Annotated in this window: 42 protein-coding genes, 2 tRNA genes, 1 rRNA gene and 2 pseudogenes (1 of these 47 running past the window's edge); 28 read left to right on the top strand and 19 right to left on the bottom strand. The window is 47.3% G+C overall.

What is annotated here, in order from left to right; genetic code table 11:
- The 5 genes from ACYVAM_RS11840 to ACYVAM_RS11820 form a co-directional block, all read left to right on the top strand.
- Positions 1-1318 carry the end of a PAS domain S-box protein gene (locus tag ACYVAM_RS11840; RefSeq protein ID WP_461067162.1) on the top strand. 1535 nt of this gene lie to the left of the window's left edge, so only the last 1318 of its 2853 coding nucleotides appear in the window; its start codon lies beyond the left edge, outside the window; its stop codon occupies positions 1316-1318.
- Positions 1315-2007, top strand: a complete 693-nt coding sequence (locus ACYVAM_RS11835) for a LytR/AlgR family response regulator transcription factor (protein WP_461067160.1) — start codon at positions 1315-1317, stop codon at positions 2005-2007. Before ACYVAM_RS11840 ends, ACYVAM_RS11835 begins: the two co-directional genes overlap by 4 nt.
- Before the next feature lie 382 nt (positions 2008-2389).
- A complete protein-coding gene (locus ACYVAM_RS11830; protein ID WP_461067158.1) occupies positions 2390-6973 on the top strand; it encodes a nitric oxide synthase oxygenase in 4584 nt (1527 codons plus the stop codon).
- 1000 nt (positions 6974-7973) lie between these two features.
- Positions 7974-11105, top strand: coding sequence for a SusC/RagA family TonB-linked outer membrane protein (locus ACYVAM_RS11825; protein ID WP_461067156.1), 3132 nt, complete (start codon positions 7974-7976; stop codon positions 11103-11105).
- Positions 11106-11168: 63 nt separating this feature from the next.
- The gene (locus tag ACYVAM_RS11820; RefSeq protein WP_461067154.1) at positions 11169-12632 is read left to right on the top strand and encodes a RagB/SusD family nutrient uptake outer membrane protein; all 1464 of its coding nucleotides are present in this window, start codon (positions 11169-11171) and stop codon (positions 12630-12632) included.
- 276 nt (positions 12633-12908) lie between these two features.
- Here ACYVAM_RS11820 and ACYVAM_RS11815 read toward each other — a convergent pair whose 3' ends face one another.
- The 3 genes from ACYVAM_RS11815 to ACYVAM_RS11805 all read right to left on the bottom strand — a co-directional run bounded on the left by ACYVAM_RS11815 (position 12909) and on the right by ACYVAM_RS11805 (position 16243).
- Positions 12909-13316: a hypothetical protein gene (locus ACYVAM_RS11815; RefSeq protein ID WP_461067152.1), complete on the bottom strand. Its 408-nt coding sequence runs from the start codon at positions 13314-13316 to the stop codon at positions 12909-12911.
- A 135-nt stretch (positions 13317-13451) separates the two neighbouring features.
- On the bottom strand, positions 13452-14282 hold the full coding sequence (locus ACYVAM_RS11810; RefSeq protein WP_461067150.1) for an alpha/beta hydrolase: 831 nt from the start codon (positions 14280-14282) through the stop codon (positions 13452-13454).
- Positions 14283-14473: 191 nt separating this feature from the next.
- Entirely contained in the window at positions 14474-16243 is a 1770-nt protein-coding gene (locus ACYVAM_RS11805; protein ID WP_461067148.1) for a serine hydrolase, read from the bottom strand.
- A gap of 291 nt (positions 16244-16534) precedes the next feature.
- On the opposite strand from ACYVAM_RS11805, the gene ACYVAM_RS11800 reads away from it, so the two are divergent.
- Positions 16535-16936, top strand: coding sequence for a DUF2147 domain-containing protein (locus ACYVAM_RS11800; RefSeq protein WP_461067146.1), 402 nt, complete (start codon positions 16535-16537; stop codon positions 16934-16936).
- Between the two features lie 151 nt (positions 16937-17087).
- Here the strand turns inward: ACYVAM_RS11800 and ACYVAM_RS11795 are convergent.
- The 3 genes from ACYVAM_RS11795 to ACYVAM_RS11785 all read right to left on the bottom strand — a co-directional run bounded on the left by ACYVAM_RS11795 (position 17088) and on the right by ACYVAM_RS11785 (position 20042).
- Positions 17088-17159, bottom strand: a tRNA-Arg gene (locus tag ACYVAM_RS11795).
- Positions 17160-17229: 70 nt separating this feature from the next.
- On the bottom strand, positions 17230-18510 hold the full coding sequence (gene hflX / locus ACYVAM_RS11790) for a GTPase HflX (RefSeq protein ID WP_461067144.1): 1281 nt from the start codon (positions 18508-18510) through the stop codon (positions 17230-17232).
- Positions 18511-18656: 146 nt separating this feature from the next.
- On the bottom strand, positions 18657-20042 hold the full coding sequence (locus tag ACYVAM_RS11785; protein ID WP_461067142.1) for an MATE family efflux transporter: 1386 nt from the start codon (positions 20040-20042) through the stop codon (positions 18657-18659).
- A gap of 52 nt (positions 20043-20094) precedes the next feature.
- Here ACYVAM_RS11785 and ACYVAM_RS11780 point away from each other — a divergent pair, with 52 nt between their 5' ends.
- The 10 genes from ACYVAM_RS11780 to ACYVAM_RS11735 all read left to right on the top strand — a co-directional run bounded on the left by ACYVAM_RS11780 (position 20095) and on the right by ACYVAM_RS11735 (position 32218).
- Positions 20095-20265 carry a hypothetical protein gene (locus tag ACYVAM_RS11780; protein ID WP_461067140.1) on the top strand — a complete coding sequence of 57 codons (171 nt, stop codon included), beginning with the start codon at positions 20095-20097 and terminating at the stop codon, positions 20263-20265.
- A gap of 939 nt (positions 20266-21204) precedes the next feature.
- On the top strand, positions 21205-21936 hold the full coding sequence (locus ACYVAM_RS11775; protein ID WP_461067138.1) for a LytR/AlgR family response regulator transcription factor: 732 nt from the start codon (positions 21205-21207) through the stop codon (positions 21934-21936).
- Positions 21926-23914: an ATP-binding protein gene (locus tag ACYVAM_RS11770; RefSeq protein ID WP_461067136.1), complete on the top strand. Its 1989-nt coding sequence runs from the start codon at positions 21926-21928 to the stop codon at positions 23912-23914. Before ACYVAM_RS11775 ends, ACYVAM_RS11770 begins: the two co-directional genes overlap by 11 nt.
- A 663-nt stretch (positions 23915-24577) precedes the next feature.
- On the top strand, positions 24578-25057 hold the full coding sequence (locus ACYVAM_RS11765) for a hypothetical protein (protein ID WP_461067135.1): 480 nt from the start codon (positions 24578-24580) through the stop codon (positions 25055-25057).
- A 116-nt stretch (positions 25058-25173) separates the two neighbouring features.
- Entirely contained in the window at positions 25174-25902 is a 729-nt protein-coding gene (locus ACYVAM_RS11760; protein WP_461067133.1) for a LytR/AlgR family response regulator transcription factor, read from the top strand.
- A gap of 897 nt (positions 25903-26799) precedes the next feature.
- Complete coding sequence (locus tag ACYVAM_RS11755) at positions 26800-27693, top strand: gliding motility-associated C-terminal domain-containing protein (RefSeq protein WP_461067131.1); 894 nt, start codon at positions 26800-26802, stop codon at positions 27691-27693.
- 50 nt (positions 27694-27743) lie between these two features.
- Positions 27744-28703 carry a PorP/SprF family type IX secretion system membrane protein gene (locus tag ACYVAM_RS11750; RefSeq protein ID WP_461067129.1) on the top strand — a complete coding sequence of 320 codons (960 nt, stop codon included), beginning with the start codon at positions 27744-27746 and terminating at the stop codon, positions 28701-28703.
- 134 nt (positions 28704-28837) lie between these two features.
- The gene (locus ACYVAM_RS11745) at positions 28838-29833 is read left to right on the top strand and encodes a DUF6089 family protein (protein ID WP_461067127.1); all 996 of its coding nucleotides are present in this window, start codon (positions 28838-28840) and stop codon (positions 29831-29833) included.
- 163 nt (positions 29834-29996) lie between these two features.
- Positions 29997-30266, top strand: a complete 270-nt coding sequence (locus ACYVAM_RS11740) for a hypothetical protein (protein WP_461067125.1) — start codon at positions 29997-29999, stop codon at positions 30264-30266.
- A 77-nt stretch (positions 30267-30343) separates the two neighbouring features.
- Positions 30344-32218 carry a sugar-binding domain-containing protein gene (locus ACYVAM_RS11735; protein ID WP_461067123.1) on the top strand — a complete coding sequence of 625 codons (1875 nt, stop codon included), beginning with the start codon at positions 30344-30346 and terminating at the stop codon, positions 32216-32218.
- A gap of 587 nt (positions 32219-32805) precedes the next feature.
- Here ACYVAM_RS11735 and ACYVAM_RS11730 read toward each other — a convergent pair.
- Together ACYVAM_RS11730 and ACYVAM_RS11725 are read right to left on the bottom strand one after the other, a co-directional pair.
- Entirely contained in the window at positions 32806-33054 is a 249-nt protein-coding gene (locus tag ACYVAM_RS11730; protein WP_461067121.1) for a hypothetical protein, read from the bottom strand.
- An 85-nt stretch (positions 33055-33139) separates the two neighbouring features.
- The gene (locus tag ACYVAM_RS11725) at positions 33140-33427 is read right to left on the bottom strand and encodes a hypothetical protein (protein WP_461067119.1); all 288 of its coding nucleotides are present in this window, start codon (positions 33425-33427) and stop codon (positions 33140-33142) included.
- Between the two features lie 379 nt (positions 33428-33806).
- Between ACYVAM_RS11725 and ACYVAM_RS11720 the strand changes: the two genes are divergently transcribed.
- The gene (locus tag ACYVAM_RS11720) at positions 33807-34124 is read left to right on the top strand and encodes a hypothetical protein (RefSeq protein WP_461067117.1); all 318 of its coding nucleotides are present in this window, start codon (positions 33807-33809) and stop codon (positions 34122-34124) included.
- Positions 34125-34153: 29 nt separating this feature from the next.
- On the opposite strand, the gene ACYVAM_RS11715 is transcribed toward ACYVAM_RS11720, so the two are convergent.
- Positions 34154-34669, bottom strand: coding sequence for a hypothetical protein (locus ACYVAM_RS11715; protein WP_461067115.1), 516 nt, complete (start codon positions 34667-34669; stop codon positions 34154-34156).
- 195 nt (positions 34670-34864) lie between these two features.
- Positions 34865-36090 (bottom strand): annotated as a pseudogene (locus ACYVAM_RS11710) (IS3 family transposase).
- A 462-nt stretch (positions 36091-36552) separates the two neighbouring features.
- On the opposite strand from ACYVAM_RS11710, the gene ACYVAM_RS11705 reads away from it, so the two are divergent.
- Positions 36553-38145 (top strand): choice-of-anchor Q domain-containing protein, encoded by a 1593-nt coding sequence (locus tag ACYVAM_RS11705; RefSeq protein ID WP_461067113.1) that lies wholly within the window; start codon positions 36553-36555, stop codon positions 38143-38145.
- A gap of 1582 nt (positions 38146-39727) precedes the next feature.
- On the opposite strand, the gene ACYVAM_RS11700 is transcribed toward ACYVAM_RS11705, so the two are convergent.
- Positions 39728-39871 (bottom strand): hypothetical protein, encoded by a 144-nt coding sequence (locus tag ACYVAM_RS11700; protein ID WP_461067112.1) that lies wholly within the window; start codon positions 39869-39871, stop codon positions 39728-39730.
- Between the two features lie 153 nt (positions 39872-40024).
- On the opposite strand from ACYVAM_RS11700, the gene ACYVAM_RS11695 reads away from it, so the two are divergent.
- From ACYVAM_RS11695 to ACYVAM_RS11675, 5 genes and pseudogenes are all read left to right on the top strand, one after another.
- On the top strand, positions 40025-40261 hold the full coding sequence (locus ACYVAM_RS11695; protein ID WP_461067110.1) for a S24 family peptidase: 237 nt from the start codon (positions 40025-40027) through the stop codon (positions 40259-40261).
- Between the two features lie 20 nt (positions 40262-40281).
- Positions 40282-40494 carry a LexA family protein gene (locus tag ACYVAM_RS11690; RefSeq protein ID WP_461067108.1) on the top strand — a complete coding sequence of 71 codons (213 nt, stop codon included), beginning with the start codon at positions 40282-40284 and terminating at the stop codon, positions 40492-40494.
- A pseudogene (locus tag ACYVAM_RS11685) lies at positions 40454-40870 on the top strand (Y-family DNA polymerase); the annotation flags it as partial. The gene ACYVAM_RS11690 and the pseudogene ACYVAM_RS11685, both read left to right, overlap by 41 nt.
- Before the next feature lie 186 nt (positions 40871-41056).
- Positions 41057-41761 carry a DinB/UmuC family translesion DNA polymerase gene (locus tag ACYVAM_RS11680; protein ID WP_461068314.1) on the top strand — a complete coding sequence of 235 codons (705 nt, stop codon included), beginning with the start codon at positions 41057-41059 and terminating at the stop codon, positions 41759-41761.
- Positions 41762-41988: 227 nt separating this feature from the next.
- Positions 41989-43119: a hypothetical protein gene (locus ACYVAM_RS11675; RefSeq protein WP_461067106.1), complete on the top strand. Its 1131-nt coding sequence runs from the start codon at positions 41989-41991 to the stop codon at positions 43117-43119.
- 378 nt (positions 43120-43497) lie between these two features.
- Here ACYVAM_RS11675 and ACYVAM_RS11670 read toward each other — a convergent pair whose 3' ends face one another.
- Entirely contained in the window at positions 43498-44946 is a 1449-nt protein-coding gene (locus ACYVAM_RS11670; protein WP_461067104.1) for a hypothetical protein, read from the bottom strand.
- 184 nt (positions 44947-45130) lie between these two features.
- Between ACYVAM_RS11670 and ACYVAM_RS11665 the strand changes: the two genes are divergently transcribed.
- Positions 45131-45256, top strand: a complete 126-nt coding sequence (locus ACYVAM_RS11665; RefSeq protein ID WP_461067102.1) for a hypothetical protein — start codon at positions 45131-45133, stop codon at positions 45254-45256.
- Here ACYVAM_RS11665 and ACYVAM_RS11660 read toward each other — a convergent pair.
- The 4 genes from ACYVAM_RS11660 to ACYVAM_RS11645 all read right to left on the bottom strand — a co-directional run bounded on the left by ACYVAM_RS11660 (position 45242) and on the right by ACYVAM_RS11645 (position 47760).
- On the bottom strand, positions 45242-45400 hold the full coding sequence (locus tag ACYVAM_RS11660) for a DNA/RNA non-specific endonuclease (RefSeq protein ID WP_461067100.1): 159 nt from the start codon (positions 45398-45400) through the stop codon (positions 45242-45244). The two genes, ACYVAM_RS11665 and ACYVAM_RS11660, sit on opposite strands and share 15 nt — an antisense overlap.
- A gap of 381 nt (positions 45401-45781) precedes the next feature.
- Positions 45782-45854, bottom strand: a tRNA-Gly gene (locus ACYVAM_RS11655).
- Between the two features lie 55 nt (positions 45855-45909).
- Positions 45910-47181, bottom strand: a complete 1272-nt coding sequence (gene bioA, locus ACYVAM_RS11650) for an adenosylmethionine--8-amino-7-oxononanoate transaminase (RefSeq protein ID WP_461067098.1) — start codon at positions 47179-47181, stop codon at positions 45910-45912.
- Between the two features lie 66 nt (positions 47182-47247).
- Positions 47248-47760 carry a KdsC family phosphatase gene (locus ACYVAM_RS11645; RefSeq protein ID WP_461067096.1) on the bottom strand — a complete coding sequence of 171 codons (513 nt, stop codon included), beginning with the start codon at positions 47758-47760 and terminating at the stop codon, positions 47248-47250.
- 47 nt (positions 47761-47807) lie between these two features.
- On the opposite strand from ACYVAM_RS11645, the gene ACYVAM_RS11640 reads away from it, so the two are divergent.
- The 3 genes from ACYVAM_RS11640 to ACYVAM_RS11630 all read left to right on the top strand — a co-directional run bounded on the left by ACYVAM_RS11640 (position 47808) and on the right by ACYVAM_RS11630 (position 51205).
- Positions 47808-49244 carry a methyltransferase RsmF C-terminal domain-like protein gene (locus ACYVAM_RS11640; protein WP_461067094.1) on the top strand — a complete coding sequence of 479 codons (1437 nt, stop codon included), beginning with the start codon at positions 47808-47810 and terminating at the stop codon, positions 49242-49244.
- Entirely contained in the window at positions 49241-50278 is a 1038-nt protein-coding gene (locus ACYVAM_RS11635) for an alpha/beta hydrolase (protein ID WP_461067092.1), read from the top strand. Before ACYVAM_RS11640 ends, ACYVAM_RS11635 begins: the two co-directional genes overlap by 4 nt.
- Positions 50279-50389: 111 nt before the next feature.
- A complete protein-coding gene (locus tag ACYVAM_RS11630; RefSeq protein WP_461067090.1) occupies positions 50390-51205 on the top strand; it encodes an enoyl-ACP reductase FabI in 816 nt (271 codons plus the stop codon).
- A gap of 83 nt (positions 51206-51288) precedes the next feature.
- On the opposite strand, the gene ACYVAM_RS11625 is transcribed toward ACYVAM_RS11630, so the two are convergent.
- The 3 genes from ACYVAM_RS11625 to ACYVAM_RS11615 form a co-directional block, all read right to left on the bottom strand.
- Complete coding sequence (locus ACYVAM_RS11625; RefSeq protein ID WP_461067088.1) at positions 51289-52311, bottom strand: alkaline phosphatase D family protein; 1023 nt, start codon at positions 52309-52311, stop codon at positions 51289-51291.
- A 122-nt stretch (positions 52312-52433) separates the two neighbouring features.
- On the bottom strand, positions 52434-55523 hold the full coding sequence (locus tag ACYVAM_RS11620) for an AAA family ATPase (protein ID WP_461067086.1): 3090 nt from the start codon (positions 55521-55523) through the stop codon (positions 52434-52436).
- Entirely contained in the window at positions 55520-56746 is a 1227-nt protein-coding gene (locus ACYVAM_RS11615; protein ID WP_461067084.1) for a metallophosphoesterase family protein, read from the bottom strand. The genes ACYVAM_RS11620 and ACYVAM_RS11615 overlap by 4 nt, the downstream gene beginning before the upstream one ends.
- A 719-nt stretch (positions 56747-57465) precedes the next feature.
- Here ACYVAM_RS11615 and ACYVAM_RS11610 point away from each other — a divergent pair.
- A 16S ribosomal RNA gene (locus ACYVAM_RS11610) occupies positions 57466-57671 on the top strand; the annotation flags it as partial.

The raw sequence follows: 57671 nt of genomic DNA, 5'->3' as shown, positions 1-57671 counted from the left end.
AAAAATTGAAGCCGGCCGGATTGAGATTCACGCCCGGCCGTTCGATCTGGCCGGGTTGCTGCGGAGTACGCAGAAAGTATTCCAGATGAAACTCCAGAATCGGCCCATTTCGGTGGATGTATGGCTGGATGCCCGAATTACCGATGAATTCATTGGCGACGATGTGATGCTGAATCAGATCCTGTTGAATCTGGTCGGAAACGCGGAGAAATTTACCGAACAGGGCAAGATTCAGATCACCGCCCGAATTAGTAAAGAAGAACAGGATAGGCAATGGGTTGAGTTTACCGTAACCGACACCGGCGTTGGTATACCTGCCGAAAAGCTGGATATGGTTTTCCAGAAATTCAAGCAGGTAAATCCGAATGGGTTCAAGCACAAAGGGACCGGTCTGGGCCTCGCCATTACGAAAGAACTGGTTGAAATTCAGGGTGGTACTATTTCAGTAATGAGTCAGGTTGATGTCGGTAGCTCGTTCACGTTTGTGGTGCCTTATGTTAAGTCGCTGGTGCCCGCCGAGCAAAATAACGCCGATAGACAACTGACCCAGGTTGATGAACTGAAAACCTGTAACGTGCTGATTGTGGAAGACAACCTGATGAACCAAACCTACATTGGTAGTCTGCTCAACAAATGGAACATACCCTACACGATGGCGTCGGACGGGAAACAGGCTGTCGAGCAAGCGAAAAGTCAACGATTCGATATTATTCTGATGGATATTCAAATGCCCATTATGAATGGATACGAAGCAACGGTGGCGATTCGGAGCACCCAGAATCCCAACCAGAACACGGCCATTATTGCGCTAACGGCCTCGGCCATGCTTGATCATAAAAGCGTAGCCATGGAGGCTGGCATGAACGACTTCCTGACCAAGCCCTTCGAGCCGAGTCAGCTGTTGTCGGTTTTACAGCGGTTCGCACCCGTCGAACAAATCCGTAGTGAGGGATGTATCTTATTCGATGAGGCCCTCGACCGCCAGCGCTTATCGGAATTATACGGTGGTGATGCGGCCTACGCATCGGAAATGTTCGCCATGTTCTTAACGGACATTGTGCCCGATATACGCAAGTTGCCTGGTATTTGTGAGACGAAAGATTGGCCTAATCTGGCCAGTGCTGCCCACAAATTAAAGCCGACGCTGGCTATGGTTGGCCTATCGAATCTTGAGGAGAAAATGCGCCGGTTGGAGAACAGCGCCCGACAGGATAAAGACCTGGATCTGATCGAGGAGTATTGCCACGACTTTATGATCGAGATCGATAAAGTGCTGCCCATTTTGGAAACAGAATTACAAAAGCTTTCGCAGGTATGAGTCTGAATTGTATAATTGTAGAGGATGAACTCATGTCTCGCAAATCGTTGCAGCGCCTGTGTGAGCAACATAGTGCCCTGGAAGTACTCGCCGTATTTGATAATGCGGCAAGTGCACTCGATTTCCTGGCTGAACAGGATGTGGATCTGATTTGGCTGGATGTAGAAATGCCGGGACTGTCGGGCTTCGACTTGCTGGAACAGTTGCCGTCTATACCGTATGTGATCTTAACGACCAGTAAGATCGAATATGCCTTCGAGGCTTTTCAGTATAATGTGACCGATTACCTGAAAAAGCCGATCACCTTGCCTCGTTTCAACATTGCTGTTGAAAAGGTACTGGAGTTGAATGCACGCCCTAAAACGAACTCGTCGGACGAGCGGAAAGAGATTTATATTAAAACCGACGGGCGCTACATCCGTTTGCCCTTCGATAATATATCCTACATCGAGAACACGGGAGATTACGTCAAGATCTTCACCAATACGCAAACGCACATTGTGTACACAACCATGAAGTATCTGGAAGAAAAACTGGGCCTTCGGTTCCTGCGTGTACACCGCTCCTACATTGTCCATCTGGATAAAATAGTCGATATTGAAGATAATACGCTGGTAATCAGTAATAAAGTTATTCCCATTAGTCGGGCGAATAAACCTGAGTTAATGAACCGGCTCAATCTATTATAACACCGTACAGGGCTGCTCCGAAAAAAGTAGCCCTATACTACGGGTAGAAATCTGGTTAGCTGATGATTTTTCGGGTGTGGCAAATGGGTAATAGGTACGCACTTCTATCGAGCTTTTAAACCCTTCGCAACCTCCATCAACTGCTGGAAAGGGCTGTTACAGCAATGGCGATTTATTTCCAGTGGATGATCGATGGGTCTGATTATTGTTTGCTCTTTATGGCGATTAAAAGAGTAGTAGTGTTGTAAAAAATATATTAGCAATATTTTAGTTATTAAACGGACTAATTGGTAAAGTAGTTAATATAGGGGTAAATTTAATCTGTCTATCCAACCCACCTGCTTTTTTATCCCTGCGTTCTACTTTACGAAATAACTATCTTGTGTCTATCTCTACCAATACCCCGGATAAAGAACCACAAACTGGCGCCTTGAGCGTGGTTCGTATCACAGAAGTTGTGGCCCTGGACTATCCTGAAGATGGGTATGAGTACCGAGGATTGATTCAGGCACATGATAATTCGGGGGCTATCTCGCGGGAGCAGATTCTGCAGATAAGGCGCAAGCCGGAGTGGTTGGTCAATGGTCGGCACGAAGGTTCTGGCGAACTTTATATAATTTTGCAGTTCCGGCAGGAAGGTAGCCAGCACTGGCATGAAATTGATCAACTTATATTGCCTCTGCATACACAACCCGACGGACAGAGTAGTACTGATGTTTATTTACCATTAAGGGGTTGGCAGGAGGCTCCTCACATGCAGGTTCGTATTCGGATGACCCGAGAGCTGGCAGAAGACTCGGCACCGTCCCCATCAATGCATTCGGCTAACGATATCGCAAACGCAACTCTAGCAGGCTGTCCCTTTTTTGCACCGACAACGGCCCCCGTTCAGGCGGCCAGAAGGGCAACTGAACGTACCCTACCAGAAGACGTCACGGATTTACCCCATCTGACAGCACCCGAGCAGGTGCTGGTGAAAGATACCTGGAACAAGTTTCTGGCTTATCAGGACTTGCTCATTGAACTGTTCTTCGAGAGGCTTCTTTACGAAGAACCTGAACTGACCGACCTCTTTGGCGATGCCGTGGACCTGGTGCCCGCCTACTTTGTCACCCTGTTCGATGTGAGCGTTCGGCGGCTGATGCCTCATAGCGAACGAATCCTTCGCGAAAGTTACCGGGGCATTTATCCTGAACCAGTTGAAGGGCCTAAATCGGTTGAAGACTATGTGGCGCTGCTGGCCGACCTGGGCATGCGCCCCGAACACTGGCTGACGGCTCGCCGGGTGTGGACCTGGACACTGGATCATGTGCCTCATCTGGAAGAGTACGACCGCGAAAACCTGGCTAAAGGGACGAATTCGGCCATGTACCGGTTTTTTACGATTGTTATTTTAACCCCCGCTTTGGCGGCTACCAAGCAGTACGAAGAGGCTCTGACACCCGATATGATTCGGGCAATGAGGCAGGGAGGAGATCGGCTGGCGGCTGATGCACGCATTATTGGTACCGATTTCTACCATATCCTGTTTCAGACACATCCCGAAATTATTCCGTTTTTTGGCCGTACCGACGTCGACAGTCTGACCGAGCACCTGATGCAGGCAGTTGCGTTTCTGGTTCGGTCGCTGGATAGTGGCCTCAATATTGTTCAGGAACTGCGTGACCTGAGTCAGGTTCACACGAATTTTTCAGTGCCACCAGAAGCTTATCCCAAACTGGTTGGGCCCATGATGACGGTGTTGAAAAAGTACATTCCTGACTTTACTGCCGAACAGGAACATGCCTGGGGCATCCTGCTCAACCGGGTGACCAATGTGCTACGGCAACCCATGATCAATCAGCAGCGCATACTGGCTAAAGCAAAAGAATACATTGACCTGATTGGCGGTGAACTGGCCTGGGATGCCGTTGATAGTGAACGTCGGTGGGAGGAGATCAAGCGTGAGATTCAGGCAACCGGAAGTTATACGCATACCTACGAAGAACTGGCTTATGGTGCTCAGCTTGCCTGGCGGAATTCGGCCAAATGCATTGGCCGAATTTCGTGGCGCAACATGATTGTGCGGGATGTACGCCATGTTACCGACCCCGACGAGATGTTTCGGGAATGCGCTGAACACCTGCGAATGGCCACCAATGGCGGTAATGTGCAGATTGTGATGAACGTATTTCGCCCCAAAAAACCAATGGAACGCTGGGGGCCACGCATCTGGAACAGTCAGTACATTCGCTTTGCGGCCTACGAACAGGAAGACGGGTCAGTCCTCGGCGATAAGGCGAATCTAAAATTCACCCAAACCCTTATTCGGCGCGGATGGACGCCCCCGGCCACCAAAACGGCCTACGACACGTTGCCACTCGTGATTGATGTACCTGGCCAATCGCCCAAGATGTATCAGTTCGGCGACGATGATATTCTGAAAGTATCCATTGAGCACCCGGCTTATCCGGCCATGAATGCGCTTGACCTTAAATGGTGCGCCATTCCCGCTATTTCCAACTTCCGGATGGATATAGGAGGAATTCAGTACGGCTGTGTTCCGTTCAATGGCTGGTTTATGGAAACCGAAATCGCCCGTAACCTCTGGGAAGACGGACGTTATGAAAAGGCCGAAGCCATTGCCCGCGCTATAGGACTGGATACGTCCAGTGAGCAGACCCTCTGGCGTGACCGGGCGTTTCTGGAACTGAATGCCGCTGTTCTGCACTCCTTTTCCAAAGCCAAAGTAACCCTGGTCGATCACCAGACCGCAGCTCGCCAGTTTTTAACCCACGACCTGCGCGAAAAACGGGCCGGGCGCGAATGCCCCGCTCAGTGGTCCTGGGTGGTTCCGTCGGCGGGCGGGAGCGTCACGCCGGTCTGGCACCACGAAATGCGGGACTTTTTTCTCAGTCCGAGCTATCATTATGCCGCCGATCGGTGGGTGGTGATCAATGATGAATTGATGACGGCCGACGAGGAGGATGGAACGGAACTCTCGGGAACGAGCCGAATGCAGGTTCAGGCACTTCGACCCGACCGGACTACAGCCCCCGAACATCGGCCCCAGCGGATTCTCATTCTGTATGGTTCGGAGACGGGTACGGCCGAAAGCTACGCCCGGAAAACGGCGCGTCGGCTGAGTCGATACCATCCGCGCGTTATGGCGCTCGATGAATATACCATTTCACACCTGGGTCAGGAAGATTTACTGCTCGTTGTTACATCTACCTTTAGAGAAGGTGATTTGCCGGGCAATGCTCAGAAGTTTCACGCCCGAATTCTGGCGCAGCCAACCGGTGCATTCAGGCAACTGAACTTCTCGGTTATGGCCCTGGGGAGTACCGTATACACGCATTTCTGTGCCGCTGGGGTCACACTCGATCGCGAATTGGCGCGGGTGGGTGGCAACCGCGTCATTGCTATGCATCGGGGTGATGAGATAAAAGGGCAGGCAGATACATTCCGGAAATGGCTCGATCTGGTGGCCCGCTTGCTTGGCGAAGACCCAACCAGCGTTGACCTGTCGACCACAGCCGACACGCGTCTGCAGGTTTCTTTTCTGGATCCCAGCCAGGTGCCCTCCATGGCTGAGGCTGATGCACTTCGACATCAGAAACTACCGGGCTGTGTCGTTCCGGTTGTCGAGAATCGGGAATTACTGAAAAAAGTGATCATCGGTAGCCGCTCGACACGGTTTATTGCGCTCGACATCAGCAATACGGATCAGACCTATGAAACCGGCGACCACGTGGCGATCTACCCGCAGAACCCGCCTGAGTTAGTTCAACGACTGGCCAATCGGCTGGGCGTTGATACCAATGCCTGGTTTACTACCTCGCTCATCGATAGCCGGGGAGTGAGGGTTCCGGGTGAGCATGCCTACCCGGATCCTGTACAGGTAGGGCAGGTATTGACCGAAGACGTAGATCTGACCATCCGTGAACCTTATGACGAGCTGTTTAGTGCGATCCTGAAAACGGCTCAATCGCCAACGGATAAAAACCGGCTGGAATCCTGGCTGGAGATATTAGGTCGGAATCAGGAAGACAATGAGGAGTATAAGGCCTTAAAGAAGCACATTGCCGATACGTTTCCGACGGTAGCTGATCTGCTGGATGTATTTCCATCGGCCCACTTATCGTTCGAACAGCTTATTGAGTTGCTGCCCAGGCAGAAACCCCGTTTGTATTCTATTTCATCGTGCTCATTGGTTCACCCGAAGCAGATCCACCTCACGGTGGGCGTTGTTCAACTGACAACCGACTCGGGCAAGGTGATTTCGGGGCTTTGTTCCAACTACCTGGCAGGGCTGACGCCTGAGGGAAATGCGCGGGTAAGAATGTGTGTGCGTTCGTCAACATTCCGGCCTCCTGTCGATCCTCACGCGCCCATGCTGATGGTAGGAGCCGGCACGGGGCTATCGCCCTTACTGGGCTTCCTGCAACATCGTGAAGTGCAGCTTCGGGCATTGCATGAGTCAAGTTATCAATATGTCAATGGTCATGAGTTCATCACCCCTGTGTCGGGACCTGTTGGGCACGCCCGGCTGTTTTTTGGCTGTCGAAATTTGAACGATTACCTGTATCAACAAGAATTAGAGACCTGGCACGAAGCGGGCGTATTGACGCATCTGGATGTAGCTTTCTCCCGACTCGACGAAGAAAAAATCTACGTGCAGGATTTGATCGGCCAGCGCAGTAAAGACCTCTGGGATGTGCTCTCTCAGCCTAATTGCCACTACTACGTTTGTGGCGATGCACAAATGGCCGACGATGTATTTGGGGTACTTATGAACATTGCTAAAACAACAGGCGGCCTGTCGCATGCCGAAGCTGTCAACTTCTTCCGGCAAATGCAATCCGAAAACCGATTTGTGATGGATGTATGGGGTGTATTACTCAACTTCCAGCGATCCCTCACAGATCTTCAGGAGGCAAAGTATACGCAGGGTGAGCGCTGGCTGGAACGGGTTTCCGTTTAGAATAGCGATATAAAAGATACTGATCGATAGATGGAACGCGGGTAACGTGGGCCAGGTAGATGTCAACCGCTTTAGTGGCGTTGATCTGCTTAGTCCATGTTGCTCGCCTTCCATCTTTTTTATGCCCTCATTTTAAGTATGGGCTGTTAAAAGCAGCTCGTGCGATTGTATTTAATGAAGGTAAATTTAATTTATAGTTACTATCTAAATACTCATTTTATACTATGGAGTATTTATAAAAAGTTAAACTAATTTAATAATTATTAAAAAATAGAAAGGCAAATTTATAAAGTATAGGCCATCTAGTTTAGGAAATACCCCTGGTATTTCCTCTTTAAAAAAAACTACCCTTTTGTCTAGGCAGTGTCTGTAACTTAGTTTCTGCATTTTCTGATTAATTCATAATTGTAGCGTTATGATTAGTAAACCTGTTTATAATCAGGTAGATAAAATATTTTAATAAATTTTTAATTTGTATTTATTATTTTAAGAATAATCTTTGAATAGTAAAATTTTAATGATTCATTTATAAGTACATTGGTATTAATGAGTAAAATACCTACAAGATAATTGTAACATTACTTAAGTATTTTTTGGTTATTGCTTCCTATTTTTTAATAGAATGACAATGCTTAATTCCAGGAGGGATAATGAGATTAAATTAATTATTAACTAAAATAACATCTGATTTTAATTAATTCAACAGGAGTAAGCCACGGGTAGATAACTGCTTACTGATAGAGGGTCTACCGCAAGAATCTTGTTGCGGATAGCAGTATGCTATTTATTTATCTAATCAACTGCTTTAATTAATAGAAACGATTATCATTAATCGAAAAAATTAAGTAAAAATCTGTTAACCGATTCGTAAAATTCGCTATTGAAAGAATTAGCTGTGTTTTATAATAAATGCCTTTTTCTGTTTAAATGACTGTTTAATAGCTCAATTGTGTAGTAAGATTGCCTTTGCTTTTGTTTAATTTTTAACCTATTCAAACGTATGGAAAATGCTGTACATTTTTCTGTGTGGAGACTGAGTAAAATTACCCGAATATGCTTGTTTGGCTTATTACTGGTAAGCTCATTCGTTTCTGCCGGAGTTTTGCCCGGATTTCGTGCTGGTGCAGACATTACAATTCAGGGAAAAATAGTGGATTCAGAAAGACAGTCGCCTATTCCTGGCGTGAATGTTCTTATCAAAGGGACGTCGACGGGAACAACAACGGACATCGATGGAAATTACAAGATTTCCGTACCAAATGAATCGGCTGTACTGGTCTTTAGTTTTGTTGGATTTAGTAGTCAGGAAGTTAAGGTGGGTAATCGGACAGCAGTAGATATCAGTTTAGTACCTGATTCTAAATCGCTGGGAGAAGTGGTGGTCATTGGGTATGGCAGCGTAAAAAAATCAGATCTGACGGGCGCCGTGGCCACCATCAAGGGGGAGGAATTAATGGATAAACCTGTGCCCAACGTCTCGCAGGCTTTACAGGGTAAAATAGCTGGGGTTGAAGTAAGTGTCAACAGCAATGCACCGGGGGCAGCCGCTAAAGTCCGGGTGCGCGGGCTTGGCTCCATCAACTCAAGTCTTGATCCACTCTATGTGGTCGATGGTGTCATTGGTGTAGATGGTAACGCCATCAATCCCAATGATATAGCCTCACTTGAAGTGTTGAAAGATGCCTCATCTACCGCTATTTATGGCGCACGTGGCGCCAATGGCGTTATTCTTATTTCGACTAAGCGGGGTAGGGTAGGTGGTACCCGCGTTTCCTATGATGGCAACGTGAACATAAGCGATTTATACCGCCATGTTCCGACATTGAACTCAGATGAATTTGTTAAAACGTACAATCTTGCCTTTGCCAACGGAACGAAATTTGATCCGGCAGGGGGCACATGGACACCCCAGGCGCCCCTCAACCATACGACGTTCCCCTTATTATTCGATGCAAACGACAAGCCTTTATACAATACGAACTGGGAAAAGGAGGTTTATAAACCAGCTTTCTCTCAAAACCACCAGCTTAATTTTCAGGGCGGTTCAGACAAAACATTGTATAGTTTGTCCGTGGGTTATTTGAACCAGAATGGGTTAATGATCACGTCTAATTTTAAGCGATACTCAGCAAGACTCACATTAGATAATACTATAAATAACTGGCTGAAAATTGGGGGCGCTGTTTCGTTGATCAATAGTCAGCAACGATTGGTATCGGATGGAAATGGCGGCCTAAACGTGCCCCGGATGGTCTCCGAAGAAGTGCCCATCGTACCCGTGAAATATCCGGATGGTACGTGGGCTGGTAATAATGATATTCCCGGTTTGGAAGGTGGGCCTAATCCTGTCAATATTGCCAATAACCGGTATACAATCAATAATACATTACAGGCGATCGGTAACGTTTATTTGCTGGGCCATATAACAAAAGATCTTGATTTCAGAACAGACTTTGGGTATAACCTGAATGCACAGAAAAACAATTTCTTTTCTTCGCAAAATCTTGCCCACTTGTCAGCTGATCAGGGTGGCGTTGCTAACATCAGGAACTACACAAATAATTACTGGCAGTCTGAAAATTACCTGACCTGGAATAAAACGATTAACAGCCACCAGCGATTTACGGCATTGCTTGGTGCTTCCTGGCAGCAATATAATCAGCAGACCAATTTTGTAGAAACCCAAAATTTCATTGATGATATTTTTCAATGGCATGCGCTCGGTTCGGGAGCCGTAAGAAGTTCATCTACTTCAAGCGATTACAAGTGGACAATGAACTCTTATTTTGCCCGGCTGACCTATAACTTAAATGAAAAATATTTATTTACGGCCACTGGTCGATACGATGGTTCATCTAAATTCGGCGCTAATAATAAATTCGCCTTTTTCCCTTCCGTTGGTGCCGCCTGGCGCGTATCGGAAGAAAGTTTTCTGAAAGGAAATAAGAATATTAGCAATCTAAAAGTTCGGGCGAGTTATGGGTTATCCGGGAACCAGGAAATTGGCCAATACCAATCCATCGCCCAGATTCAGCCGAACACAACCGTATTAGGTGGCGCTCTTCAGTCTACGTTATTGCCAAGCTATCTCGGAAATCCCAATTTGAAGTGGGAAAAATCATTGCAGTTTGATGCGGGGCTTGAATTAGGCATTCGTGATAATATCAATCTGACGATAGATTACTACAATCGAGTTACGAAGGACCTTTTATTACAGGCTCCAATTCCGTGGTCGGCGGGTGAGCAGACTGCCAGCGTGTACCAAAACATTGGTTCTGTGCGAAATTCCGGCATCGAAATAGCGCTGAATACGGTTAACGTACGACACGAAAATTTCACTTGGTCGACCAACTTTATTTTTGCTTCAAACAAAAATAAAATCCTGAAGCTAAATAATGGGAATGCCGATATTTTTCCCGGTCCCAACTTTCTGGGCCAGACCAATATTCTGCGGGTAGGCGAGTCGATTGGGTCATTGTATGGGATGACCCGGCTGGGAACATACAGCACGGATGAGGCCGATCTGGCCGCTCAGCATAACCTGAAACCCGGCGACCGCAAATACATCTACAACGCCGATGGTAGTAACTATTACAGCATCATAGGCCATACAACGCCAAAGTGGACCGGTACGTTTAGTAACACAATCAAGTATAAAGCCTGGGATTTTACGTTCGACATTCGGTTTGTGCAGGGCATTAATACAGCCGCTACCTTCAAACACTCGACGGAAGATCGGCAAACGATTGCCAACAGTCTGGCTACGGTGTTAGACGCCTGGACGCCCGATCACCAGAACACCATGATCTCGCAGGTTCGTAACTACAAATTTGCGCAGGATTCCCATTTCGATACGTGGTGGGTAGAAGATGGGTCATTTATTCGGGGCCAGAACTTTATTCTGGGTTACTCGCTGCAAAATGCCGCTCTACAACGGCTAAAACTGAATCGGCTACGGGTGTATGCGAGTGTGCAAAACCTGTTTGTCATTACTAAATACACAGGCTACGACCCTGAGGTAGATACGTTTAATGCCGCTTACGGAGCAAACAGTTCGTTCTCTCAGAACCTCGACTTTTTTGCCAATCCCCGGCCGCGCGTCTGGAATTTAGGCGTAACCCTCACTTTTTAACTCGTAAGTCTGAAAGCTATGAAAGTGCTCAAACATATTGTATTGGCCTCATCACTGTTGACTTTGAATTCCTGCAAGGACTTTTTACAGGAAAATCCAACGGGCTTTATCACGCCCGCGTCAACGGTATCGAGTGTTAAAGTTGCTCAGGCCTACGCCAATGCTGGCTACGCTAATTTGCAGGGGCTGTTGTCCGGGCAGTCCGGTTCCTATGGAGGCAATACCTGGAATCTGCTGGAGTTTATGACCGGGAAGGCCAACAGCGATCTGGGCCAAACCGGGTTTATCAATTTCGAGAACCTGAGTTATAACAACACGTCGTTTTATGTGGATACCTGGTGGCAGCAGTTGTATCTGGGCGTAGGTGCCTGTAATCTGGCCATTCAAAGCATCCCCACCATCAACGCCAGTGGACTAACGGATGCCCAGAAAACGAATATGCTGGCGGAGGTACATACCCTGCGGGCGCTGTACTATTTCTATCTGGTCAGGATGTATGGCGCGGTGCCCAGTGTCACCACCGTACCCACAGATCTGAACCTGAATCTGGCCCGTACACCAGCTAAAGATATTTACGACAAAATCATTATCCCTGACTTGCTGCTGGCTGAAAAATCCACCCTGCCCTGGCAGGACAATACAGGCCGGGTATCCATGGGGGCAGTCGAGTCCATATTGGCGGATGTCTATCTAACCTATGCGGGTGCGGCCATCAAGGGCGGTGCTCAGTTCTATGCCGAATCAGCGAAACGTTCGTTGAATGTCATTCAGAATGGAGGCTATACGCTGTTTCCTAACTACACGGATATGATTAACCCGGCCAACAAAAACATGGGTGAATTTATTTTTCAGGTGCAGTATGCGGCCAGTGTTCCCTCCACCAACCCGCTAACGTCGCTGACGATTCCAAACTATTCGGGTATCTCGAAATATGCCGATGAATATGGGTCGGTTTACCCGACACCTCAATTTGTGAAATCGTTTCCCGCGGGAGACAAACGGGCGCAGGAGAAGCAATTCTTTTTCACCAGTTATCCGAGCATAAAAACGGGACAGGTGGTAACCTTCAAAAACGCCTATATCTATAAATGGTTTGATGTCAACGCAGTTACCAACACGATCAAGTCTGACCTTAATTATACGTTATACCGGCTGGCAGATGTGTATTTAATGTATGCCGAAGCATCGAACCGGGCGGAAGGAGCGCCGAATGCGACGGCTATCAGTGTTGTCAACAAGATTCGCGCACGGGCTACGCTCGCTCCCATTGGCGCATTGAGTCAAACCGCTTTTGAACAGGAAGTCTGGCTGCAGCGCTATTTTGAGCTATGTTTTGAGAACAAAATGTGGTTCGATATGATCCGTACGCGGAAAGTACACAACGATGTAACGGGGAACTGGGATGATTTTGTTGGTCACAAAACCGTTTTTGGCTTTACATTCGGCGAAAAGCAGTTGTTATTCCCTGTCCCTAAACAGGAGTCCGATGTAAACCCAAATCTATTGCCCAACAATACCGGCTTCTAACGTGAGTAATGGCTGTATATATTGAATGCTGATCCGTTCAAGCCCATGCTGTAGGCGAATACAGTATTTTTTAACCACATCGGACCGCCGAAGTGGAGCCACAACGTATACAGAGATTTATTCGGGTAGAAAGTAGCCCGTTAGACCTCTGTGTGCTTTGTGGCTCCGCTTCGGCGGTCCGATGTGGTTAATGTTTGATCGACTTTTTCCTTCAGGGCGACGAATGGTTGCCCATGAGCTACACTAAGGGCTATTTAAGCCATTTCCCACGTTATTTTAGTCTAATTCCGGCGAACGTCCGTATTTCTCCTTTTGGATTTTCAGCCATTCTTTAACGGTTCCGCCTTTCGTAAAATGGTCGTCTTCGTCCTGAATCTCCTGGTCCCACTCATAATCGGCTGCAAAACGCCCCTGGGCGGAGATCGTCATCTGAATGCTATTGGCTGGCGGATTTCCTTCGCTGGCGCGATTCGTAAATAACTCGGGAAGGACTTCGATTAGCTCATCAGGAAATTCGGTCGATAAGACCTGGGCTTCCCCCGACGCATCTAGGTACGTCCCATCGCACTCGGCTTCATTGGTCGATACCAGATAGCGGATGTTGAGTTCGGCAATGGTCCAGGGCTCCGTAATGATCTCGTGGATCGCCCTGGTCAGTAATTCGTAAATAGCTTCAGTTCTCATTGATTTAGTCGTGATTTACCGCGTCAATACCCGATTTTGGGCGTATGTTCTGGCAATCCATACACCGGTAACACGGCTTTTAACTAAAGTATTCTTTTTCGGGTCGATGTTGACCGGCGGTCTGCTAAATGCCCGTCAATTTGCTTTGGGTCTGTCGAAATACTGCCGCATAAACAGCAGTTGATAGGTAACGGCATTCGTCCAGTACGTCCAGTTATGGCCACCCGGTCGGGTTATGTAGTCATGAGCGATATTTCGTTCCAGTAGCTTGTCGTGCAGGTTGTTATTGACCCGAAAGAAAAAGTCTTCCGTACCGCAATCAACGATCAGCGCCAATGCGCCCGGGGTAAGTAGGTAAAGTAGATTAATGACCGTATTTTGCTCCCATCGCTCCGGAAACTGCGCGTAGGGGCCCAGGCGTTTGGCCATATCCCAATTGTTTGGGAACGGTCGAATATCGACGCCACCACTCATACTACCAGCCGCGCCAAATACGGCCTGATGTCTGAAGGCCAGGTATAAGGCACCGTGCCCACCCATACTCAGGCCCGTAATAGCGCGTCCTGAGCGGTTTTTAATGGTTTTGTAGTGCCCATCGACCCAGTTTACCAACTCATCGGCCACATAAGTTTCATAGCGGAACGAAGGGTCGGCCGGGCTGTCGAAATACCAACTGCCGACATTGCCATCCGGACAAACGATGATCACTTTATGAAGATCGGCGGCATTGCTGATGGTAGGTACTTTTCTGGCCCAATCGCTGTAATTGCCACCGTAGCCGTGGAGCAGATACACAACCGGAAACTCCTGCCCAATGGAATACGAGTCAGGCGTAACGATAACCGCTTTAATCGTCTTCTTCATCGACGAACTATAGGTATTGACTGTGTCGACTTTGGCCGCCTGAGCAGCAAGGTGCATGAAGGCTAAAAAGCCGACAAGAATAAAAGAACGCAGAAGAGTCATGGAAGTATGCTTTCGAAATACTCCCGAAATAAAGCGATTTAGCCGTACCGTTACCCGTCTGAAGGATTATTTTTTGGTAAAGCCTGTAATCGATTACAGGCGCATGATTGTCTGAGCCAAGCGCCAGCTTGACCATAGAAATTACCCAGGCCAGGCCATTCACTTGTTATTTCGACCAGGCAGTATATAGCCTATTTCTCGACTACATCATAATCAGTGACCAGCCCGTCGGCAGTCAGGTAGACCAGCAGGTAGCGCGTAGTATGTTCACTGTCAAATGTGTAGTGTACTATTTGACTGACGTTGCCTTCGTGGCGTTCGATGCCTCGTCCGTTCACATCTTCTGCATTGACAAACGTTATGGTTTTAATATCAGAGAGCACATTGGTCCCGACAGCGAAATCTTTTCGCACACCAGCAGTTACATTCGGGGCAGCCTCAATGGCTTTACCGCCCTGAGCCATGGCTTTTATGGCCGTTTCAATTTTGCGGGTACGCGCCGGATCTGGATCCGGTATTGGCTTTAAGGTGTGAAATAAGGGCCCAATCCGCGGTATTTTTCGTTCGTCTTTCCCGCGTTTCCAGATTAATTCGGTCACATTTCCTGACGCATCGGGATGAAAGGTTAAATAAATATCCTGCTCCCTTGATGCAAAATGCGTAGCTGTTTCAGGCACAAACTCTTCATCGGGAAGGCCGTCGGCCAGCGTAACCAACCCATCCCGCGTCGCCATAAAGGTAATGATCTGGTTATTTGCCAGCTCGTATCGGCCCTCATAGGCCGTAAGCTGAGTAGCCGGGACGGGAACGGCCGTGCGCTTAATGGCGGTTGCTTCTGAGAAGTCGGCCCAATGATAGGTTTTGGCCACTTCGTCCATAATTCGGCTAACCATATGCGAGTTATCGTTGGCATTGATCATGATCACAACACCCTGGCCCGTTTCAATGCCAGCTGTCATGGCCGCATCAAACCCTTCATCTCGACCATTGTGGCCAAAACGCATGGTATGCCCTTTGCCTTGCAGGAAAACCCCTAATCCATCGTTGTCTTTCTGGTTGGTAAGCATCTGTTGAGTCATTGTCTGGGACAAGACGCCCCCCGCTTTACCGGCAAACGCACGCTGGATGCCAATAGCAAAACGCGCCAGATCGGAAGGAGTTGTCCATAAACCGGCTGCGGCCATTTCGGGATAAATATGCCACCGCCCTTTTACGACACGTCGATCCCCGTAGTAGCCTGTTGCCGTTTCTTTGGCTTTGTCGGGGGGGAGTGGTTGCTGGTACGTACTTTGCTTCATGCCTAACGGATCTAAGACTGTTTGCTGCAGGTATGCTGGAAATGATTTGCCCGTTACATCCAGCATAAGTTGCTGCATGACGGTGTATCCCCCGCCCGAATACCGCCAACGGGTTCCCGGAACAAAATCGACACGAACCGCAGCGGTGTTGGCCGGCGATGTACCATCCAGAATTTGCACAACCGTAGGAATGGGTTTACCAACCTCATAGCCAGGAAAACCGTGAACGGTTAGCCCGGTTGTGTGGCTAAGTAAGCCGCGGAGTGTGACCTTCTTTTCTTTAGTGAACTCATTCTCGGGGACTTTCCAGGTGTGTAGTTTGGCGTTAACATCCTCATCGAGGGATAATTTACCGGCTTCTACCAGCGTAAGGGCACCTACTGCTGCAACCGATTTACTGATCGACCCGGCCTGGAATAACGTGGAAGCCGTAACAGGTATCTTGCCGCCTTGATCGATGAAGCCGTACCCTTGTGCTTTAACGATTTTACCATTCTGAATGATGGCTATGGATAGGCCAGGCACTTGCCGTTTTCGGAGCTGTTCCCGGATAAAATCATCCAGATCATCTGCATGAGCCGCCGAAACAACGAGGGGCAGGAACGCAATTAGTAAGCGGAGTTGACGCATGGCGAAGATGAGCAGGTAAGACGATATCGTCAAAGATGCAAAAACGGGCAGATAAGTTGCAGACCAGTAGTATACTCCTACAACGGATTGACCTGGATAGGTGTAAAAACGAACGTTCAGCTATATACCTGTTTCTGAGATCAGCTGCTGGATGCGTATGGCAATATGCAGGCCAGGTCTGGTTTTTAACAACAATTAGTGCCAAATTGGCTTATATAAAAAGGAAACGTACTTCTCTGATTGTATAAGCTCCTCACTATGAGTTATTTATTTCCTGATCATAAATTGCCAGGTCTAATGTAAAGGCAAAAATCCTGTGTGCGAATGCAAATTGTTATCCGTTGTTGTCGAATTTTTCTGGGATTGTTGCTCGTCGCATTAGTAGGCGCCGTGCCCGATCCACCGGGCGACCAGATCCTGGGTCGATGGCTGTTTCCTTCTCAGGGCTCCAGCGTCAATATTTACCGGCAAGGGAATCGTTATTTTGTCAGGGTCGCGGAGGTGGACCAGGCGGGCGAAAAAAACTATGGTTTGGTGAAAGACAGCGTGTTGATCCGCGATTTGGGGTACAATGGAGCAGAGTGGACGGGAGGGCGATTGACTCATCCCAAAACGGGCATGTCGTTGAGTGTCGAAGTGCGTATGGAAGAGCCACATGCCCTGAACGTAACCATATATAAAGGGATCAAACTACTCCGTAAAACATTCGTAATGACCCGCCAATAGATACGCTATTCTCTCCAGGAGGAAATGGTAGTGCTGGACATGACCTCCTTCTGTCAACATTGATTTGCTGGAGAAGAGAAAGAAAAGGTTTACATACAAATAAAACAAGCCTCTAATTCATAATGAATTAGAGGCTTGTTTTATTTGTATGTAGTCCCGACGGGAATCGAACCCATATCAAGCGTTTAGGAAACGCTTATTCTATCCGTTGAACTACGGGACCAAAATGAAAACCTATAAGGTTTCAAAAACCTTATAGGTTTGTCACAGCGTGCAAAATTGCTGAAAATCCCTCAACCAGCCAAACCGTCACCAAAGTCATCTGCCGATTCACTGAGCGGAACGCCCACCCAGTTCGGGTAAATGAAGTAATGCTTCTCTTTGACCAGCGTATACAGCAACTCCCGTAGCTCGCCTACGTTCTCGCCCGTTTCGGCTGAGATGAAGGCTACGTAATCCGCCTTTTGGGCCAGATAGGTCTTCTTAAGGTATTCCAGCGCGGTTTTTCGTTGTACCGCTATCGGAATCATCACCTCTTCTCCGCCATTGAACACCTCATCTTCCTCGGGCAATTCAGCTTTTTCCATCCAGGACGCTTTTGGCGAGAACCGATCCATTTTGTTGAAAACGAGGACCATTGGTTTGTCGGCGGCTTTGATATCGGCCAGCGTCGCGTTCACGACCTCAATCTGCTCCTCAAAATTAGGATGGGATACATCCACTACGTGAACCAGAATGTCGGCTTCGCGCACCTCATCGAGCGTCGATTTAAACGACTCGATGAGCATCGTGGGCAGTTTACGAATAAACCCTACCGTGTCGGTCAGCAAAAATGGAATATTGCCCAGTGTTACTTTGCGAACCGTCGAGTCGACCGTTGCAAACAGTTTGTTTTCGGCAAATACGTCGGTTTTTGCCATCGTGCGCATCAAGGTAGATTTTCCTACGTTCGTATAGCCAACCAAAGCCACCCGCACCAGGCGGTCACGCTCTTTACGGCGCGTTACGCTTTGCTTGTCGATCTTGGCAAGTTTTTCCTTTAGGAAGGCAATCCGGTCTTTCACGATCCGACGGTCCGTTTCAAGCTCTTTCTCTCCCGGTCCACGCATCCCCACACCACCCTTCTGGCTGGTTAAGTGGCTCCACATCCGGGTCAGACGCGGGTACATGTACTGGTATTGCGCCAACTCAACCTGCACCCGGGACTGAGCGGTTTGCGCCCGCATCGAGAAAATGTTCAGAATGAGCAGACTGCGATCCAGTACTTTGATTTCCTTAAAGCTATCTTCCAGATTCCGCACCTGAGATGGCGTCAGGTCATCATCGAAAATGATGCAGTCGACCGGATTGTCCAGAATAAATGTCTGAATCTCTTCCAGCTTTCCCTTGCCAACGAACGTACGGTTGTCCGGATGCTCAAGTTTCTGCGTAAACGACTTAATCGTTTTAACGCCCGACGTTTCGGCCAGAAAGGCCAATTCGTCCAGATAATCTTTCGTTTGCTCGGCCGTCTGTTTTTGGGTAATCAGAGCGACCAGAACAGCGGTTTCGAGTGGTTTATGTGTGTCGAACATGTATATGCTAAAAGGTGATTAGGCAGCTTATTGCCTGCGATAATGAACTGAATCATACGCAGAAAAAGCGATAAGCCTGTAAATTATAACGGGCCATATTGGGTAAAAGTTTCGGCAATGACCCCCGCCGAAACAAGCCGGTAAGCTTAGACCTGAACCGTTTTCCAGCGCCCCCGACGGAACACCAGAACCGCAATCCCAGCCAGCAATGTTTCGCTGATCGCCACGGACCAGAATACGCCCGGAGGCCCCCAGTTCAACACGTGAGCCAGGGTGTACGCCAATGGAATTTCAACCAGCCAAAAACACACGATGTTGATCATTGTTGGGGTACGGGTGTCACCGGCCCCGTTGAGCGACTGGCTTAGCACCATACCATAGGCCATGAACAGGTAGCCCAGACAGAAGATCCGAAGGCATTCCACAGCAATGGCAACTACCTTGGCGTTATTGTCGAACAGGCCGACAATGGGCGTGGCACCCAGGAAAAAACCAACACCTACGGCCGCTAAAAAGAGCATGTTGCAGAAAGCCGCCCGCCAGGCGGAGGTTTCGGCACGTTCGGGCTGTCCGGCCCCCAGATTCTGCCCCACCAGGGTGGCGGCTGCGTTGGCCAGGCCCCACGAAGGCAAAATGGTGAATACGATAATGCGAATGGCAATGGTATACCCAGCCACCACATCGCTGCCAAACGTCGACAGAATGCGTGTCAGGAATATCCAACTAGCCGAACCAACCAGAAACTGGCTGGTACCACCGATGGCCAGCTTAAGCAGGTTCCGAATGAGACCGGCGTCTGGCATGACGTCGGAACGAAGAACCCGTATGGCTCCTTTCGCTCGGGTCAGAGCATACAACTGGTATAAAACCCCGATTGTCCGGCCAATGGTTGTTGCCACGGCGGATCCCATCACGCCCAGTTCGGGAATGGGCCCCAATCCGAAAATGAATACCGGGCAAAGCACAATATTGACGCCATTAGCCAGCCATAGTGACCGCATCGCTACGGAGGCATCGCCTGACCCCCGCAGGCATCCACTCAAGGTGTATAGCAACATGATGGCCGGAGAACTGGCAAAAATCATCCGGGTGAAGTTTACCCCATTTCCGATCAGCTTTTGGTCGGCGCCCATCAGTCGAAGAATATCTTCGGCAAACACAAAACCGGCAATACCCATCAACAGGCTCATTGCCACGGATACAAGAATCACCTGCCCGGCTACCGTGCCTGCGCCCCGGTGGTTGTCTTCGCCCACCCGTCGGGATACCAGCGCCGTTGCCGCCGTGCTCAGGCCAATGGCGATGGAGTACACAATGGTCAGAACCGACTCCGTCAGGCCTACCGTCGCAATAGCTTCTGTTCCAATTTTGGCAACGAAAAACACGTCGACTACGGCAAAGAGCGACTCCATGACCATCTCCAGAATCATTGGTACCGACAACAGGAAAATGGCCCGATTGATACTGCCGGAGGTGAAATTAGTTTCCGAACCGCGTAATGCGGCCAGGAACAACCGAATAAATTTGGTCATTGGGACAATAGATTATGTCGAAGACGCCGTAGCGACTGACAGTGCAGAAAGAATGGACGAACAGGAATGGCCAGCCCAGGCGGGCGGCAGGAATCAGAAGAAGAAAACCGATGGTTCGGTTCTTAAGCGAGGAAAATCATGGGCGTTGTCGGAACCGCCAGCGCGGTCGCAGTTAAGGCTGCAAACCTACAATTTTCTTTTTGAAAAAACCAAATACGTTTGAGTGAACGGTCGTTAGCGCCAAATTGGCGGCTAAAAAGGAAATCAATACGATCGAAACGAAGGTGAGCGATTCGGCCGCTAAGGCTACCTATCTGACCGACGAGGCTAAATCGGTGATTGATAAGGTAAACAATGTCTTTAGAATAAACTAGGTTACTTTCTGATGTAGACCTGAGCGTCATTGATCCGGTGACCGACCAAAACCCGACGGGTGGATTGGGCACAGGTACTGCCATCTGGTGCATTGTATCAAATTTTCTCTCTTTTTATAGGTGGCTGGGTAGCCGGTCGGTTGGCTGCGATAACGTTCGTTGGTGCGGGGGCTGGTTTATAGCCCTCAAGATAGCGGACGTAGAGGCTTAAATGGTGCCTGCTTTAGCTACGGAAAAGATGCAGTTTCACTTTTTACGAATAATCATAAGTGTATACATACTACTTGGTAAGTTACTGTTTTTTAAATACATTTGCTCAAAAAGAAACTAGGTGTAGCTTTATATAAGATATTATATAAGCTTGTGACTTAGTCAATATTTATGTGAACTAAACTTATATTTTACATTAGTCGCCCATAATTAGGTTCTGGTGATTCAATAGGTTTGATTGGTAACAAATTAATTCTTCTATAGAATAAAAATTATGGGTATTAGCAGAAATCAATGTAATACAATTATCTAGGTTCAGGTGGATTTAGGGCGCTTGTTGGGCGGTTTTCTAAAAAAATTTAGCCAACTGAAAGCAAGTGCTAGTCCGCCCAGTGTGGTTTCAGGCCTGTAAATAACCGTCTATGCTTGCACAATGTAGTTCTTGTTCTTTGCTAATTTTTTACTTAGGTTAATTTCCTAACTCGATCAGGCTATGTCGCTATAAAGTAGGTAGGCTAGTAGATTTTGTTGCTCAAAACGGTAAATAGTATACTTCCCTCTTTTTAACTGAACAGGTTATGATTAACCACACGTATTTAATTGTTGACGATTCGCCGGCAGATGTAGCATTACTTCAACATCAGCTGAGCCTGATCCCAATTTTGAAACAAGTATATGTATGTGAGACTGTAAATGAGGCCCTGGCGCATCTGATGGCGCAACCTTGCCATTTACTGTTTCTGGATATAAACCTCCCCGGTCAGCTGGGCATCGACTGGTTGCGGAACTCGCCACACCGTCCACCGGTGATCGTGACTACTAGCTCGCCCGATTACGCGTTGGATTGTTACGATCTTGAAGTTGTTGATTATCTAGTCAAACCCTATACGATTGATCGGCTGATGCGTGCCATTAGCCGTACGGTTGACGACAAGCTGGCGAAACCACGCATTGACTCCCAAAATATATTTCTACACGTAAACAGACGACTTCGAAAATTCAACTTTCACGACATTATGTATTTCGAAGCCTTTGCGGCCTATACCAAGATTCATACCGTGTCGGAAGTGGTGGTTACCAGTGAGTCGATTTCCATACTGGAAAGTCGGTTGCCCTCCAGTCAATTCATCCGTATTCAGAAATCATTTATCATTAATCTGGAGAAGTTAACCGCCATTGAGCACCGGGCTGTCTGGCTGAACGAAACGAAATTGCCCATTGGCCAGCGTTTTCGGGATGCAATTGGAGCCTTATTCCGTAGTAAATCCAGCAAAGTGGATGCTACCGACTGGGCCAGTCATGACGCTTAGGCAAGGGGTTATTTTCGTAAGTACGTTGCTTGCGTTAGCCAGCTCTCCCAGAAGTCTTAAAGGTCAATCAACCGACGCGCTCACCGTTCGGTTGATTGCCTATGCCGATTCGGCGTATAAGCTGATGAACAAAAACCATGACAGCCTGGCATTCAGGTTGCTCAACGCCACGCTGCACAATCCCCAATATCGAAAATCTATAGTGGGAACCAGCCATTTACTGTATGAGCTGGCGCTCCTGGAGCGCAAACAGGGCCACCTTGATAAAGCGCTTCAGTTGTTGAAGCAGGCCGATACGCTGGTTACTCAGACACGCGATAGCCTGCTTTTAAGCCGGATCAATTATGCGATGGGTATCTGTTACACAGATTTGGGTGACTATTCCAGAGCCATAAGCCAGTTACATCGCACAGTGCGATACAACATCAGGGGAAAGGATAGCTATTCCACAATATCTGCCTATATGTTACTGGGTGAGGTGCATAATCTGATGGGCAACAAGAAGCTTTATCTGGCTTATGAACGACAGGCTGGCCTGTTGATAAATCGTACAAGCGACATACGGATACGTATAAGCTACTACATGTCGTTGGCTGAATTTATGAATGGGGAAAAGAAATACAAAAATGCGCTTTTTTACATCGTAAAAGCTATAGAAATAATACCGAGAGATTTTAAAGAAGAAAATGCTAATTTTTTAATGTTTAGTTACCTGTTGATGGCTCAGGCCTACCAGGGTCTGGGCGATATACCAGCCGCTGAACAAGCTGTAACGCGAGCAATATACTGGGAGGAATATCATCAGTCCCTTGATACCAAATCCATCCTTTATGTAAGGAGGGCCAGCCTCCTGGCGGCCCAACGGCAGTACCGCCAGGCAGCGCTGCTAGGCAAGGAGGCTGTAAGGCTGGCACGGTTAAGTCAACGGCCTGACCTTGTATTAGCTGCTCTTGACAGTCTGCAGCATCTTCAATTTCTCGATGGCCAACATCAGGCGGCCTGGCGAACCGCTCAGGCTGTCCGGCAACTGGACGACAGCCTGTTATCGGTGGCAAAAACCAAAGCGGTTGCCGATTTGGATACCCGTTACAAGGTAGCAGCTAAAGAAGCGACGATTCAGGAACTCCGTAATGAAGCGATGATCCAAAAGCTTCAGGTCGAAGCGCGACAGCGTGATCTGGAGGAAGCGAACCAGCAACAGATCAGACTTTTATGGATAGCGCTCTCCCTGACTTTGGGGATGATTGGCGTCGGTTTTATGCTCTGGCGATCCCAACAGTTGCAGCAGCAAACTGAACAGCAGCGACAAATACTGGAAAGCCAGGCTATAGAATTACAGGAACTGAGTCATTACAAAGACAAACTATTTGGCATGGTGAGTCATGATTTACGGGTGCCAGTCATTGCCCTGAAGCGGCTTATTACGGAGGAAAAACAGACGTATCCCACGGCCGCTGAGTGGTCTACCTTGCGGGCTACTCTGACAACCCATATCGAGCAGTTCTATACCCTGGTCAATAATGTATTATACTGGTCCCTGGGCCAGCGCGGACAGATCAGGCTACGGGCGCATTTGATCTTTCTGGATGAACTCGTTGCCGATAGTATCGAGCCGCTAGCGACCGAAATTAACCAGAAACGTCTTGTTATAATCAAGCATGTAGCCCATGAGCCGCTCGTCGCCGATGAAAATACCACAGGTCTGGTACTTCGGAACCTCATGCATAACGCTATTAAATTTACCCCCGCTGGCGGAACGATTACCCTGCGTTCTCTGCGAAATGATGACGAACTTAAGCTACTGATCCGTGATACCGGCCCAGGCCTGACCGCTACGCGCCACGGCCATTTGCCCAGTACTGGTTTAGGACTGGTCGTATCCGAAGAACTGATGACTAGTTCTGGAGGAACGTTGCGTGTTGGCGAAGTGGAACCCCACGGTACGGAGGTGGTCTTAAGCTGGCCACTGTCTGAGTAATCCTTGCCGATGAGCGTCCATTACTGTTTCAACGGCGAATTCATTAAATTATTTACTTATATAAGATAAAATATTATATAAATCATAATACATAAAGCGAATTTTTGTAGACAAAGACCATGCCATTCAATATAAATGAACAAGTAGGAAACTTCATTCGAGGTAAATAATGCCTTTTCATACTCATAAAACCACGAGTTATTAGTAATAAACGGCTTTATCAACCATTTGAAGGTAATATTTTACTACTTTGGCAGTACAATTGCTACATTAGTATATAAAGGTAACTTGCTTAACTTAAATAAAAGCCTGAAAAATATGCACTAAATCTATACATTAAATACAGCTATCAGGCTGTACACAATTGAGTTTGTATCTCATCTGGGCGTCTTTACGAAGGCAATGCCTGTAGAGTAGCACCTGGTTCGGTGAACCCACTAGTGTGCTTCTAATTGAATGAGCAACTGGTGAACCCGTGATTTGTCTGGACTAAGCCAGCACCTGGCTATCTATTTATGCAGGCCAGAATAGGGCTAGTGATGCCTACGCCCTTAACATACGATACCAGCGTCGCGAATGCCTCGAGGCTGACCTAGGGCTATGAAAAGGTATGGGGTGGGCTTTATCGTATTCATCGTGTTTCAACAGGTTAACTAAAATCTTATGGAACAAATTTTACTTCATCTACAGTCTTACTTTCATTTTCGAGGAGCCGTTTTACGATCCCTATCGTTTCAGCACTTGTCAAAATCGGAGTTTACCCGAATCACGGGCCTGAACGGTAATTCGAAGTACCGCCGTAGAACAAACCCTGATTTATGGAAACCCGCCGAGATTTATCGACTGGCTCGTGAACTGGGCCTTTGGGATGGAAGTACGAAACGGCTGGATCACCTGGCTGCTCTGCTGGACGAGTTGTCTGACCCCGAGAGGAAAGTGATCTTTAAAGCCAGCACACTTACTGAAGCCAAGCTACAGCTGCGGCTTTTAGATTCGGATTCCTGGCAGCCACAGGAACTGGAAAAGCTGAATGCCTGGTGCCGCCTGCACATGGCGTCAACCTTCAGAGGAGTGCACCCGGAGATCGTTAAAGTGAATGCTTCCCAAGGTCTGCAGGAGCCATCGCTCCGTCGTCAGCCATGAGCGGCTAAAAAATCAGTCCACAAGCGGGCTTTCGAGTATACCGTACAGCCTGCTTACTAGTGTTTGTTCCTTCTTTGCTGAACCTCCGTACATCCGTAAACTGTCCTTCTTAAAACATGGTTAAATTATTTCAGGCTCTTATTATAGACCCTAATTCTGAAGACGTGAATGCGCTGGTTAATGACCTGGAAGCAACGAAAATGTTTCATCGTCCCTACACCTGCGATAACCTTGAAGCCGCCTATCAATTACTGACTACGCAGGAAATTGACCTGATCTTTATGGAAGCCGAAATCAAAGGAAAATCTACACTTGATTTTATTTCATGGATGCCCGATCATCCGCCTATTATTGTGATTTCAGCGCACGCTGAATATGCTGTTCAGTGTTTTGATCTGAAGGTGGCCGATTTTATTCAAAAGCCTTATACGGTTCCTCGTTTATATAGAGCCATGAATAAAGCCTTATTGGCCCTGAAGTCGCCGGATACACCCAAACCTTCGTATACTATTCAGCCGGAACGGGGAAATATTTACCTGAAAATGGGGCGAAAAACAGTACGAGTTTATTTAGAAGATATTCAATTTTTTCAACCCTATGGTATTTATGTTAAAGTGTTTACAAAACAAGGCGTTCTGGTAGCAAATGAAAAAATATCGAAGATAGAAAGCCAGCTTATGAATAGTCAGTTTATTCGGATTCATAAATCATCTATTGTTAATGTTCAGCAGATTACGCGAATAGAAACAAAGACTATTCATGTCGATAAAAAACAGCTTCCTATTGGCGTAACGTACCATGACCGTGTACATGCTACCCTGAAAAAATTAGGTGTAGAAAAATAAAAAAACAGCTGCATGGCTAAAGATAAAAAGGGTAATGGCAATCTGCCATTACCCTTTTTTTATGAACTGACCATATGGTTTTAAGCTAAGCTTTATGTGTTGTCAGATGCTTGCATCTGGCAAGCAAGGACGGTTCTTAAGCCCTCGTTCTACTGGTCAAAATTGACCATTTCAGTGCCCTATTTCGTGGGGCCAATGATAACCGACATCAACACCGCACCATACCGGGTCCAGGCGTTTTAAAGACTGGTTCGGGCTGGTCTCGATGGCGACCATCCAATTACACCGCACCTAGTTCAGAAAACCGAATAAAAAGTTAAACGCATATTCAGTGAGAATGGCCAGATCCTTGCTAGGCCTATTCTCATGCATAAAAAGGGCCTGCAATAATGGCGCAACAGTTTTTTTTCTCTATAGAAAGAGCCCTTATTCATAGTGGTAAAAAAGGACATTCGATATATTAATTAAGGGTATTTGTACGCGGATCGTACTTTTTAGGATCAATATTAGTACGCTATTTTGGCTCTCTTCGCCTAAAAATTATCAATAGCGGCTTATCTAGCCATTTGCATATGGAAAATGCACCATTCATGTCAAATCTTCTACTTTTCGTTGGCCAAGCAACAGTGTACGCAAAGTATGCGCTCTTATTTGCTTATTAACCTAGTAATTATTGCCTAGTCAACACAGGCTATAACAGAGTTCAATTAGTTGAAACGATTTTTTTCAGCCTGTCGAGTTACTTATGTTACAGATGCCCGTCTTTAACAGATGTAATTCCGGTAGGGTGGTTTTTTGGCTATTTTTTCCATCAACCAGATGGGAAAAACGCTTTTGATTTTTTTAGTACTAAATGCCACAAATCATCTGTAATTACATCACGTTGAACGTATCTGTATGAAACTAAAATTTTACTTCCTTATATGTCTGGTTCTGGGTGCTATCTCCAGTTCGTTTGCCCAGAAAGGTAGGTTTTCAGTCCGTTTTGTAGTAAAATCGCTCGACTGTGTAACCGGAAAAGTAATCATTCGGGTTGATGTAAAATCCAGTTCGACAGATAGTACATTTCTGATGGGTGATGCCAATTACCGGTTCGATTACGACTCGCAGGTAATTAAAAATCCAGCCATTGTCAGCCAGGAAAATTACGCCAGTGTGGCCCCCGCCAGCGATACGCGCTACAATCCACAGACCCTGAACGGGAGCACCGCCGGACCTACGCTGGGAACCGTTTCGCTCAACACAACCTATGGCGGGTCCGGAACCGGCGCTAAACTCGTGCCCACCACCTGGACCACCGTTTCCTGCATTCAGTTCGATATCGTCAATACAACGCTGGTTACGTCCAACTGCTTTGGCCTGCGCTGGCATACCGATACCACTTTCCCGGTAACCGGCCTGAGTGAGGTAATCCTGAAAGCAAACAACGATCAGGTGAACTCGCTGGTGGCAAAAGCCAGTGGTGTGTTTCAGAACCTTTACGTCAAACCATTGGCTGAGGTTTGTGGTAGCCTTAGTTCGCCGGAAACGGGTGAATTTATGATTCCGGAAGGATTCTCGCCGGATGGAGATGGTATCAACGACCGGTTTGTACTCTACAATCTGGGCTCCCTGAAAGCCAGCCTTACGGTCTATAACCTGAGTGGTGCTATTATCTATAGCCAGGATAACTACCAGAACGACTGGGATGGAAAAACGGATCGTGGCGTAGCGCCAGCGGGTACGTATTTCTACAGCATTCGCCTGAGCGACGGGCGCTCGTTTGAGCGATCCATGACGATCAGCCATTGAGTCATCCAATACAGGTAAGCCTTAGCGTAATAATGATAAACTCGTGTTCAATGAAAAGATGGATATGCCTGCTCCTGCTAATGGCTGGGGTTAGCAATCTCGGCTGGGCACAGCAGGATAAGGTATTTTCTCAGTACATGTTCAATATGATGACCCTGAATCCAGCCTATGCTGGTAGTCGGGATGTTGTGAGCATGACGGCCTTGTATCGGAGCCAATGGACCGGTGTGCAGGGCGCTCCCCAAACGGCTACATTTACGATGGACATGCCGCTCAACAAAGAGCGGATCGGTGTCGGCCTTCAATTATACAGCGACCGGGTTGGCGTCTATGAAGAATCGGGTGGATTTGTTTCCTATGCCTTTCGGATTAACGTAGGTGCTCGAAGCAAACTAGCCTTGGGTTTACAGGGAGGGGCGTCAAGCTACCGCGGAAACCTGGCCGATGTACAAACCACACCGGGGAATACGGGCCAACTCGATCCGAACTTCTCGTACAACGTCTCTAAAATACTACCCAATTTTGGTACGGGCCTTTACTTGAGCAGCGACCGGGCTTACATTAGTCTGTCGGTGCCGAGGTTGATCAAAAATAAGCTGAATGAATACAATGTAAACGATCTGCGGTCTATACAGGTCAGGCAGGCCTATTTAGGGGCTGGCTTTTTGGTGAATCTGAGTCCTGTTGTCAAGATGAAACCCTCGACGCTGCTGCGTTATGCCGAAGGGTCGAACCTTGGGTTTGATGCCAATGTCAATTTCTGGTTTGCCGACCGAATCGCCCTCGGGGCTTCCGTTCGGAAGAACCAGTTTTCAACCTGGTCGTCGGCTACGACCGATGCGGTGATTGGTTTACTGGAAATTCAATTGACCAATCAGTTTCGGTTTGGCTATGCTTATGATCGTACGCTGAACAATTTTCGGGATGTAGCGCCCAGTTCGCATGAGATCATGCTTCGGTATGAATTTGGGATAGGCAAAAGCTCCATTCTGACTCCGCGCTATCTATAGTGGCTATGCGAGTGAAAATCAGTTACAGTAAGCCTGCCAGAAGAACTTATCCTGCACCTGTCCGTACGGTGCGGGATATTACCATTAGGGACGATTTACAACGGCTAAGCAGCGTTAGTTTATAAAAGCGTTTTATGGGAAGAAGCATCGGGAAGTGGGTTCTTTTACGAGTAATGGTCGTTGCTTTTTTGTTCCTGCATCAGGCCACCGTGAGTCTGGGACAACGGCGCTCCAAGGCTAGCTTTATACCTTATTCATCCGTCTCGGTCGGCGCTGGCACGTCAACCTATTTTGGTGATTTGGCAGGGTATAGTTTACCGATCAAAACATTGACTACATTACCGCGCTGGAATGTAGGACTTGGCTATACACGCCAGATGACACCCCATTTTGCCATTGGTACGACGTTTACCTGGGTGCGTATCGTGGGCGATGATTATACATACAGCAAAAATGACCCGACCCGGTTCGAAGCTCAGTATATTCGCAATCTTCACTTTCGCAACGATATAAAAGAAGCAGCGGTTAAGGGCATCTACAATTTCGTTGAAGATGGCCGTAATCCGAACTTCCGGGCCGCGCTCACACCGTACCTATTTGCAGGACTGGCCTTTGCATTCCATAATCCGGAAGCCCGGACACCGACCGCTACAAACGGTAATAACGGCGACTTTGCTGCGCGGGAATGGGTAAAGCTCCAGTTGCTCCATACAGAAGGGCAGGGGAACGCTGGTTACGACAAGCCTTACTCACTTGTTACGTTGGCTGTTCCGGTTGGTTTTGGCATGCGCTATCGCCTGAACCGGGCCGTCAATCTAGGTTTTGAGGTTGGCTTTCGGTTTACGTTCACCAATTATCTTGATGATGTAGGCGGAACGTATCCTAAACAGGATGTATTGACAGGTTTATCACTCATCATGTCTGACCGCCGGTTTGAGTACGACGCTGCCCGGGTCAACACCAACCGATATACGGTTGCACAAGAAATTCTTCAGACTAACCCCGCCCAGTTTACAACCGAAAACCGGGGAAGTAATGGATTGCAGAAGGACAGTTATTTATTGACCAACCTGTCGATTCACTACATTATTCCGACTCAGATTAAATGTCCATCTTTTTCACGGCGTTAATACGAAGGCAGGACTTTTGTGAATGGCCATAGCCTCACTTATTCCGTATTGATAAGCCCTTCGTAAGGTTTATTTTGTATAGTGCTTATCTGTACTGAGTTATCCGTATGTCCGTATGAATTTCAGCTTACCCGTTTCTTGATTGGTTTAATGAAGTCGAACTATGTACGCATTTTTTATTCTCTGTACAGATGATAACGGCAAGTATTACAACGGCCAGTTTCGCTCAACAACGATCGAAGCTGGATTTGATAGCTTAACACGGCTAACCCGGGAAGGGTGGAAACTACGGCACATTCGGTGTCTGGATCAGGATGATTGCTATGGGAACTGGATTGATTTACCTGCGGAAGCGTTTGATGATCGACCAATGGTCACTATCCTGCAAGAGCTACAAAACGAGTGGACGTGTCTATTATCTCCTTCTGCTTAATTAGCTATCCGGCTATGTGCCAGTAATTGAAGACGCGTATCTGAACAGGTCTGCTTACCTATTTTCTTCCTGCAAGTATGGAAACTAAGCGCCCAATGACCCGTTTTACACTTAATCGGCTTTCTGCCGATGCTGTACCTCAAGCCGATGGCCAACTATCTGCAACGGCTTTTCTCCCTGACAATTATCTGCTGCTTGATGGCGATTGGCGATTTGCGCTCGATCTTTATGACCAGGGAATACATGACTTATGGTGTATAAACCACTTATCGGCTGGCACTGTGCAGTGGCCCGGCTCCATCGAAGCCCATTTGAGCCACGTTAAAGAAAATGTATCTCCACACAAAAACGGGTTGCCCGTAAAAATAGTCATCTGGTATGAACGTGAATTTAGTCTGCCTGTTTGCACCGGGGCGCTGGAACACTCCATTCTTCAGCTTACATTTGGCGCCTGCGGCTACGAAACCCGTGTCTGGCTAAATGGCCATCCCCTTCGTACACTGGAAGATGAAGAGGTCCATCGTGGGAGCTATGTCTCTTTCTCCTACGAGTTGCCCGACCGGTACCTGCGACCGATTAACCGGCTTACGGTGCGTATTGCTGACTTTACAGAGGCCGACATCCGCTGTGCCGAGCAGGAATCGCACGTCTATAAACAAGGGACTAGTTGGTATCAGACCTGTGCGGGAACTGTACAAAGTGTGTGGCTTGAGATGGTTGACCGCAACCGGTTACGATCGCGCCTGGGCATTGTTAGCGTAGTCGAAGACCAACTGGTTCGCTTTAATGTCACAACGCGAATTCACGATCCAGGCCATTACCTGCTGTGCCTTCAGGTAGTTGATGTCATAACGGGCCATCAACTGGCCAGCTCTGACTTTTCGTTACGTTTAGAGGCTGGTCAAAAGCAGCAATGGGTAGTTGTTGAGGTAGATCATGCCCAACTGTGGTCGCCCCAGTTGCCTACCCGCTACCGACTCGTTGCGCAACTTATTGACCATATGGGGTATGCGGCTCAGGTTGAAACGCTCTTTGGCTTGCGGAAAATAGAAGCTCGTGGCCGCTATGTGTACCTCAACAATGAGCCTGTTTATCTGGATGGCATCGTGTATCGACCGGGTGGAGCCACTTTGGAGGAAATGCAACGGCACATGCGAGCGATAAAGGAACTGGGCTGTAATTTGGTGCGGGTACACATGGCCGGGGTTGACCCACGCATCTATACTCTGGCCGATGAGTTGGGTTTGTTACTCTGGATCGAAGTGCCTGGTCCCCTTGTCTCGACTGAGCGAAGCCGTCAGCACCATAAAGCTGAACTCCTGCGCATGCTATCCCTGATTGGTAGCCATCCCTCGGTGGTTATCTGGAGCCTGTATAACGAGGATCGGGGTGCTCAGGATAGTGCGGCCAATGCACAAACGCGTCAGTACATCATGGATATGTACCATTTCATGCAGGTGGCCTATCCACAATTTCTGGTGGTTGATAATGATGGGTGGCACCATATTTCCTACGAAGGACGTTTGAAATCAGATTTGCTAACAGCACACGTGCATACGTCGGATCCAGATCAATGGCAGGCCATACTGGACCGGCTGGAGGCAGGCGATTTTGTGCATCTGACCAACCATCCGCTGGTTGTGGGGGACCCTTTTTTCTATCGGCGGCAGGTCCCTATGATTGTTAGTGAGTGGGGTGGGTTTGTTAACGATAAAGGGCCTGATGGTTCGGTAAGGCAGGCCAGCCAAATTCGGCGGTTCAAGCAACTGGTACGGCAGCATGCACTGGCGGGCGACATCTACTGGCAGGCAATTGACGACAATAAAAATGGCAATGGGCTGATCAATCCACAAACGGGCATCCTGACCGTTCCAGCAAGCCTGCTGGAGTCGAGCATTAGCCAGCCAATTACCTCGAAAAGAAACAACACGAAGGTAAATGATGTGCGGTGATCAAACGGAGAGTGTTTCTCTGGAGCGTCATTGACGAGGGATAATCGATTAATGGACAAGTAATACCTGAAGACTATGGCTCAGCCTTAGAGCTACATAGTTAGCCTTTGAAATTCTTCAATTAACTCTGAATCGTTTTGGGTAGATATAGTAGCGTCGCTGGCGACGGATTTCAGCTTAAATTTTACCGAAAAATTGATTTTAAGTAAATATTTTATTTTCTAAAATAGAAAAATGGTAACTTTACATAGATAGTTTGCCGATTCGCAGTTTACCTGTTATCTCACATATGCCAAGGTAAATCTCACCATTCCTATCCGTTTTACATTTGGCTTGGCTGAATGCTTATTTTGGCTTGGTATAGATGAGGATTGTGAAGCTGTGATCAAAACACTATAGGTTAGATTGTAGTCCCCGTCTGGTTAATGACCGTTCGGGGATTTTTTATTATCGGTGTAGAGGATATTCTGAGCTGTTGACCAATGAATTTCTCTCCTAAGGACTAGCCCGTACGGATGGGCATTCGTGGTACGGGTTTGAGCAGAATAAGTAGTACTTAATTCGGACAGCCGACAGATTAAGCTACCTCAAACAAACATACGTTGTTCAGAAGCGGTCTCTCTGGTTGTCAAACACGCTAATACTAGCCGGGCAAACGCTACTTTGTCTGATTTTCGATACTGCCTTGGATCTGGTATGCCGGAGGGCGCTTTAAACTCCTGACTAACCTGTTGACAGGCTGTCCAGAGGCTGGGATTCATTTTTATTTTATACTGCTGGATCGGCGTTTTCTCCGCAAACCAAAAGTTAATAACATTCCGTTCGGAAACCTTCATAACGGTACTCATATACAATGAATCATTTAGAAAGAGTAAATAGGGAATCGATGTGCACGGATCTGGTCAAACTGAGCCGTCAGCCTTATTGGTGATGGATAAGCGAGCCACTTTCGCCAGTGATCGATTGGCCTAATAGGTGTTGCCACTCAGAGGCTAATTGGTAAATGGGAGATGATATGATTTGACCGTCGAAAGCGTCCAAGGGCAGACTAATGGGATGTCCATTGTCGATGAGCTGGGCATAAATGATTGTTTTGCCGGTTGAGGAAAGATGGCTTAATACATCCAACGCAAATTCCATGTTAGTAAACCACCAGGAAAATTCTTTTGGTTGCCCCAAATCATCTACTGCCGTAAAGTATAATATCATAAGTATTTTGGCTGAGTACGTGCAAAATTATATACTGCATTTTCTGTGCCAACTTTATCTATTTATCGGTAACTAATAGTTTATGAAAATTTAATATTGTTAAATAGTAAGATTTAATTAATCGGCCTAGTAGCGACCTTGTGCTTAAATTAATTGACTAGCAGTAGGTTATCAGATAATAATGTCAAGATGTACTAACAAAACGCTGGTTTTTAGCTTTATTATTTATAAAATCCAGGCAGGCCAGGCACTTAATTCTTAGTATGAAGCAAAGCGGATTGTATACGTATAGGTTTATCCAATTAATAGATAATCATATTTTGTTAACTTGCTATTTGTAATTTAGCTAACGAAATCACACCATAATCTCATTGACTTTGTGACTAGCTACCGTAATGTTAATAAAATGGATATAAGAGCCAAAAAGGGAAAGCACTATCTGGAAGAACGTAAACAGCAGCTTGAATATAATATGGCTACCAGCCGTCAGTTTTTGAGTTTCTTTGAGTCAAGACTTCCCGAGGGATATAGCGAGCAGAATCAGACTACCTTTAAAACAGAACTACAGAATCAGTTTGCTCAGTCAGCATATAGTCATAAGCAATTGATCGCGCTACTTGAGACATACCATCAGGAAGTCATGAAATCGTTAGCTGAATACGATAAGAAAAGGTCTGAAAAGCCTGGCTCTATGTAGAGGCAATCCGGGGTCTGTTGACTTGACGCTTATATTTTTTTTAACTCTATGGTGAGTGTGAAGCCGGGGTCATTGTTATCCAGACTGCTTTTGTACCCCTTATCGATCGCTAAGCTTAGTGTAATCTGCTCGCCATCAACAGCAACATCATATTGAGTCGTTTTGCCAATATCGTCTACCACCAGTGTATTGGTTTGTAATGACCATCTATCACCATAGTGCAGTCCTGTTGCTTCCGTCAGGTCATTGTTCTGTTCACACCCAGCCGGTTTGTTAAAGCTTACCCAACCGGTTGGGTCAAACTGAATCGTAGCATCACTCAGACAAGGGGATGAACCGGAGGAGTCTGCATACATAGCCATCACATCTTCTCCAGCCTGAACAGCCGGGCTGATGCGAATAGCGGTAATGGCATAATAGCCTGCTAGATTGAAACCAGTAGACAAAGGCGGTGGAATATAAGCAACGTTGGACTGACAGCTCAACCCAATCAATAGTAGCCCCAGAAGCATGGTTGTATGCCAGCGGCTGGGTATGTTTAGCATAGATTGACCTCTCATGGAATTAAAAAATAGGAGCAAGTTCTGACAACTTAGTGTTTATATAAATCCACTTTTGTATAAACATGGGGTATAATCTATTAATTAACAAATGAGTACCCTAATTAATGTGTTAATCCATTCTGCCCATACATGGAGCATATGACCGATTGGACTTGCAACAAAATACTGGACAAATCCTTAAGCAACATTTAGCAGTTGCCCATTATAATAGTCAAAAGGGGAAAGGTAACCCAGCGCCGAATGCCTTCGCTGGCGATTGTACCAAATCTCCACGTATTCAAATATTGACTACTTAGCAATCGCCCGGCTTTGAAAAACTTGCTGATAGACCAGCTCTAAGTTCAGCGTCTTAAAAAACTTTCCGCTACGGCATTATCCCATCGGACCGCCGACGCGGCAGTTTCCTTTCCCGCTCATACTCTGCAAAACCGTCGGGTGTTTTTTAGCAAGCCCGTAAACGCATGACAGGCATACTGAACTCCCCGGTCAGAATGAAAAATGAGTTTACCTTCGATAGGGCGGTTTTTAACAGCCATTTTCCAGGCAGGAATAGTCGTTTCAGCCGCTTTCATTGATGTACTCAATGACCAGCCTATAATTCTGCGATCATACAGATCCATGACAATCGTCAAATATAGTCAGCCCTCATTTGTACGGATGTAGGTTAGATCGGATACCCATGATTGGCCCGGTTTTATCGGATTGAACTGGCGATTTAAGTGATTTTCTGCTACTGGGTAGTCATGCCTTGAATCCGTAGTGGTGACCACACATTTTTTCTGAATGACGCTTTTCAAATTAGCCTTCTTCATCAGTCTGGCTATACGGGGCCGGGATACGATTACACCTTGAGCGACAAGGTCATGGGTAATTTTCGGACTGCCGTATCGACCTTTACTGCTGGTAAATGCGGTGTTTATTAACACCAGAATAGCCTTATTTTCTTTCGCTCTTTTGGCAGGTCGTTGGGCTAACCAATAATAATAGCCACTTCGGCTCACTTGTAGCACTTTGCACATCCGCACCGGCGGACCGGTCTCAACGGGGAACACACTTTGGTGAGCCTTTATAAATCCGAATATTTCCCACGGTCCGCCGCGCGGTCGCTCCTGGAGAAGATGCCGACCGCCTTTTTTAAGATATCGCGTCGCTTCGGCGATCCGATCTAATTCGGCCTGTTTAAGCTCCTTTTTCAGCCGTACTATTTCTTGTTGTTCTTGACTAACTTGGGCCCGGCTACCGGATCCGGTGTTTTGAGAAGCCACTCGTTCCCGGCGCCATCGGGTTAGGATCTGTGGCGTAATGCCCAATTCATCAGCGGTCACTTTCAGAGAGCCTTTGGCATCGGCCAACTCCACGGCCATTCGTTTAAATTCCTCGTCGTACTGCCTCCTGGTTTTAATAGTTCACTAAGTTAGATCATGTTTAACTTAATGTCCAGTTAAAGGTAGCAGGTCCACCTCTTACTCAAAAGCCAGGCTGTCATACGGCCTGGCTTTTCCATGCACAGCGCTACGGCTGCCAAAAAGTTGATGAGTTACTTAAAATCTACTGTTTGCTTTAGCTTCTTTAAGCTCTGTATTGGATTATGATCAAAGAAAAACGTATGACCGTATGGGCTAAGAAAGGCGAACTTAAGCAAGCCTTGGATGTTCATCCCCGACACCGCTAAGTTTATAAAGCAACGGCAGCATATATGTTAATGGCATCAAGCAAAGCAGTACGCAGTTGGCTCATGATAAATTAATCGTTACTTCGGCTGATGACTATAATCAGTTAACGCTGTTTCTTTTATACCTACATTGAATTAAAAGGATACATGAATCTTAACTATTATTGCTTTTAAATATCCGTTGTGTGTTTACATGAAGAAAAATCTACCCTTGTCTCTTATTACATTTAGCATTTGGCTTTGCACCACCATCATGCTTAAGCTAGCTGCTCAACCGCTTATATATGTAACACCGGATGGTGCAGGAAATAGATCAGGCTCATCCTGGATTGATGCTTTACCAGGAAGTCAACTCCAGAGTCGATTAGCTATGGCAGTAGCAGGTACTCAGATATGGGTTGCTAATGGCGTATATAAACCAACGGGCAATACCGATAGGACAATAAGTTTTACAATGCATAATAAAGTCGCATTGTATGGTGGATTTGTTGGTAATGAGACTAGCTTAAGTCAACGCCCCCTTATCAATCTGTCATCGCCAAGTAGCAGTACACTTAGTGGGGACATTGGTACAATAGGTAACGACGAGGATAATAGTTGCCATGTCATCAAGAACATAGATTTAGACAGCACGGCTGTTCTGGACTGTTTTGTGATCACGCGAGGGAATGCATCTATTTTCCAAATTGACTCTTATGGAGGAGGTATATTGAATAACGCATTGGGGGAAGGCCATTATTGTAGTCCAACGATTCGTAACTGTCACTTTATCAATAATCAAGCAAGCTCAGGAGGAGCCGTTAATAATTACGCTCCAAACTCAGGAAAGAGTAATCCTGCTTTTATCAACTGTTCTTTTAGCTATAACACAGGGGGGGCAGTCACTAATATAGGAAGAGACGGTGGAGAAAGCAGCCCGCAGTTCATTAATTGTCTGTTTAGCCACAATACATCTCCTAATAGTGGCGGAGCTATGAGCAATAATGGGAGCTACTCGGGCAAAGCTAGTCCTTCATTGATTAATTGTGCCTTTAGTCAGAATAGTGCAATCTTTCAAGGAGGGGCCATCTATTTCACATCTGAATATGGCGGAGACTCTAGCCCTCAGTTTTATAATTGCAGCTTTAGCCGAAATACAGCGTCTCAATCGCAGGGAGGAGCCATCGCTTTTGAAGACAATAAAGGAACGGCAAAACTCATATTTACAAATTGTATAGTTTGGGGTAATTCATCCCCTCGTGGTACAACCCCTGGTATAAAGGAGCCATTAGCTCCCCTAACTTATACTTATTCTGACATTCAGCCCAATGTTGGCAATGCTTCTGTTCGCCCAGGCGTAGGCAACATCAGTATAGACCCAATATTTGTCGATGCCGGCTCGGATAACTTACAGCTAAAAGCCGACAGCCCCTGTATTAACACAGGCACTCCAACTGCCGATACAATGCTAGTGAAAGCCACTGACTTAGCGAGTAACAAACGAATCAATGAAGGACGGATCGATATAGGGGCTTACGAATTTATAGGTGGTACTTGTTCTGGCCCTCTTTTTACCCTTCGAGATGGCTCCTGGAATGATCCAACAATCTGGTCTTGTGGCCGCCTGCCAACTAGTCTAGATAATGTCGTCATCCAACCCACTCACACTGTGCTTTTGGATTCTACTATGGCCGAAGCGGTATGCCACAACTTAGAGATATTAGGCACTTTTTCAATGCAAGGGTGCTCTATCTTAATCAATGATACTCGAATTACAGTTGATCAGGATGAAATAATGACTAAGTAATTTAAAAGTGGGCACAAGCTAAGAGAAGGCTTCTCCAGCCAGCATGAGCGATACGATGGGCAATTCGAAGGGTCCTCTTGGCATACGAAGTGGAAACTGATTAAGCTCAATGGTTACTTATAGTTACTTTTTTCATGATGTTAAGATGATTTAGACTCTTAAGATGGCCAAACCTAGATGTTTGTTGATTTGATTGATCCTAAGCATACTATCTGATTGAATGGATAAGGGCCGTAAATCCGTGCAGGAAGTGTAGGAAATGCAGGAAAAAACAAATCTTTTTATCTTTTCTGCCTTCCATGTTACTTCTTCCAAGTCATGCGTCTAACCTATGTAATCGGAATCGCCTGGCTCCCTGAGTTGGGCATTTTCGTTTCGTAGCGGCCGATCTGGAAATGTGAAAACCGCTTATTAGCCAATTCCCGGGTGCGAATAGTACGAAAAGTCCTAAACTGCTTCAAGCTAGGCTAAACTTCATAATCTGCCTTTTTATAAATTTTATCCGCAGGGCAGAGGGATATCGAAAAACATGTTTCGAAAAAGGGGGTATAGGGGGGCAATCGCACCTTGATTACTAAAGTTAGGATAAAGCCCTTTTAGGTGCTGATTTAAGTCAGTTTAGTAAGTTAATTAATGCACTTTAGTGTGCTATCCGCAGGTGAATAATTGGAGAAGATAATAACTGAGGAGTGACTTGATGAAGGGGTGTAGAGGGATGCTTACAGAGCTATAGGCTGACCACGTGAATTGGAAGGGTAGGTCAAAAAAGTGTCTCTATACGCTGATTTAAGTTAAATGGGTTAATTAATTAACGTCTTATATAGTGGATCTGATTAAAGAAAAAGCACCCTTACAGGTGCCTATTTCGGTTCGTACGTTGAAGCGGGTCAGAGCAAAACGGAGCTAGTTATTTCGTGCCTTTAAGTTCTGTCCGAACAAATACGTTTAGCTCATTCAGTAACTCATTGACTCTATTATCCACGACTGAATAATACTGTTTAGTCATTTTGTATCTGGACTTTTCGCGTAATTCAAGATTATGTGGGGAAGGCGAAACGGTATAAAAATTGGTGAGCGTAACCCTGTAGAAACCGTCGAAGCACTCAACACTAACCGCATAGTTTGTAGTTGGCCAGAATAAGGTGGTCTTGGTGTCTCTAAGCATAGGTCCTATTGTGCCTGACGATATTATGTCACCCAGCATATTATCTCCAATATTTAAGGCATTTGTGGGCACTGGAATCTTGGCTGTTGTTGCTGGCCCAATATAAACTGTCCGAGTTGAATGGAACGCGGTTCAGCGTCTAACTTGTCTAAAGATATCTTCTCGGCTTGCGTTTACTTTAGATGTTGTTTGGTAACTAATTCGTCCATATTGCATAGGCATTATGCCCAAAACTTTTCCGCTTTCAATCTCTGCTGGAATAAACGAGACACAACTAGTTAACAAAAGGGGAAGTGTGAATAATAGAATGTATTTCATTTTCGATGTGGTTTAAGGCCATAAAGAATGATAATTATACTGTGCACCTAGTGGGGATTTACTGAGCGGTATTCAGAACGCAAACTCAACGCTTACACCTTAGGCTACCCCGTCCGCCACCTTCTTCACTAGTTCGCTCGATACAATGGCAATCATGCCGGTATCTGCTTTTATTTTGAGCTTACCCCCATCAGTCCAGCCGATTACTGTTCCTGAATAATAGCCACGCTCGTATCCTTTCATTATTCGTGTAACTCGGACTCTATCTCCTGGTGAAATGACCATTTTCATACCCGTTGTATGTTTGCATAAAAATTGTTTCAATATACTATAGTTGTGATATATATATATATAACAAAACTATAGTATAGCGGTTCTTGCATTTTTAGAGCTGCTATGATCGATAAACTTGACGCCATTCCTTTAGAGAATATAACCCGAGTAAACCCTACTGAACGGCTGTTGATTCCGTTGTATTCCTCAATGGTTCAGGCAGGATTTGCCTCTCCGGCCGAAAACTACATTGAGCAGCGCTTAAACTTACAAGACCTGTGTGTACCTCATCCAGAGACCGCCTACTTTGTCAAGGCTGTAGGTGAGTCCATGATTGGAGATTACATCTATCCCGCTTAATCCTGGTCGTTGACTCCCGGATGCCTGTCGAGACCGGTACGGTGATCGTGGCTTGGGTCAACGGAGAATGCTGTGTCAAGCGCTTCATTCGGCATGGCAAGATGATTACCCTCGAATCTAGTAACGAGAAATACGCACCGATCTATGTCCATCTTGACCGCGATCAGTTCACTGTACTAGGTGCCGTTACTTATGTCGTTTCTAAACCACCTAAGTATGTACGCCCTCGTTGATGCGAACTCTTTTTACTGCTCAGCAGAGCGGAGCTTTAACCCGGCCTTGGAAGGTAAGCCTGTCATTGTGCTGTCTAATCGGGACGGGTGCGTGGTGGCTAGATCAGACGAAGCCAAGGCGCTGGGAATCAAAATGGGTCAGCCATTCTTTGAAACTAAGGAACTTCGCGAGCAGCATGACATTGCTGTGTTTTCCTCAAACTATACGTTGTAGGGTGATACCTCCTCCCGCTTGATGAGCGTCCTGAATCAGTTTGTGGAGGATGTAGAGGTATACTCCATCGATGAAGCTTTTCTACAGGTCAATGGCTATGAGGGTTTATGTCCGAATTACCAAAGCCTGGGACAATCGATTCGAGATACGGTGAAGCAATGGTTACGGCTGCCTGTCTGTGTCGAGTTCGGACCAACTAAAACACTGTCCAAAGTTGCCAATCGACTCGCCAAGACGCGTCCTGAACTGGAAGGGGTATGCGTATTGGATACAGTTGAGGCCATTCGTCAGGCATTGGAAGAGCTTCCAGTGGGGAATCTATGGGGCGTTGGCGGGCGCTATGCGGGTATGCTTAAACGGAATGGAATCGTCACCGCTGCACAATTGAGGGATGCACCAGACGACTGGATACGGCAATTTATGACCGTCAATGGCTTGCGGTTAGCTCACGAGCTGAGGGGGACACCTTGCAAGCTACTGGAGCTAAGCCAGCCTGCCAGGAAAAGTATTTGTTCAGAACCGGGCTTTGGGCAGCTCGTTCCAGACCTGGAGACGTTGACTGATGCCTTAACGTCCCATTTGTCGCGCTGCTGCGAAAAGCTGAGAAGACAGGATTTACTTTGCGGAAGTATCACAGTTTATCTGAAGACCAATCGATATAGAAAAACACCCGGCAATGGTCTTCCTGCCAAGCCCTATTACAACAGCGTTACGGTCGAACTACCTCATCCAACCAGCAGCACCCCAGCTTTACTTAAGTACGCCATCAGTGGGCTTGCGTCCATCTTTGCGTTTGGCTACAATTATCAGAAAGTGGGCATCATGCTAACCAATTTAGTGCCGTTTCACTACCGGCAGAAAGGGCTGTTTGTTGAGGGACCCAATGAGAAAATGATCCAACTCTCTGCGGTAGTTGACAAACTTAACCATCGCCACGGAAAGGATAAGTTACGACTGGCCAGTCAGATGTATAATCCCGATTGGCCCATGAAGCTAGCCTATTTATCGCCTAGGTATACTACGCGATGGGAGGATATATTGGTGGTTGGATAATCGGATAAGGCCTTAAAGGCCACTGTATACGACGGCATATTCAGTGAGATTAAATACCTTTCATTTTATTATTCCCGTTCCTTTTAGGCTTTGGTTGTGGATAGAAATGAAACTAACCATTTGTTATAAAATTTTGCAACCTCAGGCTACCTTTCATAAATTGGCTATATGCCGATGTATGGATAGTATGTAAGGCGGACTATTAGTTAATTAAGAGAAGGTCAGACATGAATTATACAGTTAAAAGGCCAATAAAGGTTGTTCATAAGTCTAAAACCTCGGGTAAGAAGGCATCATACAGCGCAAAAAATGCACCTAAGGGTTCGGTAACAGACGATGCCTCAAGTGTTGAAGATAGCGATTCCGAAAGCGAAGAGGTCGTTGTAACAAAGAAGCGGAAGACTGGTCCTACGGCAAGCTTTGCCGCGAAGAAAAAGAAAGCAATTAGCGATTCTGATAGTAGTTCAGAGAGTGAATCTGAGAGTGAACGTGAAAAGGTATCAAAGCCTAAACGTCCCAATTTTAAAGGAAAAGTTAAAACCCTCGGAATTGATGGGTTTAATCATGCAACAGGTCATAATGTGAGCCATAGTCAAAATCTTACCAATTTTAATGCGGCAGTACCTCACCGCATGGACTGGTCGAGTTTACGTGACAATACCATGAAATATGTGAACGGGGAAGAAGAAAAAGAAGATTTTTTACGTTGGACAGATCGTTTTTTGACTGCATCGAGGAAAAAAATTAATCTTCTTAGACGCTCACGTGAAAAAGTCGATAAAAAAATCAAAGCTAGAGCCAAAAGGAAAGCCAAAGTTAACTCTAAAGTAGAGATCAAAGCTGGACATAAAGCACGGATAGATCGTATTGATCGGATGATAGAAGCGCACAAGAAAGACAATAAAGCCTTGGAAAAGGACCGTAATGCACTAATTAAAGCGGTGGAGAATAGATCATCGACTCTTAATGAGAGACAAAACGCAATGAACAAGTTCTTGAATACACTGAACAGTTTTTATGCTAATGTGCCTGATATTGGACCGCATAACGGGGTTAACTTACAGGTGTCAAACCGGCCTCATCTCAACGTGGCCGAAGATGGAAGCATGAGCCCAATGAGTGAGCAATTGGGGAATATGAGTCCTGGAAGACTGAACTCCTTTCCCTTTTCTGCTGATGGTGAAAGCGTGATGTCGACTTCTGGAATTTTAATTTTTAGAGATATTGTAATTGATCAGTTCGGAAGTTTTGCGCCACACTTTAAGAATATAAAGAAGATGCAAAATCTTACAGAAAAGACCTTTGATAAAGACAATGGCTTTGTAGATAAGATGAGTGAGGACGAAGAGGATGATTAAACTTGACCTAAATAGTCACATTATCTATTCTATTTTCGATAACCCTTTGCACAACCTCTGCCACATTTGATAATAAGTTATATCCTGTCTGCTTTTCCACTTCATCAACACTTATCCGGTAGCCTAACCAAGGCTGTTCACCTACGGCATTTGTGTTTGGCATCCAGACCGCAATAACCCGAGTCTGAGCGTTTATACGGTTTACATCATCCGATCCCCACCCGCAACACCACGATCACCTTCCAAAGGTCAGCAGGGAGGGCCCGTTCGTCACTGGGTATGCTTACAGTTCTTTACTTATCAATATATCCATGCTAACTATTTTCAGTATACGTTTAAAGACAGACACTGTGTTAGTACTAGGACTAAAATAGCTGGCTACTGCTTAACCCAGCGGAGCAGACTAATTTTCCCCATTTGATCCTGTACCCGAATCAGGTATAATCCTGCTGGCTGGCCATTTCCTTCCCAGGCCCACCGATCCACAGCTTGCTCAAATACTTTCTGATGCATCAATCCGCCAGTAAGGGAATAAATATGGACCGAACTTATGCCCACTTTGTGCTCCAAAACCATTGGCCCCCAACTCGGATTTGGTGACAGCGTTAATTCGTCTAAGGATTCGGTGCCGATTCTTACGGCAATGATGGATGAATATGAGAACATTCCATCCTGGTCCACCTGCCGAAGCCGATAGTACCAAATGCCTGAAGACAGCTTGTCATCAAGGAAATTGTAATGTTGAGCCTTATCGGTAGTACCTTGGGCTTCCAATCGTCCAATAGCCTCAAAGCTTTTGGCATCCCGACTGCGTTCCACCAGGAAATGGCTAGCCCCCCTTTCCCAGGCCGTTTCCCACGTTAGGCGTGCGGTACTACCATTTTCTTTACCTTGAAAAGTCACCAGCGAAACGGGTAATGGATTGTTGTTATATAAGATTGTTCCTCCATCTCCAACAAGTACCCACCGCCCTTCATTATAGCTAACGTCAACCAGCGCTGGATAATTTTGGGGTGGTTTTAGTGTTGACCAATTAAGTCCGTCAGATGAGGTTTTTGTATACCGATTTTCCCCTACCCCCATCCATAGCCCGTCACCAAAAGTTATTGATTTTATTTTACCTTCCCGTTCACTAAGAATTTTATCTTGCCAATTAATTCCATCTGGAGAAGTGGAAGCAGTTATGTATGGGCCAAAAGTAGAAAGCATTACCCACCGTCCACCTCCATAACGAACCTTGATATAGTTAGCATTGCTTATACTATTGCTTTCCCAAGTGATTCCATCTGTAGATGTTTGAAACCGACTTCCATAAGCACTTGCCCACTTGCCATTGCCATAGACGATACTTACCGCAGGTGTTCCCCGGGCCGTCCAAATAATACCATCCGGCGAGGTCAGCGTGCCCTCAGAGGAGACGACAATCCACTGTCCTGCTCCGTAGCTAATATCATTTAGAAAGGCTGTCGTACCTGCATTTTGAGCCGTCCAGGTAATTCCATCCGGTGAGGTCAAAATCGTTCCGTTATTACCAATTACAATCCATTGTCCCCCTCCATAGCTGATGGCATTCAATCTAGCCCTTGTACTCGAATTACGAGTAGTCCAAGTGATACCGTCAGGGGAGGATAGAATTGTGCCGTTCTCACCAACAACTAGCCACTGCCCCCCTCCGTAAATAACAGCGGTCAAATTCTCAGTTGTATTTGATACCGCCTTGGCTTGAGCTAGACTATCAGTACATGTACTCAGCCACAAAAAACTCAGCAGTGCCAGATACCATAAATAGCATTTCGCTGTATAGAACAAAGTAGAAGGTAGTGTCATAAAGAGACGATTTGGCAGATATATAAAAAATGAAAAGGCTTAAGCTAAGAAATTGACTAGTATAATTTGTGGACTTAATAATGTTCACCACAAAACATACCTTTTCTAAAAAAATACTCTAGCCCTAAATGAAATAGGTAAATGTTTGATGAATCAATGAAGCAAGAGATTGTGACAAAAAATAATGACAATGCTAGCAGAGATGGCCACGGTCGAAGCCGGTGTTCGTGTAATCAGCATGCCGGGCCTGATACCAGATGGAGGCCAAAGCATGATCTGGGATGAAGTTACCGGCCTAGCGGGTGGCTGATCCCTTCCAGGCGGTGCTTAGATGCCAGCTGCACCAATTGGCGATGCCGGTGGATTGATTGTAGGAAAGTGAATAGGTAGAGCGGTTGATCAGGTAAGCGTTCGGGCTGGACTCCGATGATTTCGCTCCATCAGGATTACTCATCGCCATATTATCATCACGAGTCGGCGTTGTGTTGACCTGTATAGTATAGGTACACTTGGCTGCTTACATTGGTCGAGTGAAAGAATTAAGAGGACAGCAAAGCAAATTCGGTAGATAGGGCGCATATCAAGGGGGACTGGTTTTAGCTGTGTAAGAAGTGTAGAAATTGTTACGGCCCTAGAATCGATTAGTTGCCGATAAAATAATTTTTAAAGCGTACAGCCAATTCCTGGACTCTACTATCTACCATAAAATAGCCTGTAAACAGCTTAGAGCAATCATACAAATGTTGTACCTAGAGTTGTACCTAAGCCAAAATAATAAAGAAAAAAACCGGCCAGCATCGCTGCTAACCGGTTACTTTTCATGGGCTTATGGGTGAGCGGGAAATGGGGTTCGAACCCACGGCCTGCAGCTTGGGAAGCTGCCGCTCTACCAACTGAGCTACTCCCGCGTCGATTGGTGAACAAAGGTGTGCGATTAAATTTAAAATGTCAAGTGCTAGATAGTCAGATAGTTGTTAACAAGGCTTCAATTTGAGCATACGCAAAGGTAAGTTGCTCGGTTGTGGTGCAATACGGGGGCATCAGGTATAATACGTTGCCTAATGGACGCATCAGAATACCCCGGTCAAGCAGGAAAGTATAGGCAGTATCGCGAATGTTATTAAAATAGGAAGTCTGCTCGCCAACGCTCAAATCGAAAGCAAGCAACGTGCCGTGTTGCCGAATGGTATCGACAGAGCTATACGTAGCCAGCTGTTTCGCGAAATTCGCGTGGCTTTGCGTGATACGCTGGATGTTTGCCTGCGTTTCAGGTAAAAGAAGCAGATCCATGCTGGCGAGTGCGGCCGTGCAGGCTAACGGGTTCGCCGTAAAGGAATGCCCATGAAAAAGTGTCTTGTGCTTGTCGGTAGACAGAAAAGCGTCGTAAATAGGGGCAGCACAAGCCGTAACACCCAGGGCCATAGTCCCGCCAGTCAGCCCTTTCGATAAACACATGAGATCTGGCTTCTCATTCAGATGATCGGAGGCAAACAGCTTGCCCGTCCGTCCGAAACCGGTCATCACTTCGTCGGCAATGATAAGAGCCCCTTTGCTACGGGCCAGTTTAATTAGTTTATCCAGCACGCCCGGTTCATACATGACCATACCGCCCGCGCCCTGCACGAGTGGCTCGGCAATAAACGCGGCTACTTCACTGGTAAACAAGGCTTCTGCCTGGTGCAGAACGATTTCTTCCTGCCCTGGTACGGGGACGGGTAAATAGTCGACGTCGAACAAAAAGGGGACGAAGGGCGCCGTGAACGCACTGCGGCCACCAACTGCCATAGCCCCGAAGGTATCCCCATGATAGGCATTCTCGAAGGCAACGATTCGTTTACGGGGCATTCCTAAATTATGCCAGTATTGGAACGCCATTTTCAGCGCCACTTCTACCGCCGTGGATCCGTTGTCCGAATAAAACACCTTCGACTGGTTCGGGGGGAGAATGGCCAGAAGTCGCTCGGCTAATTCAACGGCGGGTTGATGGGTGAAACCGGCGAAGATGACGTGTTCCAGAATCTGGAGTTGTTCGGATACCCGTTTGGCGATGTGTGGATGGGCATGACCATGAATGTTTACCCACCAGGAGGATATCATATCCAGGTATTCACGGCCATCCGAACCATAGAGTATAGAGCCATTGCCCCGAATAATTGGAATAGGCAAGGGGGCCGTTTGCATTTGCGTGAACGGGTGCCAAATTACAGCCTGATCGCGTTCGGCTAAGTCATTCATGAACGGTCAATTCTTATGAAAATAGTTGAGAAGTTTTTTAGCGTAGTTGAATTGAAGAGAATTCTTTTACAGATTCCATTTTCCCTGTGCTTTCATGACCTGTTCGATCACATCGCGCACGGCGCCACGACCACCGACATTCGGCGATATGTATTGACAAACAGCCTGAACCTCATCAACGGCGTCGGCCGGGCAGGTACTTAAAACGCCGGAACGGTTCAGGATGTGGTAATCCGGCAGGTCATCGCCCATGTATAGAATTTCGGCCTCGTTGAGGCCGTCACGGGCAATATAACCCAGGTAAGCATTTACTTTTTGGTCGGAGGGCCCACCCATGAAGATGTCTTTGACGTTCATCGAGGTTAACCAGTTCCGGAGCCCATCGGCATTGGCCGCCGAGATGATACCAACTCGAAACCCGGCCTTTAGTGCCTGCTCAATAGCGTAGGTGTCGCGGATAAAGACGTTTCTAAACCGTTCACCGGATGCCAGCAGTGAGACACCACCATCGGTCAGTACGCCATCTATGTCGAAAATAAAGGTCTTGATCTGTTTGAATTGCTCTTGTGTACGAGTCATGTTGCAAGTTTAGTGAAAACCGCCCGACAGTTGCGTATTTTTGTCAGATGACAACACACAAGCCCGTTCCGACCGATGGTTCCCCGGCTGGATTTGGATGGCCCCCGGCGTTTTTGAACCAAATGCAGTCGCAGTTGGGCGCGGAGTTTACCGAGTTTGAGGCCGCGTTAGGGCAACCGACGCCCGTGAGTATTCGCATGAACCCACGGAAGGCGGCTGATCCGGGCTACAACACAACGAATCTGGTACCAGTACCTTGGTGTCCGCAAGGGTTTTACCTGCCCGAACGGCCAAGTTTTACGCTCGATCCGCTGTTTCAGGCGGGAGCTTATTACGTGCAGGAAGCGTCTTCGATGCTGTTATATGAGGCACTGCGGCAAAGTGTTAACCTCAGCCGTCCGCTGCGGGTGCTGGATTTATGCGCGGCTCCCGGCGGAAAAAGTACATTGCTGGCATCGGCACTGCATCCCGATAGTTTGCTGATCTGTAATGAAGTGATTCGCAGCCGGGTGTCGGTGCTGCGCGAAAATATGGATAAATGGGGCTATCCGAATGTGGTGATCAGTAACCATGACCCCGACGATATGCCCAATCTGGCCGGTTTTTTCGACGTCGTGCTGGTCGATGCGCCCTGTTCCGGCGAGGGGCTTTTTCGGAAAGATCCCGATGCCATGCAGGAATGGTCGGAAGCGAGCGTCGACTTATGTTCAGCCCGGCAAAAACGGATTCTGGCCGCGGCTGCCCCCTTACTGGATACGGGTGGTGTGTTGATTTACAGTACCTGTACCTATAATGAGACCGAAAATGCCGAGAACGTCCGCTATCTGACCGAACATGGGTTTCGCAATCGGCCGCTGGTACTTCCTGCCGACTGGAACGTCGTAGAGAAACAGGCGGGTGATCCCGAAACGGGCGATGCTGTTGGCTACCAGTGTTATCCGCACCGGGTGCGGGGCGAGGGTTTTTTTATCAGTGTTTTTCAGAAAACGTCGTTCACGGCGGTGGTGAAACTGGATGCTCGTACTTTTCGGACTATCCGGGCGCTGCGTCCGCGTGAAACGGCATCGGCCGCAAAATGGCTTGAGAATCCTGCTGACTTTTCGCTTTGGGAGAAGCCCAATGGCGATGTGATGGCGCTGCCAAAAGCCCTCGAAAAAACGTTTCTGTTTCTGGACAGTGCCTTGAAAAGCAAGGGGTTCGGGCTGGAGATGGGTCAGTTTAAGGGGCAGGATTTTATTCCATCGCACGCGCTGGCGCTCAGTACGGCGGTCAATCAACAACTCCCCGGACTTGAACTGAGTAAGGAAGATGCGCTTCGGTACTTTAAGAAAGAAAACCTGGTGTTCGATGAACCCGTTAAGGGCTGGTTGCTAGCTCGTTATCAGGGAATGAATCTGGGTTGGGTCAAAGGGGTTGGCACGCGCGTCAATAATTACCTGCCCAAAGACTGGCGAATCAGAATGGACATAAAAGAATACGTATGAAACGGTTTTTCCTCATTGCAGGCCTGATAGGGGCTGTTCTTGTTGTCGGGTATCTGCTTGGGCCAACGGCCCATTCGGACAGCGTAAAAGAAGAAAACGTGACGCTCGATCCTAGTCTGGTAAAACTGGAGCAGAGTATTGCTGAGTCAGAGCGAAAGGCCAATTTACGTCCCGATAATGAAGCCCGCATCGTGTGGGCCGACAGCCTGCATAAAGTCAAAACGCCGTATAGCATCGTATACATACCGGGTTTTTCGGCAAGCTGGGCCGAGGGCGACCCCGTTCATAAGCAGATCGCGGCTCATTTTGGCTGTAATATGTACCTTGCCCGTACGGCCGAACACGGCGTGAACTCACCTGATGCTTTGCAGAAGCTAACCCCATCGACCTATGCCGCGTCGGCGGAGCGGGCCTTGGCCATAGGGAAATCATTGGGCGATAAGGTCATTGTGATGGGTACATCGGCCGGGGGAATGCTTGCGCTTTATCTGGCCGCTCATCATCCCGAAATAGATGGGTTGATCTTGTATTCGCCCTGCATCGCTACGGCAAATCCGGCGCTCAAACTCGTTACTGGCCCCTGGGGAAAACAAATTCTGGATCAGGTTTTTCAGGGTGAGCACGTCGTCAATACAATCTATAAAGGTGGGCGTGCCCGGTATTGGCTGCCGCAGTATCATACCAACGGGCTGATTACGTTGCAAACGATGCTCGACCAGTTCATGACGCCCGAGCAGTTTCGAAAAGTGAAACAGCCGGTCTTCATGGCGTATTATTATAAAGACGAGGATCATCAGGACAAAGTGGTATCAGTACCCGCCATGCTGGCGATGTATGACGAACTGGGAACGCCAGCGGATAAGAAGCAGAAAATGGCTTTTCCAAACGCAGGCGAACACGTGATTGCCTCACACTTTACCTCCCATGACTTAAAGGGCGTTTATGGCGCCACCGAAAAATTCATGACGAGTGTTTTAAAATTACCATCAGCTCCAGTATCGACGCCGACGCTTGCCCTTGGCGATAAAAAATAACCTAACTTTGGCGCAATTTAGGAATGGTGAATTTTGACTTACTGGTACGCCAGCTCGGTGAAACGCCAGCTTAGTCATCATTTATCATTCATCATTCATCATTAGAGACACATGGCTTACGGATTACTGAAGGGAAAGCGTGGCATCATATCCGGTGCCTTAGACGAAAAATCAATCGCCTGGAAGGTCGCCTTAAAAGCGAAAGAAGAAGGCGCTACGTTCACGCTAACCAACGCACCGATTGCGATGCGTATGGGAGCTATCAAACAACTGGCTGAACAGTGCGAAGCCGAAATCATTCCGGCCGATGCTACATCAGTAGACGATCTTGAGAACCTGTTTACCAAATCAACCGAGGTATTGGGTGGTAAAGTCGATTTTGTGCTGCACAGCATCGGCATGAGCCCAAACATCCGTAAGGGAAAAGCCTACACCGATCTTAACTACGACTGGTTCAAGCAGAGCATCGATATTTCGGCGCTGTCATTCCATAAAATGATGCAGACGGCCTATAAACTGGATGCCATCAGTGAATGGGGTTCGGTGGTTGCGCTGACTTACATGGCGGCCCAGCGGACGTTTCCATTCTACACGGATATGGCCGATGCAAAGGCTGTTCTGGAATCCATTGCCCGTAGTTTTGGCTATCGGTATGGCAAGTCGCACAAAGTGCGGGTGAACACCATTTCGCAATCACCCACGCCGACAACGGCTGGTGGCGGCATTGGCGGCTTCGATAAATTCTATGATTTTGCCGACAAAACGGCCCCACTGGGTAATGCCACGGCCGACCAGTGTGCCGATTATTGCATTACAATGTTCTCTGACCTGACCCGTATGGTCACGATGCAGAACCTATACCACGATGGTGGTTTCTCGATGACCGGAATTTCAGAAGAAGTAATGGCACTGGTTACGAAAGAATAAAGAAGGAGAAACAAAAAGAAGAACGGGACCAAGGAGTTGCATAAGCATCGTCCTTGGTCCCGTTCTTCTTTTTGTTTCTATCGCTAAAAGTTTATTTCCTGCGTTAGGTACGTTGCCTGCTCATCGCCATTGATGCGGACGGTAGCTTTTACTGGCGTAGCCTTCCAGTCGATGGTGATCAGACCATAATTAAGCTTGGAAATAATGGGGCCAACTCGGTGGCGGTTGGCTTCTTCGTGTGGGGCCGATACGTGAGTAAGGCCACTACTGGTGATGTCGAAGAGATCATAGCCAAGGCCCGGCACATTTACTTTCGAGACTTCGGCCATGTGCCGGTCGCCACTGATGAAAACAGCACCTTTGGGTTTGGTTTTGGCGATCAAATCCAGCAGTCGTTTGCGGGCCGTAGGGAAGTTGGCCCATTTTTCATAGACATGTTCTTCGGGCAACACCTGCACACCGCTACCAATAATATGCACATCGGCATCCGATTTGGCGAGTTGCTGCTCCAGCCATGTCCACTGCGCTTCACCCAGCATATCGCCCGCTGGGTCGGGCACGTTGGCTTTCCCGTCTTTCTTTAATGGGTCACGGAAATAGCGGGCATCCAGCAAAATCACCTTTACCCGTTGTCCTTTCGGACCGTAGGTATGGGCGGAGTAACCACCTTCCTGCGTGCGTAAGGAGTTGGTTGCTGGCACGTCCAGAAAATCCAGCATCAGTTGCTGACTTTCTTTCCGCTTTGGATATTCCTTGCCCCCATCGTTAACCCCGTAATCGTGATCGTCCCACACGCCAATAATGGATGTTGACTGGCGTAATTGCTGATAGACCGGATTCGCTTTTTGTTTGGCGTATTTTGTCCGCAGCGTATCCATTACTTCAGAATCACCGTAAATGTTATCACCGAGCCAGATCCAGACGTCCGGCTTCTGAGCTACAATGTCATCCCACAACGGTTGAGGGCGTTTCTGATCACTACACGAGCCAAAGGCGATCTTGGTGACAGGATTTTGTTGCGCTACTGAAGCTGTGCTCGACTTGGGCGTGCGGCATCCAGCCAACGCTATACTACCGAGCAGGCCGAGTGTAACAAGTTTTTTCATACGTATGCAGTTGGTTAGTCGGTCGCAAATGTAGACAAGGCGGCTTGTTTGGCGGGCCACTTCAAGATTTGTTAATACTAGCAGTGGGGCTACCCTACATACAACAACCCATTCTCATTTGTTTACCCCTCCCAACTGCGGATAATCCGGCTGCCGTTCTCGGTCGATTCTGCCCGGATAAAGTTGTCTACTTCCTGTTGCAATTCTTCCACGTGCGAAATGATCCCGACTACCCGGTTTTCGGAACGGAGTGCTTTCAGAGTTTTAAAGACCGTTTGCAGGGAATCTTTGTCGAGTGTGCCGAACCCTTCATCCAGGAAAAACAGGTTCTGTTTGGCTTTTGTCAAGTGCTGAATATTGTCCGACAAAGCCAGGGCCAGAGACAACGCTGCCTGGAACGTCTGGCCACCCGATAGGGTCTTTACACTGCGTACTTCACCGTTGTTGAGATAATCCCGCACCAGAAAATTGTTTTTGTCGTCCAGTTCCAGCCGCAATTGATTATTGGTTAGCTTAAAGAATCGCTCATTGGCCGATTCGCAGAGGTTTTTCAGGTAAACCGACGATACGTAGTTCACGAAGCCCTGCGCCCGGAACATCTCGTCCATTTTCTTTAAATCCTGCTTTCGGAGGTCGAGTTCGTCATGCCGTTTCTGATGTTCCATCTTTTGCTGAAGCTGGCTTTCCAGTGAGGCCAGCACGCTGGTAGCACGGCCGTGTTCTTTGTTCAGCGCATCTTTTTCGGCCTGTAGTGTCGCCAACTGCTGCTGAACCGTTGCCAGTTCGGCCGGCTCGAAGGGCTGTTCGGTTAATTCAGTCTGTAATGTGTCGACTTGTAGTTGGAGGCCGCTTCGCTTTTCGTTGTACTCGTTGATCTGCTGCCGTTCGTGGCTTACGTTCAGGTTGGACTGTAAAATCGGCTTCACTTGCTCACGCGTCAGGCGTTGATCGGCCAGATTCTGCGCGATGGTGGCTTCCAGGGTGTCCAGTTCAGTAGCGACTTCCGTTAATTGATTGCGTAGTTGCTGAATTTGTTCTTCAACCGTTGCCTGTTCTTTTTCGGCTTCGCCCTTCTGCTTCGATGTATCGTCGAAGTGTACTTTAGCCTGACGATAGGTTTTGCTGAGTGACTCCCGCAGGTCGGCAATCTGGTCAAGGCCCCAGTTTTTCACTTCCTCCAGCCGAAAATGTTCCAGCGATTCGGCCGCTGTTTTCAGTTGACCGCTCAATCCGAAAAGGGCATTACCCGCATCGACCACTTTTTTGGTCAGGTCGTTATGGGTCGCTTCGGCTTCGCCAATCAGTTTTTCGAGATCCTGAATTGCTTTTTGTGCGTCTTGAATCTGTTTCTGAGTGTCGCTTTCTTTCTGGATGGCCTTGGTTACATCGCCTTCCTGCTCTTTCGAGAACTCTGGCCACACATAATTATCCTCGTGTTCGGTCAACTGCCGGACAATTTCAGTACGCTCCTGTGTGAGCCGTTTACCGTTTTCGTGTTCGCTCCGCAGTTTTGTCGTTAGCTCCTTGATCGTGAGCTGTAGTTTGCTAGTAACTTCTATTCGCTGAATTACTTTCTGTAAACCCGCTTCGCTACCTTTCACATCAATGGTATCGGCATCGCCTTTATGGCGGTTTGGGTGGTGCGTTGATCCGCAAAGAGGGCACGGGTGCCCTTCATTCAGGGCGTCGGCATATTTTCGTAACTCATCCTGAACGAGAAGTTTCCGGTGTCTGTCCTCACGTTCCTGCCGGGCTTCTTTAAATTTAGCAAGGGCCTCTTCAATGGCATCCGGTAAGGTTTTAAGCGTTAGGTCAGTCCAATCGGGTGGAAAACCCACCAGCGCGTCGTTCTTCTGCTGTTTAAGGTTTTCAATCACCCGGTCATAGTTGTCGACGGCCAGTTGAAGGTCATCGGCCTGCTTCTTCAGGGGTTTATAGGCCGTAAACCAGTTCTTTACTTTATAGAGTCGCTCCAGATCGGACGTCCGCCCGATGCCATTGTCGAGAATAAGCTGGTGTTTGGCGCGGGCTGCCTTGTGGCGTTCAATCAAAATTGCCTGCTGGTCGAGTTGTTTGGTTAGCGTATCGCGGTTGCGGGTTTGCTGGCCAATGGTTTGTTGCAGTGTTCGAATTTGCTGTACCGTATCCAGTTCGTCAATTTTCTGCTGTAGTTCATCGCGGGTTTCGTAAGCCTGTTTGGCGGCCTCATACAAATTGCGCAGGCCAATCAGTCGCTTCGTCATCGAAAGAAGTTGCTGCCGCGCCGTTTGTTCCTGTTCGATCAGTCGGTTTTTGCGGGAATTGAGTTTGTCGAGGCTGATAAAATCGGCCTGGAAGACGAGCAGACAGGTTTCGTAAATAGCCAGTGCCCGTTCCCGTTGCTGATAGAGCGGTGCCCGGTTGAGGACTTGGGTCAGTTCCTGCCGTGTGGATACCAGCGTTTGACTTCGTTTCTGGTTTTCGAGTAATCGTTTTTCGGTAGGAGACAACTCGTTAATTTCGGTTTCCTTCCGGCTCAGTGACTCAGAAACGACAGTAATAGCTGCCTTTGCCTGCTCAATGGCTTCGGGTGTTACGGCTTCCAGGGGGGATAATAAGCCACGAAGTTCGGCCAGTTGGACATCATTGACTTTACTCAGTTTCGTTACCCGAGCCGCCAGATCATACTGGTCGAGCTTGAACAACTGGTTCATCATCTTCGTCCGATCTGTAGGACTCAGCTCCAGAAATTCCCGAAACTGGTTCTGGGGAATGATGATGGTCCGCTTGAAGTTATCGTAGTCCAGCCCAAGAATCTGTTTCGACAACAGCGCCACATCTTCTTTTTCATTGCCAATTGGTTTCCATTCATTATTCTCCCGGATAAACATCCGTCGTTCGCCGGGGCCTATCTCATGGTGCTTTTTGGGGTGGCGTTTCGCTTCGTAAACAAACTTATACAACTGCTGATCGGGACCGGCCTGAAACTGAAAGTCGATGATCAGATGCTTCGATTTCAGATTCATCATGTTGTACGCCTGGTTGTCTTTTGTGTTCAGACGTTCAGTTTTGCCGTATAACGCAAAGCTTATAGCTTCCAGCAGCGACGTTTTGCCACTACCCACCTTCCCGAAGATACCAAAAACACTCGACCCAATTAGCTGCTGGAAATCGATTTCCTGTAAGTCCTGATAGGAATAAAGCCCCTGGATGGACAATTTAATAGGGATCATTCAGGTTCTGTTGCTAAGATCTCACGGAACAAATGCTGTAGCCGTTCGTTGGGCTCCTGCCCTTTATTTTTATTCTTAAAATAGTTTGTGAATAGGGCTTCCATCGGTTGCGTAAGGTCGATGGCTGGAGTTGCTTCTTCCGCCGTCTCCTCCACATCCCGTACATCTGGAATAATCGTCACTAGGAATTCGTGCGCCTGTTGTAATTGCCGACGTTCGTCACTCGTCAGAAACGTTGGCGTTTGCAGGGTTATTTCAGGATAACAGTTCGGGTTTTCCCGTAGCCAATCCACCGCTTCATCCACCCGCTTGAACTTCGGACGCAACAACCGCTTCCCGGTGACGAGGGGAACGGGAGTAACTGTAACGGGTTGCCCGGCTTCAGCCTCAATAAGAACGACGAATTTCTGCTGATCGGCTTCGGCAAAGCTATAGGCCAACGGGCTACTACTATAAACGACCGGGCAAGGCCCACCGCCTATCTGCTGGTAGCGGTGCAAATGCCCCAGCGCCGTGTATTGAATCTGGGGCGGAATCATGTCTGTATAAACAACTGATGCACCACCCACTTGTAAAATACTACGCTCATCGTCCGATTCTTCGGGTTGCTCGCCACCCCGTTTCATGACGAATAAGTGAGCCATTAATAAATTGATGCCCTGCGCATCCATGTACGTATCGGCTAGAGCAGCCCAGTGTTGGTGCAGATGCTGCCGGAGTTCATCATCCAGACTCACCATACCGAGGTACGACCGAAGCCGGGTCTCGTTGGCATAGGGTGTCATGATGATACGAACGGGCGCATCGTGCTTAGGCAGCTTTAACTCAATAAAACCCGGTGCCGAACAAAGCAGTTTGGCGTCACAGCTCAATTCATACGAACGAACCTCGGTTTTTGGGAAACCTGCAAAGATGATTCCGCACTCCCGCCCGAAATGGTCTTGCGCTTCGATCCGGTCCGGATTATCGTGGTTTCCCGCAATGGCCACCACCGTCCGCCGACCATTTGCCGTCAGTTCTTTCAGCGTACTATATAATAGGTCTTCGGCTTTAGGGTCTGGATTAAACGTATCGAACAGATCGCCCACTACCAAAACCAGGTCAACATCTTCCTGATTAGCTACCTGAACGATCTCGGCTAATACATCCCGTTGTTCCTGAAGGCGCTGGAAATCCTGAAGTCGCTTTCCCAGATGCCAGTCTGCGGTGTGTAATATTTTCATTAGATGACAAATTGTATCGGATGAATTGATACAAAAGGAAGATGCAATATAACTCATGGCGCCCGCATAATGGGCAAGAAAACGGCATGAATGGGCTTTTTGCGGTGTTCAGGCCGACACAACCAGGGTGATTGAAAAAAGTTTTAAATTATTTTTATACGGTAACTGATTGAGTGGCCGGGCCTTACCAAATAATCTTTGGGTGTTCTTGATTTATTTTCAGACAGGGTCTTGACATGGGGGCAAAATCCCTCTACCTTTGCACTCCCAAACATCGGGAATGAGTCGAAAACACAAGCGAAAGCCACTGGCTATCAACTCATTAAGTGCAACACCCTGAAAATCAATCGCAAAATTTATTTTCAGATTTACTTGACAAAACAAAAACAGTCTCGTATCTTTGCACTCCCAAACAATGAGGGAAGTTGATGGAAGAGGAATAAGCCACTCATAATCAATCTGTTACCGGGAAAAAGTGAAAAATAAATTTAAAAAATAGTTTCACTTTTACTTGACAATCGGGAAATAAGCAGTACCTTTGCACTCCCAAACAACGAGACACGGTTTAGCTCGACTAAATCACTTCTCAACCACGCTTCGACCAACGGGTCAGGCGCCAAGTTCTTTGACAAACGGTCAGCACAAAACAACTCAACTTCACGACTTCGGTCGTCGGTTGAACAAGACAGTGGTTAGCTAGCCTAACCACACAATTATTTACGATGGAGAGTTTGATCCTGGCTCAGGATGAACGCTAGCGGCAGGCCTAATACATGCAAGTCGAACGGGTCGCAAGGCCAGTGGCAAACGGGTGCGTAACGCGTAAGCAACCTGCCTCATACTGGGGGATAGCCCGGCGAAAGCTGGGGTAAACCCGCACGGTCCGATTGAGTCACCTGGCTTAATGGGTAAACATTTATGGGTA

The organism is Spirosoma horti, from assembly GCF_054776595.1.
The sequence above is the reverse complement of the archived record's forward strand: the minus strand, read 5'-3'. Positions and strand labels throughout refer to the sequence as shown.

Coding starts and splice junctions, on each gene's coding strand:
- ACYVAM_RS11815 (WP_461067152.1), bottom strand. CDS start 13,316: ATGAGAACTGAAGCTATTTACGAATTACTGACCAGGGCGATCCACGAG.
- ACYVAM_RS11640 (WP_461067094.1), top strand. CDS start 47,808: ATGACAACACACAAGCCCGTTCCGACCGATGGTTCCCCGGCTGGATTT.
- ACYVAM_RS11730 (WP_461067121.1), bottom strand. CDS start 33,054: ATGAAGGTTTCCGAACGGAATGTTATTAACTTTTGGTTTGCGGAGAAA.
- ACYVAM_RS11770 (WP_461067136.1), top strand. CDS start 21,926: ATGACGCTTAGGCAAGGGGTTATTTTCGTAAGTACGTTGCTTGCGTTA.
- ACYVAM_RS11785 (WP_461067142.1), bottom strand. CDS start 20,042: ATGACCAAATTTATTCGGTTGTTCCTGGCCGCATTACGCGGTTCGGAA.
- ACYVAM_RS11705 (WP_461067113.1), top strand. CDS start 36,553: ATGAAGAAAAATCTACCCTTGTCTCTTATTACATTTAGCATTTGGCTT.
- ACYVAM_RS11765 (WP_461067135.1), top strand. CDS start 24,578: ATGGAACAAATTTTACTTCATCTACAGTCTTACTTTCATTTTCGAGGA.
- ACYVAM_RS11775 (WP_461067138.1), top strand. CDS start 21,205: ATGATTAACCACACGTATTTAATTGTTGACGATTCGCCGGCAGATGTA.
- ACYVAM_RS11660 (WP_461067100.1), bottom strand. CDS start 45,400: ATGAGTAATCCTGATGGAGCGAAATCATCGGAGTCCAGCCCGAACGCT.
- ACYVAM_RS11670 (WP_461067104.1), bottom strand. CDS start 44,946: ATGACACTACCTTCTACTTTGTTCTATACAGCGAAATGCTATTTATGG.
- hflX (WP_461067144.1), bottom strand. CDS start 18,510: ATGTTCGACACACATAAACCACTCGAAACCGCTGTTCTGGTCGCTCTG.
- ACYVAM_RS11745 (WP_461067127.1), top strand. CDS start 28,838: ATGGGAAGAAGCATCGGGAAGTGGGTTCTTTTACGAGTAATGGTCGTT.
- ACYVAM_RS11750 (WP_461067129.1), top strand. CDS start 27,744: ATGAAAAGATGGATATGCCTGCTCCTGCTAATGGCTGGGGTTAGCAAT.
- ACYVAM_RS11690 (WP_461067108.1), top strand. CDS start 40,282: ATGCCTGTCGAGACCGGTACGGTGATCGTGGCTTGGGTCAACGGAGAA.
- ACYVAM_RS11715 (WP_461067115.1), bottom strand. CDS start 34,669: ATGCTAAACATACCCAGCCGCTGGCATACAACCATGCTTCTGGGGCTA.
- ACYVAM_RS11800 (WP_461067146.1), top strand. CDS start 16,535: ATGCAAATTGTTATCCGTTGTTGTCGAATTTTTCTGGGATTGTTGCTC.
- ACYVAM_RS11740 (WP_461067125.1), top strand. CDS start 29,997: ATGTACGCATTTTTTATTCTCTGTACAGATGATAACGGCAAGTATTAC.
- ACYVAM_RS11725 (WP_461067119.1), bottom strand. CDS start 33,427: ATGATATTATACTTTACGGCAGTAGATGATTTGGGGCAACCAAAAGAA.
- ACYVAM_RS11620 (WP_461067086.1), bottom strand. CDS start 55,523: ATGATCCCTATTAAATTGTCCATCCAGGGGCTTTATTCCTATCAGGAC.
- ACYVAM_RS11780 (WP_461067140.1), top strand. CDS start 20,095: ATGGACGAACAGGAATGGCCAGCCCAGGCGGGCGGCAGGAATCAGAAG.
- ACYVAM_RS11675 (WP_461067106.1), top strand. CDS start 41,989: ATGAATTATACAGTTAAAAGGCCAATAAAGGTTGTTCATAAGTCTAAA.
- ACYVAM_RS11665 (WP_461067102.1), top strand. CDS start 45,131: ATGACAATGCTAGCAGAGATGGCCACGGTCGAAGCCGGTGTTCGTGTA.
- ACYVAM_RS11680 (WP_461068314.1), top strand. CDS start 41,057: ATGCTTAAACGGAATGGAATCGTCACCGCTGCACAATTGAGGGATGCA.
- ACYVAM_RS11630 (WP_461067090.1), top strand. CDS start 50,390: ATGGCTTACGGATTACTGAAGGGAAAGCGTGGCATCATATCCGGTGCC.
- ACYVAM_RS11615 (WP_461067084.1), bottom strand. CDS start 56,746: ATGAAAATATTACACACCGCAGACTGGCATCTGGGAAAGCGACTTCAG.
- ACYVAM_RS11735 (WP_461067123.1), top strand. CDS start 30,344: ATGGAAACTAAGCGCCCAATGACCCGTTTTACACTTAATCGGCTTTCT.
- bioA (WP_461067098.1), bottom strand. CDS start 47,181: ATGAATGACTTAGCCGAACGCGATCAGGCTGTAATTTGGCACCCGTTC.
- ACYVAM_RS11695 (WP_461067110.1), top strand. CDS start 40,025: ATGATCGATAAACTTGACGCCATTCCTTTAGAGAATATAACCCGAGTA.
- ACYVAM_RS11825 (WP_461067156.1), top strand. CDS start 7,974: ATGGAAAATGCTGTACATTTTTCTGTGTGGAGACTGAGTAAAATTACC.
- ACYVAM_RS11645 (WP_461067096.1), bottom strand. CDS start 47,760: ATGACTCGTACACAAGAGCAATTCAAACAGATCAAGACCTTTATTTTC.
- ACYVAM_RS11760 (WP_461067133.1), top strand. CDS start 25,174: ATGGTTAAATTATTTCAGGCTCTTATTATAGACCCTAATTCTGAAGAC.
- ACYVAM_RS11835 (WP_461067160.1), top strand. CDS start 1,315: ATGAGTCTGAATTGTATAATTGTAGAGGATGAACTCATGTCTCGCAAA.
- ACYVAM_RS11635 (WP_461067092.1), top strand. CDS start 49,241: ATGAAACGGTTTTTCCTCATTGCAGGCCTGATAGGGGCTGTTCTTGTT.
- ACYVAM_RS11625 (WP_461067088.1), bottom strand. CDS start 52,311: ATGAAAAAACTTGTTACACTCGGCCTGCTCGGTAGTATAGCGTTGGCT.
- ACYVAM_RS11700 (WP_461067112.1), bottom strand. CDS start 39,871: ATGAAAGGATACGAGCGTGGCTATTATTCAGGAACAGTAATCGGCTGG.
- ACYVAM_RS11810 (WP_461067150.1), bottom strand. CDS start 14,282: ATGACTCTTCTGCGTTCTTTTATTCTTGTCGGCTTTTTAGCCTTCATG.
- ACYVAM_RS11755 (WP_461067131.1), top strand. CDS start 26,800: ATGAAACTAAAATTTTACTTCCTTATATGTCTGGTTCTGGGTGCTATC.